58 protein-coding genes (2 of these 58 cut by a window edge) are annotated in these 55,156 nt (G+C 72.2%); 37 read left to right on the forward strand and 21 right to left on the reverse strand.

Annotated features, from left to right (window positions below):
* On the reverse strand, positions 1-389 hold the beginning of the coding sequence (locus tag N912_RS0130940) for a xanthine dehydrogenase family protein molybdopterin-binding subunit (RefSeq protein ID WP_028925441.1). It extends 1,984 nt beyond the left edge of the window; only the first 389 of its 2,373 coding nucleotides appear in the window; the start codon lies at positions 387-389; its stop codon lies beyond the left edge, outside the window.
* Between the two features lie 292 nt (positions 390-681).
* Between N912_RS0130940 and N912_RS0130945 the strand changes: the two genes are divergently transcribed.
* From N912_RS0130945 to N912_RS0130960, 4 genes are all read left to right on the forward strand, one after another.
* Positions 682-1,503 carry an ESX secretion-associated protein EspG gene (locus N912_RS0130945; protein WP_028925442.1) on the forward strand — a complete coding sequence of 274 codons (822 nt, stop codon included), beginning with the start codon at positions 682-684 and terminating at the stop codon, positions 1,501-1,503.
* A gap of 114 nt (positions 1,504-1,617) precedes the next feature.
* Complete coding sequence (locus N912_RS0130950) at positions 1,618-2,070, forward strand: MaoC family dehydratase (protein ID WP_028925443.1); 453 nt, start codon at positions 1,618-1,620, stop codon at positions 2,068-2,070.
* A gap of 15 nt (positions 2,071-2,085) precedes the next feature.
* Positions 2,086-3,300 (forward strand): acetyl-CoA C-acetyltransferase, encoded by a 1,215-nt coding sequence (locus tag N912_RS0130955; RefSeq protein WP_028925444.1) that lies wholly within the window; start codon positions 2,086-2,088, stop codon positions 3,298-3,300.
* Positions 3,301-3,446: 146 nt separating this feature from the next.
* Complete coding sequence (locus N912_RS0130960) at positions 3,447-3,692, forward strand: hypothetical protein (RefSeq protein WP_037067496.1); 246 nt, start codon at positions 3,447-3,449, stop codon at positions 3,690-3,692.
* Between the two features lie 125 nt (positions 3,693-3,817).
* Here N912_RS0130960 and N912_RS0130965 read toward each other — a convergent pair whose 3' ends face one another.
* Entirely contained in the window at positions 3,818-4,615 is a 798-nt protein-coding gene (locus tag N912_RS0130965; RefSeq protein ID WP_028925446.1) for an enoyl-CoA hydratase/isomerase family protein, read from the reverse strand.
* Positions 4,616-4,748: 133 nt separating this feature from the next.
* Here N912_RS0130965 and N912_RS0130970 point away from each other — a divergent pair, with 133 nt between their 5' ends.
* From N912_RS0130970 to N912_RS0130985, 4 genes are all read left to right on the forward strand, one after another.
* Positions 4,749-5,135 (forward strand): cupin domain-containing protein, encoded by a 387-nt coding sequence (locus tag N912_RS0130970; protein WP_169747989.1) that lies wholly within the window; start codon positions 4,749-4,751, stop codon positions 5,133-5,135.
* Between the two features lie 53 nt (positions 5,136-5,188).
* The gene (locus N912_RS0130975) at positions 5,189-5,569 is read left to right on the forward strand and encodes a VOC family protein (RefSeq protein ID WP_028925448.1); all 381 of its coding nucleotides are present in this window, start codon (positions 5,189-5,191) and stop codon (positions 5,567-5,569) included.
* Positions 5,570-5,615: 46 nt separating this feature from the next.
* Positions 5,616-6,470, forward strand: coding sequence for a crotonase/enoyl-CoA hydratase family protein (locus N912_RS0130980; RefSeq protein WP_037067674.1), 855 nt, complete (start codon positions 5,616-5,618; stop codon positions 6,468-6,470).
* Positions 6,471-6,575: 105 nt separating this feature from the next.
* Positions 6,576-7,952: an FAD-binding oxidoreductase gene (locus N912_RS0130985; RefSeq protein ID WP_051581103.1), complete on the forward strand. Its 1,377-nt coding sequence runs from the start codon at positions 6,576-6,578 to the stop codon at positions 7,950-7,952.
* Here N912_RS0130985 and N912_RS0130990 read toward each other — a convergent pair.
* Positions 7,949-9,148, reverse strand: a complete 1,200-nt coding sequence (locus tag N912_RS0130990; RefSeq protein ID WP_028925451.1) for a hypothetical protein — start codon at positions 9,146-9,148, stop codon at positions 7,949-7,951. The genes N912_RS0130985 and N912_RS0130990 overlap by 4 nt on opposite strands.
* A 416-nt stretch (positions 9,149-9,564) precedes the next feature.
* Between N912_RS0130990 and N912_RS63920 the strand changes: the two genes are divergently transcribed.
* Complete coding sequence (locus N912_RS63920) at positions 9,565-9,729, forward strand: hypothetical protein (RefSeq protein ID WP_156994163.1); 165 nt, start codon at positions 9,565-9,567, stop codon at positions 9,727-9,729.
* Here N912_RS63920 and N912_RS0131000 read toward each other — a convergent pair.
* Positions 9,701-10,849, reverse strand: a complete 1,149-nt coding sequence (locus tag N912_RS0131000; RefSeq protein ID WP_028925452.1) for an acyl-CoA dehydrogenase family protein — start codon at positions 10,847-10,849, stop codon at positions 9,701-9,703. The two genes, N912_RS63920 and N912_RS0131000, sit on opposite strands and share 29 nt — an antisense overlap.
* 136 nt (positions 10,850-10,985) lie before the next feature.
* Between N912_RS0131000 and N912_RS55790 the strand changes: the two genes are divergently transcribed.
* Both N912_RS55790 and N912_RS55795 read left to right on the forward strand, forming a co-directional pair.
* Complete coding sequence (locus N912_RS55790) at positions 10,986-11,501, forward strand: MarR family winged helix-turn-helix transcriptional regulator (protein WP_064745443.1); 516 nt, start codon at positions 10,986-10,988, stop codon at positions 11,499-11,501.
* Positions 11,498-13,486, forward strand: coding sequence for an MDR family MFS transporter (locus N912_RS55795; RefSeq protein ID WP_064745445.1), 1,989 nt, complete (start codon positions 11,498-11,500; stop codon positions 13,484-13,486). The genes N912_RS55790 and N912_RS55795 overlap by 4 nt, the downstream gene beginning before the upstream one ends.
* Before the next feature lie 45 nt (positions 13,487-13,531).
* Here the strand turns inward: N912_RS55795 and N912_RS0131015 are convergent, their stop codons facing one another.
* On the reverse strand, positions 13,532-14,023 hold the full coding sequence (locus N912_RS0131015) for an inorganic diphosphatase (protein WP_028925453.1): 492 nt from the start codon (positions 14,021-14,023) through the stop codon (positions 13,532-13,534).
* Between the two features lie 88 nt (positions 14,024-14,111).
* Here N912_RS0131015 and dacB point away from each other — a divergent pair, with 88 nt between their 5' ends.
* From dacB to hpt, 4 genes are all read left to right on the forward strand, one after another.
* Positions 14,112-15,557: a D-alanyl-D-alanine carboxypeptidase/D-alanyl-D-alanine endopeptidase gene (gene dacB, locus N912_RS0131020; protein ID WP_156994164.1), complete on the forward strand. Its 1,446-nt coding sequence runs from the start codon at positions 14,112-14,114 to the stop codon at positions 15,555-15,557.
* A gap of 200 nt (positions 15,558-15,757) precedes the next feature.
* Positions 15,758-16,834: a zinc-dependent metalloprotease gene (locus N912_RS0131025; protein WP_051581047.1), complete on the forward strand. Its 1,077-nt coding sequence runs from the start codon at positions 15,758-15,760 to the stop codon at positions 16,832-16,834.
* Positions 16,835-16,928: 94 nt separating this feature from the next.
* Positions 16,929-17,897 carry a tRNA lysidine(34) synthetase TilS gene (gene tilS, locus N912_RS0131030; RefSeq protein WP_028925456.1) on the forward strand — a complete coding sequence of 323 codons (969 nt, stop codon included), beginning with the start codon at positions 16,929-16,931 and terminating at the stop codon, positions 17,895-17,897.
* A gap of 39 nt (positions 17,898-17,936) precedes the next feature.
* Positions 17,937-18,500 carry a hypoxanthine phosphoribosyltransferase gene (gene hpt / locus N912_RS0131035; RefSeq protein WP_028925457.1) on the forward strand — a complete coding sequence of 188 codons (564 nt, stop codon included), beginning with the start codon at positions 17,937-17,939 and terminating at the stop codon, positions 18,498-18,500.
* Between the two features lie 6 nt (positions 18,501-18,506).
* Here hpt and N912_RS62520 read toward each other — a convergent pair whose 3' ends face one another.
* A complete protein-coding gene (locus tag N912_RS62520) occupies positions 18,507-19,511 on the reverse strand; it encodes a hypothetical protein (protein WP_064745446.1) in 1,005 nt (334 codons plus the stop codon).
* A 363-nt stretch (positions 19,512-19,874) separates the two neighbouring features.
* Here N912_RS62520 and ftsH point away from each other — a divergent pair, with 363 nt between their 5' ends.
* The 10 genes from ftsH to N912_RS62525 all read left to right on the forward strand — a co-directional run bounded on the left by ftsH (position 19,875) and on the right by N912_RS62525 (position 29,396).
* Positions 19,875-22,235, forward strand: coding sequence for an ATP-dependent zinc metalloprotease FtsH (ftsH, locus tag N912_RS55805; RefSeq protein WP_037067500.1), 2,361 nt, complete (start codon positions 19,875-19,877; stop codon positions 22,233-22,235).
* A 57-nt stretch (positions 22,236-22,292) separates the two neighbouring features.
* Positions 22,293-22,904 (forward strand): GTP cyclohydrolase I FolE, encoded by a 612-nt coding sequence (folE, locus tag N912_RS0131050; RefSeq protein WP_037067682.1) that lies wholly within the window; start codon positions 22,293-22,295, stop codon positions 22,902-22,904.
* Positions 22,901-23,782, forward strand: coding sequence for a dihydropteroate synthase (gene folP, locus N912_RS55810; RefSeq protein WP_037067501.1), 882 nt, complete (start codon positions 22,901-22,903; stop codon positions 23,780-23,782). Before folE ends, folP begins: the two co-directional genes overlap by 4 nt.
* On the forward strand, positions 23,779-24,150 hold the full coding sequence (gene folB, locus N912_RS0131060; protein ID WP_028925459.1) for a dihydroneopterin aldolase: 372 nt from the start codon (positions 23,779-23,781) through the stop codon (positions 24,148-24,150). Before folP ends, folB begins: the two co-directional genes overlap by 4 nt.
* Positions 24,147-24,656: a 2-amino-4-hydroxy-6-hydroxymethyldihydropteridine diphosphokinase gene (gene folK, locus N912_RS0131065; RefSeq protein WP_028925460.1), complete on the forward strand. Its 510-nt coding sequence runs from the start codon at positions 24,147-24,149 to the stop codon at positions 24,654-24,656. The genes folB and folK overlap by 4 nt, the downstream gene beginning before the upstream one ends.
* Positions 24,653-25,138 carry a DUF3180 domain-containing protein gene (locus N912_RS0131070; RefSeq protein ID WP_028925461.1) on the forward strand — a complete coding sequence of 162 codons (486 nt, stop codon included), beginning with the start codon at positions 24,653-24,655 and terminating at the stop codon, positions 25,136-25,138. The genes folK and N912_RS0131070 overlap by 4 nt, the downstream gene beginning before the upstream one ends.
* 109 nt (positions 25,139-25,247) lie before the next feature.
* On the forward strand, positions 25,248-26,540 hold the full coding sequence (locus tag N912_RS55815) for a PrsW family intramembrane metalloprotease (RefSeq protein WP_064745447.1): 1,293 nt from the start codon (positions 25,248-25,250) through the stop codon (positions 26,538-26,540).
* A gap of 117 nt (positions 26,541-26,657) precedes the next feature.
* Positions 26,658-27,593: a Rossmann-like and DUF2520 domain-containing protein gene (locus N912_RS0131080; RefSeq protein WP_051581048.1), complete on the forward strand. Its 936-nt coding sequence runs from the start codon at positions 26,658-26,660 to the stop codon at positions 27,591-27,593.
* The gene (gene panC, locus N912_RS0131085; protein WP_028925463.1) at positions 27,590-28,477 is read left to right on the forward strand and encodes a pantoate--beta-alanine ligase; all 888 of its coding nucleotides are present in this window, start codon (positions 27,590-27,592) and stop codon (positions 28,475-28,477) included. The genes N912_RS0131080 and panC overlap by 4 nt, the downstream gene beginning before the upstream one ends.
* Before the next feature lie 22 nt (positions 28,478-28,499).
* Entirely contained in the window at positions 28,500-29,396 is an 897-nt protein-coding gene (locus tag N912_RS62525) for a type III pantothenate kinase (RefSeq protein WP_028925464.1), read from the forward strand.
* Here N912_RS62525 and N912_RS0131095 read toward each other — a convergent pair.
* Positions 29,279-30,100 (reverse strand): class I SAM-dependent methyltransferase, encoded by an 822-nt coding sequence (locus N912_RS0131095; protein ID WP_051581049.1) that lies wholly within the window; start codon positions 30,098-30,100, stop codon positions 29,279-29,281. The two genes, N912_RS62525 and N912_RS0131095, sit on opposite strands and share 118 nt — an antisense overlap.
* A 106-nt stretch (positions 30,101-30,206) precedes the next feature.
* Here N912_RS0131095 and lysS point away from each other — a divergent pair, with 106 nt between their 5' ends.
* The 4 genes from lysS (at position 30,207) to N912_RS0131115 (ending at position 35,821) form a co-directional block, all read left to right on the forward strand.
* Entirely contained in the window at positions 30,207-31,661 is a 1,455-nt protein-coding gene (gene lysS, locus N912_RS0131100; protein WP_245645560.1) for a lysine--tRNA ligase, read from the forward strand.
* Between the two features lie 134 nt (positions 31,662-31,795).
* Positions 31,796-32,146, forward strand: coding sequence for a histone-like nucleoid-structuring protein Lsr2 (locus N912_RS0131105; protein ID WP_028925467.1), 351 nt, complete (start codon positions 31,796-31,798; stop codon positions 32,144-32,146).
* Positions 32,147-32,478: 332 nt separating this feature from the next.
* Positions 32,479-35,010: an ATP-dependent Clp protease ATP-binding subunit gene (locus N912_RS0131110; protein ID WP_028925468.1), complete on the forward strand. Its 2,532-nt coding sequence runs from the start codon at positions 32,479-32,481 to the stop codon at positions 35,008-35,010.
* A 271-nt stretch (positions 35,011-35,281) separates the two neighbouring features.
* Positions 35,282-35,821, forward strand: a complete 540-nt coding sequence (locus tag N912_RS0131115; protein WP_156994165.1) for a hypothetical protein — start codon at positions 35,282-35,284, stop codon at positions 35,819-35,821.
* Here the strand turns inward: N912_RS0131115 and N912_RS0131120 are convergent.
* A complete protein-coding gene (locus tag N912_RS0131120; protein ID WP_028925470.1) occupies positions 35,811-36,110 on the reverse strand; it encodes an antibiotic biosynthesis monooxygenase family protein in 300 nt (99 codons plus the stop codon). The genes N912_RS0131115 and N912_RS0131120 overlap by 11 nt on opposite strands.
* A gap of 46 nt (positions 36,111-36,156) precedes the next feature.
* Between N912_RS0131120 and N912_RS0131125 the strand changes: the two genes are divergently transcribed.
* Positions 36,157-36,984 carry an alpha/beta fold hydrolase gene (locus tag N912_RS0131125; RefSeq protein ID WP_051581051.1) on the forward strand — a complete coding sequence of 276 codons (828 nt, stop codon included), beginning with the start codon at positions 36,157-36,159 and terminating at the stop codon, positions 36,982-36,984.
* Here N912_RS0131125 and N912_RS0131130 read toward each other — a convergent pair.
* Both N912_RS0131130 and N912_RS0131135 read right to left on the reverse strand, forming a co-directional pair.
* Positions 36,968-37,471 carry a hypothetical protein gene (locus N912_RS0131130; RefSeq protein WP_028925472.1) on the reverse strand — a complete coding sequence of 168 codons (504 nt, stop codon included), beginning with the start codon at positions 37,469-37,471 and terminating at the stop codon, positions 36,968-36,970. The genes N912_RS0131125 and N912_RS0131130 overlap by 17 nt on opposite strands.
* A 54-nt stretch (positions 37,472-37,525) precedes the next feature.
* Positions 37,526-37,723: a DUF397 domain-containing protein gene (locus tag N912_RS0131135; protein WP_245645526.1), complete on the reverse strand. Its 198-nt coding sequence runs from the start codon at positions 37,721-37,723 to the stop codon at positions 37,526-37,528.
* 106 nt (positions 37,724-37,829) lie between these two features.
* Here N912_RS0131135 and N912_RS60855 point away from each other — a divergent pair, with 106 nt between their 5' ends.
* Positions 37,830-38,498 carry a hypothetical protein gene (locus N912_RS60855; protein ID WP_211261455.1) on the forward strand — a complete coding sequence of 223 codons (669 nt, stop codon included), beginning with the start codon at positions 37,830-37,832 and terminating at the stop codon, positions 38,496-38,498.
* Here N912_RS60855 and N912_RS0131145 read toward each other — a convergent pair.
* From N912_RS0131145 to N912_RS0131190, 10 genes are all read right to left on the reverse strand, one after another.
* Positions 38,495-39,061 (reverse strand): hypothetical protein, encoded by a 567-nt coding sequence (locus tag N912_RS0131145; RefSeq protein WP_028925474.1) that lies wholly within the window; start codon positions 39,059-39,061, stop codon positions 38,495-38,497. The two genes, N912_RS60855 and N912_RS0131145, sit on opposite strands and share 4 nt — an antisense overlap.
* A gap of 103 nt (positions 39,062-39,164) precedes the next feature.
* Positions 39,165-40,121, reverse strand: a complete 957-nt coding sequence (locus tag N912_RS0131150) for an ROK family glucokinase (RefSeq protein ID WP_028925475.1) — start codon at positions 40,119-40,121, stop codon at positions 39,165-39,167.
* A gap of 50 nt (positions 40,122-40,171) precedes the next feature.
* Complete coding sequence (locus N912_RS0131155) at positions 40,172-41,590, reverse strand: sugar porter family MFS transporter (protein WP_051581053.1); 1,419 nt, start codon at positions 41,588-41,590, stop codon at positions 40,172-40,174.
* A 127-nt stretch (positions 41,591-41,717) separates the two neighbouring features.
* On the reverse strand, positions 41,718-42,959 hold the full coding sequence (locus tag N912_RS0131160) for an ROK family transcriptional regulator (protein ID WP_028925477.1): 1,242 nt from the start codon (positions 42,957-42,959) through the stop codon (positions 41,718-41,720).
* A 74-nt stretch (positions 42,960-43,033) separates the two neighbouring features.
* A complete protein-coding gene (locus tag N912_RS55825; RefSeq protein WP_064745448.1) occupies positions 43,034-43,471 on the reverse strand; it encodes a DoxX family protein in 438 nt (145 codons plus the stop codon).
* Positions 43,472-43,661: 190 nt separating this feature from the next.
* Positions 43,662-44,879: a cytochrome P450 gene (locus tag N912_RS0131170; RefSeq protein WP_028925478.1), complete on the reverse strand. Its 1,218-nt coding sequence runs from the start codon at positions 44,877-44,879 to the stop codon at positions 43,662-43,664.
* 157 nt (positions 44,880-45,036) lie between these two features.
* Complete coding sequence (locus N912_RS0131175; RefSeq protein WP_028925479.1) at positions 45,037-46,263, reverse strand: cytochrome P450; 1,227 nt, start codon at positions 46,261-46,263, stop codon at positions 45,037-45,039.
* A gap of 228 nt (positions 46,264-46,491) precedes the next feature.
* Positions 46,492-47,841, reverse strand: a complete 1,350-nt coding sequence (locus tag N912_RS0131180) for a metal-dependent hydrolase family protein (RefSeq protein ID WP_028925480.1) — start codon at positions 47,839-47,841, stop codon at positions 46,492-46,494.
* Between the two features lie 30 nt (positions 47,842-47,871).
* Entirely contained in the window at positions 47,872-48,630 is a 759-nt protein-coding gene (locus tag N912_RS55830) for an alpha/beta fold hydrolase (RefSeq protein ID WP_211261459.1), read from the reverse strand.
* 2 nt (positions 48,631-48,632) lie between these two features.
* Complete coding sequence (locus N912_RS0131190; protein ID WP_028925481.1) at positions 48,633-49,523, reverse strand: fumarylacetoacetate hydrolase family protein; 891 nt, start codon at positions 49,521-49,523, stop codon at positions 48,633-48,635.
* A gap of 118 nt (positions 49,524-49,641) precedes the next feature.
* Between N912_RS0131190 and N912_RS0131195 the strand changes: the two genes are divergently transcribed.
* From N912_RS0131195 to N912_RS60860, 5 genes are all read left to right on the forward strand, one after another.
* Positions 49,642-50,307, forward strand: coding sequence for a FadR/GntR family transcriptional regulator (locus N912_RS0131195; RefSeq protein ID WP_084211367.1), 666 nt, complete (start codon positions 49,642-49,644; stop codon positions 50,305-50,307).
* Positions 50,308-50,386: 79 nt separating this feature from the next.
* On the forward strand, positions 50,387-51,427 hold the full coding sequence (locus N912_RS0131200; protein WP_028925483.1) for a MerR family transcriptional regulator: 1,041 nt from the start codon (positions 50,387-50,389) through the stop codon (positions 51,425-51,427).
* Between the two features lie 10 nt (positions 51,428-51,437).
* Positions 51,438-52,181, forward strand: a complete 744-nt coding sequence (locus N912_RS0131205) for an MgtC/SapB family protein (RefSeq protein ID WP_028925484.1) — start codon at positions 51,438-51,440, stop codon at positions 52,179-52,181.
* 213 nt (positions 52,182-52,394) lie between these two features.
* Positions 52,395-52,889: an FCD domain-containing protein gene (locus N912_RS55835; protein WP_051581057.1), complete on the forward strand. Its 495-nt coding sequence runs from the start codon at positions 52,395-52,397 to the stop codon at positions 52,887-52,889.
* Positions 52,890-53,042: 153 nt separating this feature from the next.
* Complete coding sequence (locus tag N912_RS60860) at positions 53,043-53,630, forward strand: FCD domain-containing protein (RefSeq protein WP_051581058.1); 588 nt, start codon at positions 53,043-53,045, stop codon at positions 53,628-53,630.
* Here the strand turns inward: N912_RS60860 and N912_RS0131220 are convergent.
* Positions 53,566-54,219 (reverse strand): TetR/AcrR family transcriptional regulator, encoded by a 654-nt coding sequence (locus tag N912_RS0131220; protein ID WP_028925485.1) that lies wholly within the window; start codon positions 54,217-54,219, stop codon positions 53,566-53,568. The genes N912_RS60860 and N912_RS0131220 overlap by 65 nt on opposite strands.
* 271 nt (positions 54,220-54,490) lie before the next feature.
* Between N912_RS0131220 and N912_RS65960 the strand changes: the two genes are divergently transcribed.
* Positions 54,491-55,156, forward strand: the 5' portion of a protein-coding gene (locus N912_RS65960) for a GAF and ANTAR domain-containing protein (RefSeq protein WP_028925486.1). Its footprint extends 159 nt past the window's final position; only the first 666 of its 825 coding nucleotides appear in the window; its start codon is at positions 54,491-54,493; the stop codon falls past the right edge of the window.

The following is a 55,156-nucleotide window of genomic DNA, read 5'->3' on the forward strand; positions in this document are numbered from 1 at the left end:
AGCGGGTCGTAGTCGACCTCGACCAGCTCCACCGCGTCGACGGCGGCCGTCTTGGACTCGGCGACCACCACCGCCACGATGTCGCCGACGAAACGGACCTTGCCGCGCGCCAGTGGCGGGCGGGCGCACGTCTCGTTGACGGGTATGAACGAGTGGTGGGCGGGGATGTTCAGGTCGTCGGCGGTGAATACGGCGACGACACCGGGCGCGGCGGCGGCCTCGGTGACGTCGACCCCGGAGATTGTGGCGTGCGGCAGGGGGGAGCGCACGAAGGCCAGGTGCAGCACGTCGGCACCCAGCTCGAGGTTGTCGACATAGGTGCCCTCGCCGCGCATCAGCTCGGGATCCTCGACGCGGCGGACCTCGGTACCCAACAAAGAACCAGCCATGAAGTCGAGCCTAATGCTGATCGGAAGATCCGGCTTGACGCTATCCACAGGTTGAGCGGATGCCGCCCCATTAGGCGCATTGCACCGGGCGAATGCCTGGTATAGCGCGTAAAATGCGCCGGTAGGCCGATCTTCTCGGTGTTATCCACATTCGCCCCGCCGGTCCCCCCGTTCCCGGCATTTCCCCGAACCAGCCTCTTCGATCACGGCCGGGCGCTACGGTGCTCGGCATGAACGCGGACGGCGCCGTCTCCACCCCCGTCCGCGGCGGGTCGGCCGAACGCGTCCACCGGTGAGCGCGCCGGCCGGCGCCATGGCCCGCCCGGTCCACCTTCCCGACGTGCGGCTCTCGACCGTCGAGTTCGATGCCTGCTGGGAGCTGCTCGGGCTCGGGAACACCCCGCTCACCCTCGACCTGCCCAGCCCGGGCCGGACCTGGCGGGAACGCCGCAAGGTCCTCTCCTCCGTGCTGGCTGCGCTGCGCGGGCGCGGCCTGGCCGACCGGTCCGCGCCCGGCAACATGGTGGCCGGCCCGCTGCGACTGCTCGCCCGCCCGGACTACCAGCTCGACCTGCGGCTGGACCGGCGCGGCGGGCAGGACTCGCGGGCCGGCGCCATGACGGCCATCGCCGCGGCCGCCGGCGGGTACGGCGTGCTGCTCGCCCAGCATCGTGACGAGATACGGCTGCGCCCGGTGCGGCCTGCGCAACTGGTTCCTTCGGTGGTCGGGCTGGCCGGGCCGATGACGGCCGCGGCCGGGCGCGTGGTGAACATGCCGGCCGAGGTGTTCGACGCGGCCAGGGAGGCCACCACTGACGGCAAGCTGTGGACCATGGCCGACCAGCTGGTAGCGCGCGGCATACCCCGGCTGGACGCGGCGGCCTGGGTACGGATGTGCACCGGGATCGTCTCCGTCGGCCGGCTCGGCTCCGCGTTCTGGACCGACGGGGTGCCCCGGTTCGGGCCGTGGGTGATCGGCTTCCACGGCACCGAGGCCGGCCATTTCCTGCAGCTTCGCCGGCCGGGACCGGGCGGCGAGACGGTCACGGTGTGCCCGCTGGACGCGCCGGGACTGGCCAGGTTGGCCGGTGAGCTGCTCGCCGAGGGGGCCTAGTTCGCCCGGCCTGTGGACAACCCCCGGCGCCGCCGGCCGAACCGTGGTTGGCTTGACGCCACGAGCCGCACGACCGTGCGGACGCCGAGCGAGCCGAGGGAGGGACATCAGCGGATGCGGGTCTTCAACGGGGTTGACGAGCTCAAGGCCGCCGTCGGCAGCCACGTGGGCACCAGCGACTGGGTGACGGTGGACCAGAAGCAGATCGACGGCTTCGCCGACGCCACCGGCGACCACCAGTGGATCCACGTCGACGCGGAGAAGGCCAAGGCAGGCCCGTTCGGCACCACCATCGCGCACGGCTTCCTCACCCTGTCCATGACACCGATCTTCGGTTCCCAGACCTACCGGGTGGAGAACGTCAAGATGGCGATCAACTACGGGCTGAACAAGGTGCGGTTCACCTCTCCGGTGCCCGTCGGGAGCCGGCTGCGCGGCAGCTACGAACTGCTCTCGGTGGACGACGTGCAGGGCGGCGTGCAGGTCGCGAACAAGGTCACCATCGAGATCGAGGGCTCGGACCGTCCGGCGTGCGTCGCCGAGACGCTGGTCCGGTACTACCTGTAAGGAGCGGGAACGAATATGCGGGATGCGGTGATCTGTGAGCCGTTGCGGACCCCTGTCGGTGGGTTCGGCGGCTCGCTGCGCGATGTGCCGGCGCACCAGCTGGCGGTGACGGTGGCGCGCGAGCTGCTGTCCCGCACCGGGCTGCCCGGCGACGCGGTGGACGACGTGATCATGGGCAACTGCTACCCGACCATGGACGCGCCGGCGTTCGGCCGGGTGGTGGCGCTGGACGCCGGGCTGCCGGTCACCGCCACCGGCCTGCAGCTGGATCGCCGCTGCGGCTCCGGGCTGCAGTCCGTGCTGGTCGCCGCCATGCAGGTGCAGACGGGCGCCGCCGACGTGGTGCTGGCCGGCGGGGCGGAGTCGATGTCCTCGGCGCCGTTCTACTCCAGCTCCATGCGCTGGGGCGTCAAGGGCGTTCCCAGCGTCGAGCTGCACGACGCGCTGGCCAGGGGCCGGGTCACGGCCGGTGGGGTGAACCACCCGGTGCCCGGCGGCATGCTGGAGACCGCCGAGAACCTGCGCCGGGAGTACAACATCCCCCGCGACGAGCAGGACGAGCTCGCGCTGCGCAGCCACCAGAAGGCGGCGGCCGCGGCGGCGGTCGGGGTGTTCGCCGAGGAGATCGTGCCGGTCACGGTGCGCGGGCGGCGCGGCGACACGGTCGTCGACTCCGACGAGCACATCCGCCCGGACGCGTCCCTGGAGTCGCTGGGGAAGCTGCGGGCGGTGCTCGGCCGCAACGACCCCGACGCCACCGTCACCGCCGGCAACGCCTCCGGGCAGAACGACGGCGCCGCCCTGTGCGTGGTCACCTCCCCGGACCGGGCCGCCGAGCTCGGGCTGCGGCCGCTGGCCCGGCTGGTGTCCTGGGCGGTGGCCGGGGTGCCGCCGGCCACCATGGGCATCGGGCCGGTCCCCGCCACCGAGCGCGCGCTGGCCCGCGCCGGGCTGAGCCTCGCCGACATGGACCTGATCGAGCTCAACGAGGCGTTCGCCGCCCAGGTCCTGGCCTGCACCAGGGAGTGGGGCCTCAAGCCGCTGCAGGACGACCGGTTCAACGTGCACGGCTCGGGGATCTCGCTGGGCCACCCGGTCGGCGCCACCGGCTGCCGCATCCTCACCACCCTGGTCCGCGAGCTGCACCGCCGTGAGGCACGCTACGGATTGGAGACCATGTGCATCGGCGGCGGACAGGGCCTGGCCGCCGTGTTCGAGCGGACGAGCTGAACCCCGGCTAAACATGCTTCCACAACCACTGCGGTGAACGGTCACCCAGGAGCGCCGAACGGTCGGGTGACCTGAAACACTCTACGGTCGCCTGACGTTAATCCCCATGTAAGTAGTCGGGGAGGGGGCGCAAGGTGAACCGAGGGATGACCGAACTACTCAATCGCCGGGAGCTGGCACTGCTGCACGCGGTGGCCGACCACCGCTGCGAGCTCGTGCGTGGACCGGAGCCAGTGATGTTCGTCGACGGCCGGCTGTTCTGCGACGCCGACGCCGGGCGGCGGCTGGTGTCGGCCGGGCTGGTGGCCCAGCCGGGCCTGGGCACCGGGCGCTGGCCCGCGCGCCTGACCGAAGCCGGCCAGGCCGAGCTCGCCCGCGCGGGCACCCGCTAGGAACGTTCCGCGAGTCGGGCGCGCGGGCACACCGAGTCGTGCGTCCGGGCACACGGCCGCGCACGACGGCGGCCCACCACGGCTGTCCACCACGGCGGCCCGCCACGGCATCGCGGCGGGGCGCGTCAGCCGGCGTCGAACCGGGGCGCGCGCTTCTCCCGGAGCGCTGCGACGCCCTCCTGGACGTCGGCCAGACCGAAGCCGTAGAACTCCATGGCCAGCGAGGCGTCGAACGTCGGCCCGGCCTGCCGGTACCAGTGGTTCAGCGCGTTCTTGGTCCAGCGGGTGGCGGTCACCGAGCCGGCGGCCAGCCGCTGGGCGACCTCCAGCGCGCGAGCGGTCAGCTCGTCGTCGTCCACGCACAGCGAGACCAGCCCGATCCGCTCGGCCTCCTCGCCGGTCAGTGCCTCGCAGGTGAGCAGGTAGTACTTGGCCTTGGCCATGCCGCACAGCAACGGCCAGCAGATCGCGGAGTGGTCGCCGGCCGCCACGCCAAGCCGGGTGTGCCCGTCGACGATCTTGGCGCGGCGGCCGGCTATGGACACGTCGGAGAGCAGCGCCACCGCCAGCCCGGCACCCACCGCGGGCCCGTTGATCGCCGACACGATCGGGGTGTCGCAGTTCACCAGGTTGTAGACCAGGTCCTTGGCCTCCTGGAACACCCGGGTACGCACCACCGGGTCGGCGGCCATCTCGGTCACCATGTCGAACGAACCGCCGGCCGAGAACGCCTTCCCCTCGCCGCGCACCAGCACCGCCCGCACGCTCCGGTCACGGTGGATCACCGGCCAGACGTCGGCCAGCTCGGCGTGCATCGCCTCGCTCACCGCGTTCAGGTTCGGGCCGTCCAGCACCAGCTCCAGCACCCCGTCGGCGGGCCGCGAGAACCGCAGGCTGGAGAACCCGGCATACCGGTCGGTCATGGTCAGTCCCTTCGCGCGAGCGGATGCCGGTGATCGGCCGGCCGCACCATCCTGGGCCCGCGCCCCCCATCGGGCCACCCCGGCTCCCAAAGTTCCAAGCCAACCGCCACCGACGGCCGCTGAAATGAACGGCATGGATCAGTTCGAGCTACCCCGTACGTACGTGCACCTGAACGCGGACGGCGCCACCGCGCTCCTCGACGGCCCCGAGCTGTGGCGTCGCCCGCCGGCCGAGCTGGACGCCATGCTGACCGGCTGGCTGGTCGCGAGCTTCCCGATCGAGCCGAGCGACGGACCGGGCCACCGCGAGATGCACCCGAACGGCGACGAGCTGCTGCACGTGACCGCCGGCGCGACCGACGTGCTCCTCTCCGACGACGCGGCAGGCGGCGAGCGCACCGTCACGCTGCACGCCGGCCAGACGTTCCGGGTCCCCAAGGGCACCTGGCACCGGCTGCGCGGCCGGGAAGCGGGCACCCTGGTCACCATCACCTACGGCCACGGCACCCAACAGGGTTAACCGGGCGGCAAAACGCTTGAGACGTGGCGGCCGTCACGGCGTAGCGTCGAGGCATGGCTGTCGAGCTGAACCACACGATCGTGGCCAGCCGGGACAAGGCGTCCTCCGCGACCTTCCTGGCCGACCTGCTGGGCCTGCCCGCACCGACCCGGTTCGGGCCGTTCGAGGTGGTGCAGGCGTCCAACGGGGTCAGCCTGGACTTCATGGACGCCGACGAGGTCCACCCGCAGCACTACGCGTTCCTGCTCACCGAGGCCGAGTTCGACGAGGTGTTCGGGCGGATCAAGGAGCGCAACCTGGACTACTGGGCCGATCCGATGCACCACCAGCCGAACGAGATCAACACCAGGGACGGCGGCCGGGGCGTCTACTTCGACAGCCCGGACGGCCACTACCTGGAGATCCTCACCCGCCCGTACGGCAGCGGCGGGTAGCTCGACGACCGAGCGGGACGCCCACACCGCAAGTACGGTGCCGGACGTGACCTACTCCACAGTCGAAACCGAGCGCGACGGCTCGATCCTGCTGGTCAGGCTCAACCGACCGGACCGGCTCAACGCCTACACCAACGTCATGCACGACGAGCTGATCGACGTCTACGACAAGGCGGACGCCGACGACGAGGTCCGCGCGATAGTGGTCACCGGCGCCGGGCGGGCCTTCTGCGCGGGCGCCGACCTGGGCCGGGGCGGCGCCACCTTCGCCCGCGAACACAAAGACGAGCCGCACCGCGACACCGGCGGCATGCTCAACCTGCGCACCTACCAGTGCACGAAGCCGCTGATCGCCGCGATCAACGGCCCGGCCGTGGGCGTCGGCGCCACCATGACCCTCCCGATGGACATCCGGCTGGCCGCCGACACCGCGAAGATCGGCTTCGTGTTCGCCCGCCGGGGCATCGTGGCCGACGGCTGCGCGAGTTGGTTCCTGCCCAGGGTGGTCGGCATCGCCAAGGCGCTGGAGTGGACGCTCACCGGCCGGGTGTTCGACGCCGCCGAGGCCCACGCCGCCGGCCTGGTGCGCAGCGTGCACCCGGCGGACGAACTGCTGCCCGCCGCCCTGGACCTGGCCAGGGAGATCGCGGAGAACACCTCGGCGGTGTCGGTCACGCTGAACCGCCAGCTGATGTGGCGGATGCTCGGCGCCGACCACCCGATGGCCGCGCACGAGGTGGAGTCGCGCACGCTGGAGCACGTCGGGCGCGGCCCGGACGCGCGCGAGGGCGTCGAGTCGTTCCTGGAGAAGCGCCCACCGCGCTACCCCGGCCGGGTGCCCAGCGACCTGCCGGACTTCTACCCCTGGTGGGACGAGCGCCCCTTCACCCCGCTGCCCTAGGCCCAAGACCGACGGACGCGCTATGCCGGGCACGCCACCGTGGCAGTGCGAACCGGCATGGTCGGATCGGGTTCGCGCGCGGGCGGCCGCCATACGCTGGCGGCCATGCGGATCGGCCCCCTGACGGATGCGCTGCGCCGGGAGTTTCGAGGGCGGCTGATCCTGCCCGGCTCGGCGGAGTTCGAGCAGGCCCGGCGGGTGGCGAACGGGCGCGTCGACAAGAGCCCGGCGGTCATCGCGCGCTGCGAAGGCACCGACGACGTGGTCGCCGCCGTGCGGTACGCGCGGGAGGCCGAGCTCCCGCTGGCCGTGCGCTCCGGCGGACACCACGTGGCCGGTTGGGGCACCATCGACGGCGGGCTGCTCATCGACCTGTCCGCGATGAAGCGCGCCCGGGTCGACCCGGCGGCGCGCACCGTGACCGCCGAGCCGGGCCTGACCACCGCCGAGTACGACCGGCGGACCCAGCGGTTCGGGCTGGCCAGCCCGTCGGCGCACCTCGGCGGGGTCGGCATCGCCGGCTTCACCCTCGGCGGCGGGATCGGCGAGCTGACCCGGCAGTACGGTCTGGCCTGCGACAACCTGGTCGCCGCCGAGGTGGTCACCGCCGAGGGCGAGGTGCTGACGGCCAGCCGGACCGAGCGCCCCGACCTGCTCTGGGGCCTGCGCGGCGCGGGGGCGAACTTCGGCGTGGTCACCGCGTTGACCAACCGGCTGCACCCGGTCGACCGGCTGGTGGGCGGCCCGCTGGTGCACGCCGCCGAGGCCGCGGCCGGCTTCCTCCGCGCGGTGGCCGACTGGCTGGCGCGGGCGCCCGACACGGCGGCGATGTCGGTGGTGCTGTGGACCACGCCGCCGCTGCCGTTCCTGCCCGAGGCGGTCCACGGCGTTCCTTCGGTGCTGGCCCTGCCGACCTGGTTCGGCGCACCGGCCGCGGCGGATGCGGCGCTGGCCGAGGTGCGTCGGTTCGGCGCGCCGCTGTCCGACCGGGTCGGCCCGATGAGCTACCTGGAGTACCAGGGCCTGATCACCGAGCCGCCGCACGTCAGGCAGCTGCACCAGTACACCCGGATCGAGCTGATGCCCGAGCTGGACCCCGGCGTGATCGACAAGCTCGTCGAGGAGTGGCTGTCCTCACCGGCCGGCGTGACGGTGGTGCTGAACGGCCTCGGCGGGGCGTTCGGCCGGGTGGACGGGTCGGACACCGCGTTCGGGCACCGCGCCGCCCGCTGGATGGTCGAGGTCGACGCCCGATGGCGCCCCGACGAGGATCCCGCCCGGTACCTGCACGCCGCATGGCGCCTGATCAGCCCGCTGTCGCCCACCTCGCTGGGCCCGTACGCGAACCAGCTGGTCGAGCGCGCGCCGGAGCTGGTGCGCGCCAGCTACGGCCACGCCAACCACGACCGGCTGGTGGCCCTGAAGACCCGCTACGACCCGGACAACGTGTTCCGGCACAACGTCAACATCCGGCCCTCCTAGGGCTGCGAGAGGACGCTCCTGACGAACTCCGCGCGCGCCCGCAGGGACTCCTCACCCATCAGCCGGAAGATCGACGTCCGCCGCTCCGGGGGCGTCGCGAGGGCGGTCTCCAGGTGCTCCAGCACGCCGGACGCGGCGTACTCCTGGGTCTGGAACGAGACGCTGGCGTTCTCGAACCGGGTGGGCCAGTCGAGGTCGAGCCGCAGCTTGACCTCGAGCACGGCGCCGAGCGGGTGGTTCTCGAACCGCTCCGGCCGCACCAGCAGCTCGCGCAAAGCGGCCGCCGTGCCCGGGCCGTGGATGCCGCCGCACACCACCGCCCGGTGCCGGCCGTCGACGCTCCACGGGTTGCGGGCCAGCGTGACCACGGCGAAGTCGTTGGAGCCGTAGGTGATCTGGGCGTGGTGCTCCTGGTCGGCCGGGTCGAGGATGCCCAGGCTGCGGAACTTGTTCATCATCGCCTTCGCGGTGGACCCGGCGAGCACCCGGTGCGCGAGGGCGGCGGCGGTGGGCACCAGCGGGCGCAGGTTCTCGTCCAGCCGCTCCAGCACGGCCAGCTCGTCGAGCCGGGTGACGCCCTCGACGCTGCCCGCCTCGCGGGCCAGGTCCCAGAAGATGGACGCGAACGTCTCGTCCTGCATCCGATCGTCGGCGCGGAACTCCTCGTCGCGGCGCGCCACGTCCTCGTCGATACGGAACGGGAAGACCGCGTCGCTCTCGTTCAGGATCCGGGCACCCCAGTTCACCGCCGGGCTGCCGATGACGAGCAGGTTCCGGTTGGCCACCTCCGGCATGGACTCCAGGTAGTCGGTCGGCATCCGCAGCAGCAGCTTGTCCGAGCGGATGACGGCGTTCTCCATGTGGCACCCCAGCGCGCTGAGGTACATGGCGTCGGTGGTCGAGCCCGAGTAGATCAGGCAGTCGGCGGCGCTCTTCGCGCGCAGCTCGCGGCGGTCGCCGAGGATGACCGTCAACGGGTCGTCGCCGGGGAAGTCCGCCAGCGAGCGCAGCGGACCCTTGGTGCCTCGGCTCGCCCTGGTCGTCGACCGCCCGAGGCGTTCGAGAGCGGCGTCCAGCAGCCGCGACTCCGCCGGCCCGTCGTGCTCCGCCCTGGCGATCATCCAGTCGGTCAGCCACTCCGCGAACTCGTCGGCGTCGGCCGGGTCGCGCAGGATCTCGAACAGTTCGACCAGCACCGTGAGCCCGGGTATTTCCCGTCCCTTTTCGAAGCTGCTGATCTGCTGCGGATGGCGGGCCGGCGAGAATTGGTGCGCCAACCATTTCTGCGTCGGCGGCCCGCCGTCCGAGGGACGAGCCCGCTCGCGCGCCTGCCTGAGCCGCGCAGCCAGGCGTTGACCAGCGACATCACGAGGTTGACGGCCGGTCGCCCGGATAACCATGGCACGCTCCCCGACGGACTCATGTGTGAGGAATGACCGTACCAAGAAGTAACGTTGTCCTGACGGGCGTTTCGTAATGCGTTGCGATGAGCGAATGCCCGTACTCAAGCCACCGCTTGGCGGGCGCCGGGAACGAACGCCAACCCCGTGATTGACCCGCCGGTCACTTGCGCAAAAGCCTGAGCGCCTCCGAACAGAGGGAGGAACGGCAGATGCTCGGTTACGTCATCGCCTCGGGTGTCCTCGTCATCGCGCTGCTCGTCGCGCTCGCCGTGATGGCCGACCGAGGCGCCCAGGCAGCGGCCTGGAAACGCATCGCCGAGGAGCGCCGGTGGAACCACGACCGGCTCAAGAGCGCAGGACGCCGCGCGCGATGATCAGCTGCTGGATCTGGCTGGTGCCCTCGTAGATGCGGAACAGCCGCGCGTCGCGGTAGAAGCGCTCCACCGGGACCCCGCGCATGTAGCCGGCGCCGCCGTGCACCTGCACCGCCCGGTCCGCCACCCGCCCGACCATCTCGCTGCAGAAGTACTTCGCCGTGGCCGGCCCGACGTTCGTGTCCGTACCCGCATCGAAGTCCGCCGCCACCGAACCGACCAGCGCGCGCCCGGCCCGGTAGTCCGTCACCAAGTCCGCGACCATGCCCTGGACCAACTGGTACGCACCGATCGCGCGCCCGCCCTGCTCGCGCGTGCGGGCGAACGCGACCGTCTCGTCCACCAGCCGCTCGGCCATCCCGACACACAGCGCCGCGATGTGCAGCCGCCCGTGCGCCAAACAACGCATCGCCGTCACAAACCCCGTGTCCACCCCGGCCTCGCCGCCGACCAGCGCGTCGCCGGGCACCCGCACGTCGTCCAGGTACACGTCCGCGGTCCAGGCGCCGAACTGGCCCATCTTCTGGTCCTTCGGCCCGACCGACAGCCCGGCCGCCGCGCGCGGCACCAGGAACGTGGAGATCCCCCGGTTCGCCGGAGCGTCCGGGTTGGTGCGGGCGAACACCATGAACACGTCCGCCAGCGGCGCGTTCGTGATGTACCGCTTCGCGCCGTTGAGCACCCAGGAGCCGTCCGGCTCGCGACGGGCGGTGGTCGCCAGTCCGGACGGGTCGGAGCCGGCGTCCGCCTCGGTCAGCGCGAACGAGGCGGTCACCTCGCCGCCGGCCAGCCTGGGCAGCCAGTCGGCGCGCTGCTCGTCGGTGCCGCCCTCGATCAGCACGTGCCCGGCGATGCCGTTGTTCGTACCGAACATCGAGCGCAGCGCCGGCGTGGTGTAGCCGAGCTCGAAGACCAGCCGCACCTCCTGGGCCAGCGGCAGCCCGAGCCCGCCGAACCGCTCCGGGATTGCGAACCCGTAGAGCCCCATCGACTTGCACGCGTCCCGCAGCGCCGCCGGGACCTCGTCCTTCTCGTCGATCTCCGCCTCGACCGGCACCACCCGCTCGCGCACGAACTCGCGCGTCGCCGCCAGCACGTCCCGGAAGTCGGACTCGTCCATGACGGTCAGCGTAGGCGGCACCCGGCCCATAAGTCGGTTGTCGGAATACCGACGGCCGATGCATGGTTGTAACGCACAACTACGTGTACTCGACAAATAGTTCGACGGAGAGTAATCGACGGACGGGGAGAGATCCGTGCGCAGCAGCGAGGTCACCACGCGCGAGCAGGAGCTCGACCGGATCGGCGGCGAGCTATATCGGTTGCTGCGGCAGATGGAGCGGGTGCAAGCTCGCCAGGCCGCGCGGCAGGGCGACGGCCTGGAGCGGGCCACGTACCTGCTGCTGGTTCACCTGGTCAAGGGCGGGCCTCGGCGGCTGGGGGCGCTGGCCGAGGCGGTGCACTCGGACGCGTCCACGGTGAGCCGGCAGGCCGCCACCCTGGTGAAGCTCGGCCTGGTCGAGCGGCGCGCCGACCAGAGCGACGGCCGGGCCAGCCTGCTGGCGGCGACCGAGGCCGGCGAGCGGGTCTTCCAGGACAAGCGGCGGCGGCGCAACGAGATGTTCGCCGAGATGCTCGCGGCCTGGCCGGACGAGGACCGGCGCCGGCTCGGCGAGCTGCTCGCCAGGTTCAACGAGGACTACGAACGGTACTTCCTGGGCCCTGAGGCGCCACAAGCGCCTGGTCACCAGCACGAGGGGGAATCACGATGACCACGACCGCGCCGACGATACCGGCGCAACAGCCGTTACTCACCCAACGGCAGATCCTGACGATCATCGGCGGGCTGATGGCCGGGATGTTCCTGGCCGCCCTGGACCAGACGATCGTGGCCACCGCGATCCGGACCATCGCCGACGACCTGAGCGGGCTGAGCCTGCAGGCCTGGGTGACCACCGCGTACCTGATCACCTCCACGCTCACCACCCCGCTGTACGGCAAGCTGTCCGACCTCTACGGGCGCAAGCCGCTGTTCCTGTTCGCCATCGCGGTGTTCGTGGTCGGCTCGGTGGCCTGTACGTTCTCCGGCTCGATGTACCAGCTCGCGGCGTTCCGGGCGCTGCAGGGGATCGGCGCGGGCGGGCTGTTCTCGCTGGCCCTGACGATCATCGGCGACATCGTCTCGCCCCGGGAGCGGGCGAAGTACCAGGGCTACTTCGTGGCGGTGTTCGCCACCGCGAGCGTGCTCGGGCCGCTGGCCGGGGGCCTGCTGGCCGGCCAGGCGTCGATCCTCGGCATCACCGGCTGGCGCTGGGTGTTCCTGGTCAACGTGCCGATCGGAATCGTCGCGCTGTTCGTCGTCACCAAGGTGCTGAACCTGCCGCACGCCAAGCGCCACCGCAGGGTGGACTGGCCGGGCGCGATCGCGCTGGCCATCGGGCTGGTGCCGCTGCTGCTGGTCGCCGAGCAGGGCCGGGCCTGGGGCTGGGGGTCGACCAGCTCGGTGGTGTGCTTCGCCATCGCGGCGATCGGGCTCGCGCTGTTCATCGCCAACGAGTGGCGCTACGGCGAGGACGCGCTGCTGCCGCTGCGGTTCTTCCGGAACCGGACGTTCGGGCTGGGCACGGCGGCCTGCCTGATCGTGGGCATGGGCATGTTCGGCGGCGTCTCCTCGCTGCCGCTCTACCTGCAGATCGTCAAGGGCGCCACCCCGACCGAGGCCGGCCTGCTCACGCTGCCGCTGATGCTCGGGATCATGTCCATGTCGACGTTCTCCGGCCAGGTCATCTCCCGCACCGGGACGCTGCGGCGCTGGCCGGTGCTCGGCGTGTCGCTGATGATCACCGGGCTGTTCCTGCTGTCGCGGGTGGGCGTGGACACCTCGTTCTGGTGGACCGGAACGTTCATGCTGATCTTCGGCTGGGGCCTGGGCTCGTGCATGCAGACGCTGACGCTGTCGGTGCAGAACGCGATGCCGGCCAAGGACATGGGCGTGGCCACCGCGTCGGCCACGTTCTTCCGGCAGATGGGCGGCACCATGGGCACGGCGGTGTTCCTGTCCATCCTGTTCAGCTCGCTGCCCGACAAGATCGGTTCGGCGTTCCGGGCGGTCGCGCCGACGCCGGCGTTCCAGGCCGCGCTGGTCGACCCGGCGGTGCGGGCGAACCCGGCCAACGAGCCGGTGCTCTCGGCGGTCTCGGGCGGCGGGCTCGGCGGGTTCTCGCTGGAGGACTCGTCGTTCCTCGGCCGGATCGATGGGCGGCTGGCGCTTCCGTTCCTGGAGGGCTTCTCGTCCTCGATGTCGCTGACGCTGCTGGTCGGCGCCGTGCTGCTGATCGCGGCGCTGGCGCTGGTGATCTTCCTGCCGGACGTGCCGCTGCGCCAGGAGTCCGGCATCGAGGCGCAGCGCTCGGCGGCCGCGGCGGCGACTGTCGCGGCGGCGAAGGCGGACGTCAAGGTGGACGGCAAGTCCGACGAGGCGCCGCTGCCGGCCGCGGCGGTCGCCATCAACGAGGTCGACGAGGGACTGCGGGACAAGCTGCTGGCCAACCTGGTCACCGACCTGGACGGCACGCTGGCCACCCTCAAGGTCGCCGAGCGGGCCAGGGACGACGCGCGCCGGGTGCGCCGTGAGCTCAACGAGCACACCAAGACGCTGTTCGACGCCCGCCGCGACCTGGCCCGCCAGGGCCTGACCACCGACCAGGTCAACGAGCTGCTCGACCTCTCGCCGGCCGAGTCCTCGCGAAAGGCCTGATCAGAACCCGTGAGTGGTTAGCGTGGCTATAGCAACGCTAACCACTCACGGGTTGAGCTGCTCCTTGGCGCGGGCCCAGGAGCGCTCTATCTCGTGCTCGGCCTCGGTGCGGCCGACCCACTTGGCGCCCTCGACGCTCTTGCCCGGCTCCAGGTCCTTGTAGACCTGGAAGAAGTGCTCGATCTCCAGCCGGTCGAACTCGGCCAGGTGGTGAATGTCACGCAGGTGTTCCAGGCGCGGGTCGGCGGTGGGTACGCACAGCACCTTGTCGTCGCCGCCCTTCTCGTCGCGCATCCGGAACATGCCGATGGCCCGGCAGCGGATCAGGCAGCCGGGGAACGTGGGTTCCTGGACGAGCACCAGCGCGTCCAGCGGGTCGCCGTCCTCGCCCAGGCTGTCGTCGATGAAGCCGTAGTCGGCGGGGTACTGGGTGGCGGTGAACAGCGTCCGGTCGAGCTTGATGCGACCGGTCTCGTGGTCCATCTCGTACTTGTTGCGGACGCCCTTGGGGATCTCGATCGTGACGTCGAACTCCACGTGACTCGCTGGTCCTTTCACCGGTGGTCGGGTCCGTTTGGGCCCGTCTAGTGTGGGGCACCGGATACCGGCCGGGGAGGGTGGGTGGGTGCGCGCACTGCTACGCCGTATCGCGGGCTGGCTGCGGTTGCCCTGGTCACGTCGGCGGACCGTGATCACCTCGTTGTCGCTGGTGTTGGTGGCCGCGCTCGGCGCCGGGTCCGCGCTGGCCGGGCCGGAGCTGCTGGAGCGGGTCGGGCTGCTGCACCGGGCGAAACCGGCGCCGCCGCCGCCGAGGCTCGCGATGGGGCCGCTGGCGGCCGACGCACCGGCCCCGACCAGCGGCGGGCTGGCCGCCGCGCTGGGCAAGCCGACCAGCGCCGCCGCGCTGGGGAGCCTCACCGGCGTGGTGCTCAACCCGGCCACCGGGCAGGCGCTGTGGTCGCGCAACCCGGACCGGGCGATGACGCCGGGCTCCACCGGCAAGCTGCTCACCGTCGCCGCCGTGCTGCTGACCATGTCCCCGACCGCGCGGCTGACCACCCGGGTGGTGGCCGGCGACAGCCCGGACTCGGTGGTGCTGGTCGGCGGCGGCGACCCCACGCTGTCCGTGCTCCCCTCGGCCACCCGAAACTCCGCGGGCACCACGCCGACCGAATCGGTGTACCCGGGCGCGGCCAAGCTGGACACCCTGGCCGCCGCGGTCCGTGACGCGCTCCCGGGGCCGGTCCGCTCGGTGGCCGTGGACACCAGCCTGTTCTCCGGCCCGGGGCTGGCGCCGGGCTGGGATCCCGCGGACATCGCCGGCGGCTACCTGACCCCGATCGAGCCGCTGATCATGGACGGCGGTCGCAGCAAGCCGGACGAGCTGGACCCGCCGCGCACCCCGACCCCGGCCGCCGACGCGGGCAAGGCGCTGGCCAAGCGGATCGGCGCGGACCCGGCGACGGTCACCGTCAAGACCGCGCGGCCGGGCGCGAAGGTGCTCGCCGAGGTCAGCTCGCCGACCATCGGCGACCTGGTCGAGAACGCCCTGCGGATCTCCGACAACGTGCTCGCCGAGGCGCTGGCCAGGCAGGTCGCCCTGGCCAGGGGCGCCGAGCCGTCGTTCGCCGGCGCCGCGCGGGCGGTGCGCGAGACGCTCACCGAGGCCGGCTTCGACGTCGGCGGCGCGCGGATCATCGACGGCAGCGGGCTGTCCACCGCCGACCAGGTGCCGGCCCGGCTGCTCGGCGAGATCATGACGGCGGCCAGCGGTCCGGCCTCGGACCCCCGGTCGGCCCGGCTGCGGCCGCTGCTGTCCGGGCTGCCGGTGGCCGGCGGTTCCGGGACGCTCAGCAGCCGGTTCGACGTCGGCGACTCGGCGCCCGGCAAGGGGTTCGTGCGGGCCAAGACCGGCACCCTGACCGGGGTGAGCTCGCTGGCCGGGGTGGTCACCGACACCGACGGCCGGCTGTTGACGTTCGCGCTGATGTCCAACGGCACCAACCCGGCGGAGTCCCGCCCGCGCCTGGACGCGATCGCCGCCGCCCTGCGCGCCTGCGGCTGCCGTTAGTGCCGCGACACGAAAGGTTCGGCACGTTTCTCGGCGGCCCAGACGCCGCCTGGCGGCGTTGTCGTCGCCCCAGATACAACCCCGGTATCTGGGGCTCCGAATCAGACGCAGCCTTGCCAGCCGACGCCTGGATCCACCGAATAAACGCACCAACCTTCCATGTCACGGCACTAGCCCAGCACTATGCGTACCGTGGTGGGGTGCCGCCAGAGCCTGCCACCACGTCCGACCCGCCCGACGAGTCGGCGGAGGAGGCGCCAAGGGGCCTGCCGGTGGACTGGGGGCTGGCCGCCCGCACCGCCACCCGCCTGATGCAGCCCGGCCCGACCGTGAGCCAGGCCGAGGCGCTGCGGATCGTGGAGCTGCTGCGGGCCGACGCGGTGACCGCGGAGGGGCACGTCCGGGAGGTCACCGGCCTGGGCGCCGGCCTGCCGCTGCTGCCAGCCGACGTGGTCGACCGCCCGAGCTGGGCATCGGCCGCCGTGGCCGGGATGGCCGCGCTGACCCGCGACGCCAAGCTGCCCGCCGTGCCCGCCACCGCCCGCAAGCTGACCTCCACCACCGCCGGGCTGCAGGCCGGCGCGGTGCTGTCCTACCTGGGCAGCAGGGTGCTCGGCCAGTACGACCCGTACGGCGGGGCGGACGGCGAGGGCCGGCTGCTGCTGGTCGCGCCGAACGTGGTGGCCGCCCAGCAGGCGCTGGACGTGCCGATGGACGACTTCGCGCTGTGGGTGTGCCTGCACGAGGCCACCCACCGGCTGCAGTTCACCGCCGTGCCCTGGCTGCGCGACTACTTCTCCGGCGAGGTGACCGGCTTCCTGTCCGCCGCCGAGACCACCGCCGCCGGGATACTGGAGCGGCTGCCCGGGGTGATCTCCTCCGCGCGCGAGGGCAAGGGCGGCATGGGCCTGATCGAGCTGCTGCAGGGCCCCGAGCAGCGCGCCATGCTGGACCGCCTGCTGGCGCTGACCACGCTGCTGGAGGGCCACGCCGACCACGTGATGGACGCCGTGGGCCCGGCCGTCGTCCCCTCGGTGGCCACCATCCGAGGCCGGTTCACCGCGCGCCGCCGAGGCGGCGGCCTGCTGGACCGCCTGCTCCGCGCCCTGCTCGGCGTGGAGGCGAAGGTCCGCCAGTACGCGGTCGGCTCTGCCTTCACCAAACACGTAGTCGACTCCGTAGGCATGACCGGCTTCAACAAGGTCTGGACCTCCCCCGCCACCCTCCCCACCCGCGCCGAACTCACGGACCCCGACGCCTGGCTCCGCCGCGTCTGATGTGCTCGCACAACCACTCCGTGCGCCGCACATGCACTGCAGCGGGTGTGTGGGGTACGAACCGGGTGTGCGGGCGATGACGGGGGCGCCGACGGTGAGCGGGCCGCCGGGCGAGGTGGCGGAGGTGCGGCGCGCGGTGCGGGGGGCGCTGGAGGCGGCGGGGTGCGTGGCGGGGACGCCGGTGCTGGTGGCGTGCTCCGGTGGGGCGGACTCGATGGCGCTCGCCGAGGCGGCCGCGCACCTGGGTCGCATCTGGCCGGCCAGGGCCGCCGTGGTGGACCACGGCCTGCAGGACGGCTCCGCCGAGCGCGCCGAGGCCACGGCCGCGCGCCTGGCCGGGATGGGCGTCGAGGCCGAGGTGCTGACCGTCGACGTGAGCGGACCCGGCGGGATGGAGGCGGCGGCCAGGCGCGCGAGGTATGCCGCGCTGCGGGCCGCCCGGCCGACCGAGGACAGCCCGGTGCTGCTCGGGCACACCCTGGACGACCAGGCGGAGACCGTGCTGCTCGGGCTCGGGCGGGGCTCCGGCGCGCGCTCGCTGGCCGGCATGAGCCCGTACCAACCACCGTGGCTGCGCCCGCTGCTGGCGATCAGGCGCCGGACCACCCGGGCGGCGTGCGCGGCGGCCGGCATCGAGGTGTGGGACGACCCGCACAACGTCGACCCACGGTTCACCCGGGTCCGGCTGCGCACCGAGGCGTTGCCGCTGCTGGAGGAGGTGCTGGCCGGCGGGGTGGCGGAGGCGCTGGCGCGCACGGCGGAGCAGCTGCGCGAGGACGGCACCGCGCTCGACGAATGGGCCGCGCAGGCCCGGGCCGAGTCGACGACGGACACAGGGCTCGACGCCAAGGCGCTGGCCGGTTGTCCGGCGGCGGTGCGGCGGCGGGTGCTGCGCGGCTGGTTGCTCGATGCCGGCGTGCCCGAGCTGACCGACCCGCAGCTGCGGCGCGCCGACGCGTTGCTCGACCGCTGGCGCGGACAAGGGGGGATCTCACTGCCCGGCGGCTTGGTGCTGCACCGCCGGCATGGGAGGCTCATGCTCGAAGACCGGCTGCGTGATTAGGTATACCGGCGGGCGTAAGGCATAAGGAGGCCCTGAGCCTTGTACGACGGCGACGTCGCTTCCGTTCTGGTCACCGAGGAGCAGATCAGGGACAAGGTCACCGAGCTGGCCAAGCAGCTGGCCCAGGACTACGTCGAGCGCTGCCCCGGCACCGGCCGAGCCACCGACCTGCTGCTGGTCGGCGTGCTCAAGGGCGCCGTGATGTTCATGACCGACCTGGCCAGGGCGCTGCCGCTGCCGGTGCAGCTGGAGTTCATGGCGGTCAGCTCGTACGGCTCGGCCACCTCCTCGTCCGGGGTGGTGCGCATCCTCAAGGACCTGGACCGCGACATCGCCGGCCGGCACGTGCTGATCGTCGAGGACATCATCGACTCCGGCCGCACGCTGTCCTGGCTGTTGAAGAACCTGGAGGCGCGCGGGCCGGCGTCGCTGGAGGTCTGCACGCTGCTGCGCAAGCCGGACGCGGTCAAGGTGGACGTGTCGGTGCGCTACGTGGGCTTCGACATCCCGAACGAGTTCGTCATCGGGTACGGGCTGGACTACGCCGAGCGCTACCGCGACCTGCCCTACATCGGCACCCTGGACCCGAGCGTGTACGCCTGAGTCGGGCTAGAACCCGCCGAGCAGGCCCTTCGGCTCCGGCTTGTCCGCGTTCGGCTCCGGGGCGTTGTTGCGCCGGGGCCGGACCGTGACGTCACCCGGCGCCGCCTCCTGGGCCTGCGCCGCGTTCGGGACCCCCTGCGCGCCGTCCACCACCGGCGCACCGGCCAGCGGCAGCTCCGGCAGCGGGCTGCCGTGGAACGGCCCGCCGTTGACCAGGCTGACCTTGGCGCCGTTCTTGTTCGCGTACGCCAGCACCTTGCCGAGGTCGGACACCCCGTTCGTACCCGGCGCCGGGGCCAGGTTCAGCGTGCTGAGCAGGCCGAACGCGCGCCCGTCGGAGTCCAGGAAGCCGCTGCCGGAGTCACCGGGCACGCCCGGGGTCAGGGTGGCCACCTCGTGCGTCCACCCGCCGCCGTTGTCGCCGAGGTTGATGCCCTGCTTCTCGGACAGCTGCCCCTGCCGCAGCCCGGACTGCTGGTAGCTGTACACCGTCGCCCCGGCCGGCAGGCCGCGCTCGCGCACCCCGGTCGGGCCGCCGAAGGTGGGCACCGCCGGGTTCACCTTCGACACGTCGTCCTCGTCGACCTGCACCAGCGCGAAGTCGTTGTACGAGCAGGTGTTCTTGTCCTTCTCGCCGTTCTTCTGCATGGTCAGCCAGGAGTTGTAGGCCAGCTTGCCGGGCTTGCTCGCGCCCTGGATCTTGATCTCGGTGCCCAGCGGCAGCGACTTCGACGTGCAGCCGTCCGTCTCGTTGGCGTTGCCCGTTCCGGTGCAGTGCGCGGCCTGGCCGATGTACACCTTGCCGTCGCCCTTGAACACGAAGTTCGCCGTGCACTGCCCCTCGGGGCTCTGCATCTTCACCCCGGGGTGGATGGTGCCGTCCCTGCCCGACGCGAGCTCGGCGGCCTGCGCGCTGCCGGGCATCGCGACGGCGGTGGCACCGATCACCAGTCCGGCGGCGGCGACGCAGCGCAGCAGGCGGCCTCGATTGATCAGGGAACGGACGGTCATCTGTACTCCTGCCGACAAGCGCATGGTTCACCCCGGGGTGGCTTACTGCGCTAACGAGGCGCACGTCACTCGGTACCGGCCACGATCCGGTGATCCTCCGGACCGGAAGGGGCATCTTCCGACCCGCCCGATTCCACCGTGCGCGAACGCCTGGAACTCGGTCGACGGCGATCACGTTAGGCCGGTGAGCAGACCGACACACGAGCTGGAGATTGGGCCGGTACGCTGGGTACTCTCGGGTGTTCGCCGCTCGGCGCGACGAGATGGTTTCGACACGTGGTTTAGCGCGGTTGGAAGGCATCGTGCCGGTGGGGTCCGCTCGACACGTTCAGGGAGGGTCGAGGCCCCGGAGGCCGCAGCTGCATGGACCGCAAGCGTCTGATCCGTAACCCGCTGACTTGGATCTTGGCGGCGTTGCTGCTCTATGTCGTGTTCAGCCAGTTCTTCGACGATTCTCGGGGCTATACGCAGGTCCCGACGTCGCAGGCGCTCACGCAGGTGACGAGCAACAACGTCGCCAACGCCACGATCGAGGACAAGGAGCAACGGCTCCGCCTCGACCTGAAGGCGCCGATCACGGCGGACAACGGCAACCGGGACCAGGTACAGACCACCAAGGTCATCACGCAGTACCCGATCGGTGGCAGCGAGCGGGTGTTCACCGCGCTGACCGATGCGAAGACGGCGTTCAACACCGAGGTCCGCCAGGAGTCCTTCCTCACCCAGCTGCTCATCTACCTGGTGCCGCTCGGCCTGGTGCTGTTGCTGCTGTTCTGGATGATGAACAGCGCCCAGGGCGGCGGGAACCGGGTGCTCTCGTTCGGCAAGTCCAAGGCCAAGCAGCTGTCCAAGGACATGCCCAAGACCACCTTCGCCGACGTGGCGGGCGCCGACGAGGCGGTCGAGGAGCTGCACGAGATCAAGGACTTCCTGCAGAACCCGGCGCGCTACCAGGCGCTGGGCGCGAAGATCCCGAAGGGCGTGCTGCTCTACGGCCCGCCCGGCACCGGTAAGACGCTGCTGGCCCGCGCGGTCGCCGGCGAGGCCGGGGTGCCGTTCTACTCCATCTCCGGTTCGGACTTCGTGGAGATGTTCGTCGGCGTCGGCGCCAGCCGGGTGCGTGACCTGTTCGAGCAGGCCAAGCCGAACGCCCCGTGCATCATCTTCGTGGACGAGATCGACGCGGTCGGCCGCCAGCGCGGCGCCGGCCTGGGCGGTGGCCACGACGAGCGCGAGCAGACGCTGAACCAGCTGCTGGTCGAGATGGACGGCTTCGACGCGCGCGGCGGGATCATCCTGATCGCGGCCACCAACCGGCCGGACATTCTCGATCCCGCGCTGCTGCGGCCGGGCCGGTTCGACAGGCAGATCCCGGTCGGCGCGCCCGACCTGGCCGGCCGGCGCGCCATCCTCAAGGTGCACGCCAAGGGCAAGCCGCTGGCCAAGGACGCCGACCTGGACTCGCTGGCCAAGCGCACCGTCGGCATGTCCGGCGCCGACCTGGCCAACGTGATCAACGAGGCCGCCCTGCTCACCGCCAGGGAGAACGGCCAGCTGATCAACGCCGCGTCCCTGGAGGAGGCGGTGGACCGGGTGATCGGCGGCCCGCGCCGCAAGAGCCGGATCATCTCCGAGGAGGAGCGCAAGCTCACCGCGTACCACGAGGGCGGGCACGCGCTGGCCGCCTGGGCCATGCCCGACCTGGAGCCGGTGTACAAGCTGACGATCCTGCCGCGCGGGCGCACCGGCGGGCACGCGCTGGTCGTCCCGGAGGACGACAAGAGCTTGATGACCCGCTCCGAGATGATCGCCCGGCTGGTGTTCGCGATGGGCGGGCGCAGCGCGGAGGAGCTGGTCTTCCACGAGCCGACCACCGGCGCGTCCAGCGACATCGACCAGGCCACGAAGATCGCCAAGGCGATGGTCACCGAGTACGGCATGAGCGCGCGGCTCGGCGCGGTCCGCTACGGCCAGGAGCACGGCGACCCGTTCCTGGGCCGCACCATGGGCACCCAGCCGGACTACTCGATCCAGGTCGCCACCGAGATCGACGAGGAGGTGCGCAAGCTCATCGAGGCGGCGCACACCGAGGCCTGGGAGATCCTGAACACCTACCGGGACGTGCTGGACAACCTGGTGTTCGAGCTGCTGGAGAAGGAGACGCTGGTCCGCAAGGACCTGGAGCGGATCTTCTCCACGGTGGAGAAGCGCCCGCGCATCACCGCGTTCAACGACTTCGGCGGGCGAACCCCGTCGGACAAGCCGCCGATCCTGACCCCCGCCGAGCGGGCCAAGGAGCGCGGCGAGCCGTGGCCGCCCCCGTCGCGGGAGCCGGCGCCCGAGCCGGAGCCGTCCAGGGAGCCCGCCCCGGTGGGCCCCAGCGGGTACACCGGCCAGCCCGCCCCGAACGGCGGCCAGCCCAGCCCGAACGGCGGGCAGCCGGGCCGGGCCGCCCCGCCCAACTACGGCCGCGCGCCCGAACCCGGCTACCAGTCCGGGCCCAGCTACCCGCCGGGCTCGTACCGGCCGCGCGACGAGCAGCGCGAGCACCCGGAGGGCGGCGCCGTGCCACCCAACTACGGCGCCCCGCCGAACTGGCGCCCGGCGACCATGCCGCGCGGCCAGGACTGGCCGCCGCCGAACCGGTGGACCGGCCGGGACGGCGAGCGGGACGGGTCTGGCGGTACCGAGGATGACCGCGGCGGGTCGGGCAACGCGCGCTGACGCCGGCGGCCGGAGAGATCGTTTGGTGAGCTTGTGGTGAGTAGTCAGACCCACGGCCTGAGGGCGGTGCCGCAGCGGGGGCCGGCCGTTCCCGTTGCGGGCACGTTCGACCGGGAACGGGCCGAGGCGGCGGTGCGCGAGCTGCTGTACGCGATCGGCGAGGACCCGGACCGGGAGGGCCTGCGGGAGACCCCGCGCCGGGTGGCCAGCGCGTACCAGGAGATGTTCGCCGGCCTGTACGAGGACCCGGACGAGCAGCTGGCCAAGACGTTCGCAGAGGACCACGACGAGCTGATCCTGGTCAGGGACATCCCGCTGTACAGCGTCTGCGAACACCACCTGGCCCCGTTCCACGGCATGGCGCACGTCGGCTACATCCCGAACACCGACGGCAGGGTCACCGGGCTGAGCAAGATCGCCCGCCTGGTCGACATGTACGCCAAGCGCCCGCAGGTCCAGGAACGGCTGACCGCGCAGGTCGCGGACGCGCTGGTGCGCAGGCTGTCGCCGCGCGGGGTGATCGTCGTGATCGAGGCCGAGCACCTGTGCATGGCCATGCGCGGCGTGCGCAAGCCCGGGTCGCGGACCTCCACCTCGGCGGTGCGCGGGTTGTTCAAGGGGAATGCCTCGTCGCGCGCGGAGGCGCTGGCCCTGATCCGAGGGCGATGAACACCCCGGCCGGCACCCTGCCCCGGCCGGGCCGGTGCGTGGTGGTGGGCGTGCTCAACGTGACCCCCGACTCGTTCTCCGACGGCGGCCGCTTCGTGGACTCCGACGACGCCGTCGCGCACGGCCTGCGGATGCGCGAGCAGGGCGCCGACCTGGTCGACGTGGGCGGCGAGTCCACCCGCCCCGGCGCGCACCGCACCCCGGCGCCCACCGAGGCCACCCGGGTGCTGCCGGTGATTTCCGCGCTGGCCGCCGCCGGCGTGCCGTGCAGCGTGGACACCACCAGGGCGCACATCGCGGCGGCCGCCCTGGCAGCCGGCGCCGTGGTGGTCAACGACGTGTCCGGCGGGCTGGCCGACCCGGCGATGGCGCAGGTCGTGGCCGACGCCCGCGTCCCGTGGATCCTGATGCACTGGCGCGGGCACAGCGACCGGATGGACGAGCTGGCCCGCTACACCGACGTGGTCGCCGAGGTCCGCGCCGAGCTGCGGGCCAGGGTGGACGCGGCGGTGGCCGCCGGGGTGGACCCGGCCCGGCTGGTGATCGACCCGGGCATCGGCTTCGCCAAGCGCGCCGAGCACAACTGGCTGCTGCTGCACCACCTGGACGCGCTGCTCGAGCTCGGCCTGCCGGTGCTGGTCGGGGTGTCCCGGAAGGGCTTCCTGGGCACCCTGCTGGCCGGCGAGGACGGCAAGCGCCGCCCGGCCGGCGGCCGCGAGGTGGCCACCGCGGCGATCTCCGCGCTGGCCGCGGCGGCCGGCGCCTGGGGGGTGCGGGTGCACGACGTGGCGGCCTCGGTGGACGCGGTGACGGTCGGCGCGGCGTGGCGCTACGGCTCCGTCGACGCACCCTGGCACCACGGGCCGGGGCCGTCGTGACGGACCGGATAGTGCTGACCGGCCTGCGGGCGCGCGGCCGGCACGGGGTGCACGCCCACGAGCGCCGCGACGGCCAGGAGTTCGTCGTCGACCTCACCGTCTGGCTGGACCTGGCCCCGGCCGGGCGCTCCGACGACCTGGCCGACACGCTGGACTACGGCAAGCTGGCCGCCACCGCCGCCGAGATCATCACCGGCCCGCCGTACGACCTGATCGAGGCGGTGGCCGCGCGCATCGCCGACGCCGTCCTCGCCGACCACCCCGTACAGGCCGTCGAGGTGACCGTCCACAAGCCCGACGCGCCGATCCCACTGACCTTCGCCGACGTCGCCGTGGTAGTGCGCCGGGACCGGGAGCCGGCGCCATGAGCCGGGCCGTGCTGTCGCTGGGCTCCAACCAGGGCGACCGGCTGGCCCACCTGCGCGGCGCCGTGGCCGGGTTCGCCGCCGAGCTGGTCGCCGCCTCCCCGGTGTACGAGACGGCGGCCTGGGGCGGCGTGCCGCAGGACGACTTCCTCAACGCGGTGCTGATCGTGGCGTCCGACGAGCTGGACGAATGGGGCTGGCTGCGCCGAGGCCAGGAGCTGGAGAACGCCGCCGGCCGGGTGCGGACCGTGCACTGGGGGCCCAGGACGCTGGACGTGGACGTGGTCACCGTCTCCAAGCCCGACGGGAGCCCGGTGCGCAGCGAGCACCCGGAGCTGCTGCTGCCGCACCCCGGCACCGCCGAGCGCAACACCGTGCTGCGCCCGTGGCTGGACATCGAGCCGGACGCGGTGCTGCCCGGGCACGGGCGGGTGGATGCGCTGCTGGCCGCGCTCGGCGAGGACGGGCTGCGCCGCCGCGACGACCTCGACCTGGTGCCGCGGCGATGAAGCCGACCAGGGTGCAGGAGCTGCTCGCCACCCTCGTGGTGGTGGCCGTGGTGGCCTACCTCGTGGTCAGGCTGGCCTACTCGACGCTGCCCGCGCTGCCCCCGCTGGCCGGGGTGACGCTGCTGGTGCTGGGTGCGATCGAGGTCGTGCTCGGCTTCGCGCTCAAGGCCCGCATCGAGCGGCGCCCGGGCACCAAGCCGGTGGAGCCGCTGGTGGCCGCGCGGGCGGTGGCGCTGGCCAAGGCGTCCGCGGTGGCCGGCGCGGTGATGGCCGGGGTGTGGCTGGGCCTGCTCGGCTACCTGCTGCCCCGCCGGGGCGAGCTGGCCGCCGCGGCCGGCGACACCCCGGGCGCGGCCATCGGCCTGGCCTGCGCGCTCGCCCTGGTGGCCGCCGCGCTGTGGCTGCAGCGCTGCTGCCGTGCCCCGACCGACCGAGACGACGACCGACCCCGCGACGACCCGGGCCGCGACCGGCACGCCTGAAGGTTCGCTGACCCCGCGGCCCGGACGGGTGAGAACGCGCGCGAACGAATCCGAACGGTCGATACGCTGCACGCGATGTTTCTCACCTCGGGAGCGTGAACAAGCCCTGATGTCGTTCAACCAGCCGCCGCTCGTGCCGGCCGGGCCGCTGGGCGGGCACCCGGCGTACCGGCACCGGATCCGCCGGGAGCGCCGTGGCGTGCTCGCCACCGTGCTCGCCCTGGTGTTCCTCGGCATCTGCGGGTTGCTGCTGCTGGGCATCCTGGTCTCCGAGGTCGGCTCGGCCGGCGTGATCGTGGGCACCCTGGGCGCCCTGCTGCCGGTCGGCCCGGTGGTCGCCGCGTTCCTGTGGCTGGACCGCTGGGAGCCCGAGCCGCCCCGGATGCTGCTGGTGGCGTTCCTCTGGGGCGCCTGCTTCGCGACGCTGGCCGCCTCGATCCTGAACACCAGCGCCGAGATGGCCAGCTCCATGGCGCTCGGCGACGCCAGCGAGACGTTCAGCGCGGTGTTCGTCGCGCCGTGGGTGGAGGAGTTCCTGAAGGGCGCGTTCGTGCTCGGGCTGCTGCTGTTCCGGCGCCGCGAGTTCGACGGGGTGCTCGACGGCGTGGTGTACGCCGGCGTGGTGGCGGCCGGGTTCGCGTTCGCCGAGAACATCCTCTACCTGGGCCGGGCCTTCGCGTCCGGCGCGGCCAGCGGGCAGAGCGGCGAGCTGCTGGCCGTGCTGATCATGCGCGGGGTGTTCTCCCCGTTCGCCCATCCGCTGTTCACGTCCATGATCGGCATCGGGCTGGGCGTGGCGGCGAACGCGCGCACGGTGCTGGTCCGACTGGCCGCCCCCATCGGCGGCTTCCTGGCCGCGGTGTTCCTGCACGCCTGCTGGAACGCGTCGGCGTCCTTCCTGGACGGCGCCGCGCTGGTCCCGGTGTACCTGATGATCATGCTGCCGATGTTCTTCTTCGTGATCTGCCTGATGCTCTACCAGCGCCGCCGCGAGCAGCGGGTGATCGCCGCCGAGCTGCCCGGCTTCGCCCAGGCCGGCTGGATCGCGCCCAGCGAGGTGCGGCTGCTGCAGAGCCTGGCCGGGCGCAGCGGCTGGCTGCGCGCGGTCAAACGGCGGTCCGGGCCGACGGTGGCCAAGGCGGTCGCGGAGTACCAGCGCGCCGTCACCGAACTGGCCATCCTGCGCCACCGCATGGCCAGGGGCTCGCTCGGCCCGGTCGCCATGCGCTGGCACGACGAGCTGCTCGCCGAGGTCCTGGCCAGCCGCGCCCGAGCGGTGGGAGCCCCCGACGCCCTGCACGCCGCCTGGGGCCGCCGCCCACCACCCGCCTGGAGCCCACCACCCCCAGGCTGGCGCCCGCACCACCCCCCGCCGTCACGGCCGCCGTATCCGCCGCGCTAGCGGCCGCGTGAACCCGGTCACCGGGGGTGGCGCACCGAGGGCGGTCGGATCTACGGTTCCGACGTCTGGTACCCGTGTACCGAGCGGGACTGGAACGAGCAGGGAGAACGCAGCGAGATGCACCCCCCAGCACCGGGCGCGGACGGCGCCGCAAGGCCCGCGCGGCTCGCGGTCGGGGTGGTCTCGGCGGGCCGGGTGGGCGTCGTGCTCGGCGCCGCGCTGGCCGCCGCCGGCCACCAGGTCATCGCCACCTCCGGGGTGTCCAGGGCGTCGGTGTCCAGGGCCGCCGCGCTGCTGCCCGACGTCCCCCTCGAACCGCCCGACCAGGTCGCCCAACGCGCCGACCTGGTGCTGCTTGCCGTCCCGGACGACATGCTGCCCGGCCTGGTCACCGGCCTGAGCAGGGCGGGCAGCTTCCGCGCGGGGCAGATCGTGGCGCACACGTCGGGCGCGCACGGCGTGGGCGTGCTGGCCCCGGCCGCCGAGCACGGCGTGCTGCCGCTGGCGCTGCACCCGGTGATGACCTTCACCGGCCGCCCCGAGGACGTCCAACGGCTGGCCGCGTGCTCGGTCGGGGTCACCGCCGGCGGCATCGACGGGACCGAAGGCGCCGACGAGGCCGCCTGGAGCGTCGGCGAGGCGCTGGTGGTGGAGATGGGCGCCGAGCCGGTGCGGGTGCCGGAGGCGGTCCGCCCGCTCTACCACGCCGCCCTTGCGCACGGCGCCAACCACCTGGCCACCCTGGTCCGCGACTGCGTCGACGTGCTGGAACGCGCCGGCGTGCGCCCGGCCGAACGGCTGGTGGCGCCGCTGCTGTCCGCCGCGCTGGACAACTCCCTGCGCCACGGCGACCGGGCGCTCACCGGCCCGGTGGCCAGGGGCGACGTCGGCACCCTGCGCAAGCACCTGCACGAGCTGGGCCGCGCCGCCCCCGAGGTCACCGCCAGCTACCGCGAGCTGGCCGAACGCACCGCCGAACGGGCCGTCGCCGCCGGTCTGCTGTCCGAGCAGGCCGGCGCCGAGGTACGCGCCGCGCTCAAGGACGCCCGGTGAGCGCGCCCGCCTACACCGCCGGCGAGCTGACGGTGCACGCCGAGCCGGGCCGGCTCACCCAGGTCAGCACGACGCTGCGGGCGGCCGGGCGCAGGGTCGCCCTGGTGCCCACCATGGGCGCGCTGCACGCCGGCCACATCGAGCTCATCCGCCACGCCCGCCGCGCGCCCGGCTCCACGGTCGTGGCCGTATCGATCTTCGTCAACCCGCTGCAGTTCGGCGTCGGCGAGGACCTGGACAGCTACCCCCGCACGCTGGCCACCGACCTGGAGACCTGCCGCGCCGAGGGCGTCGAGCTGGTGTTCACGCCCACCGCGGAGGCGATGTACGGCGAGTCCACCGGCATCGCGGTGCACCCCGGACCGCTCGGCAGCGAGCTGGAGGGCGCCAGCCGGCCGGGCCACTTCGCCGGGGTGCTCACCGTGGTGGCCAAGCTTTTCGGCATCGTCCGCCCCCAGCTGGCGTACTTCGGCGAGAAGGACTACCAGCAGCAGGTGCTGGTCCGGCGGATGGCCCGCGAGCTGGACCTGGGCGTCGACGTGGTCGCGGTGCCCACCGTCCGCGAGCCGGGCGGCCTGGCGATGTCCTCGCGCAACGCGTACCTGTCCCCGGAGGAACGCGAACGGGCGCTGGCACTGTCCGCCGCGCTGGCCGCCGGCCGGCACGCCGCGCCGCACGGGGCCGACGCCGTGCTCGCCGCCGCGTCCGCCACCCTGGCCGCCGCCTCCGGCGTCGACGTGGACTACCTCGCGCTGCGCGACCCCGAGCTGGGGCCGGCCCCCGAACGCGGCCCGGCCAGGCTGCTGGTGGCGGCCAGGGTCGGCTCCACCCGCCTGATCGACAACTGTCCGCTCACGCTCGGCGCCGAGAAACCCGGCCCCTGACCCAGACAAAGGGGGCACCGCCGTGCTGCTCTGCGTGGACGTCGGCAACACCCAGATCTCGCTCGGTCTCTACGCCAGCGGCACCCCGAGCGCCGACTCCGAGGACGTCATCCGCCCGCCGCTGGTGCACCAGTGGCGGATGCGCACCGACCCCCGGATGACCGCCGACGAGATGCAGATGGCCCTGGACGCCATGCTCGGGCGCCACGCCGACCAGGTGACCGGCGTGGCCGCGCTGTCCACCGTGCCGTCCATCCTGCGCGAGCTGCGCATCCTGGCCGACCGGCACAAGGGCCGCACGCCGATGGTGATCGTCGGGCCCAGGGTGCGCACCGGGGTGCCGATCCTGGTGGACAACCCCAAGGAGGTCGGCGCCGACCGGGTGGTGAACACCCTGGCCGCGCACCGGCTGTACGGCACCGCGTGCGTGGTGGTGGACTTCGGCACCTCGACCAACATCGACGTGGTGTCCGCGCGCGGGGAGTTCCTCGGCGGCGCGCTCGCGCCCGGCATCGAGATCTCGCTGGACGCACTGGTGTCCAGGGCCGCCCAGCTGACCACCGTGGAGCTGCTCCGCCCGCGCTCGGTGATCGGCAAGAACACCGTCGAATGCCTGCAGGCCGGCATCCTGTTCGGCTTCGCCGGCCAGGTCGACGGCCTGGTCCGCCGCATCCTGGCCGAGCTCGACCACCCGCCGGTCACCGTGATCGCCACCGGGGGCCTGGCGCCGCTGGTCATCGACGAGTCCGAGACCATCACCGAGCACGTGGAGGACCTCACCCTGCTCGGGCTGCGGCTGGTCTACCTGCGCTCGGCCCGCAGCACCGCGCGCAGCACGATGGTGCGCAGCGGCAGCTCGAACTCCCGGTCCTCGGCCCCGGCGCCGGACAGGCCCAGCTCCGGCACCCCCGCCAGGTAGACCCGGATCCGCCGGTACGCCGCCTCCCGCTCCTCCGGCGTGCTGACCAACGACCAGGAGTGCGTGCTCAACGTGCCGATCAGCCGGTTCACCGTGGTCCGCATGGAGTGGTCGAAGTCGGACCGCTCGACCGGCTCGAACGCCGGGTGCACCAGCGGCTCCGGGGCGTCGCCGCCGGTCTTCATGCCGGCCACCCGGCGCTCCCTGTTCTCCGCCTCGTGGTAGCCGGCCACCCAGCCGACCGTGTTGTCCTCGTGGTTCCACAGCGCGCCCACCACCCCGCCCGGCCGCAGCACCCTGGCGATCTCGGTGAGCGCCCGCTCGTGGTCGAACCAGTGGAACGCCTGGCCGACCAGCACCGCGTGCACCGAGTCGTCGGGCAGCGGGATCTGCTCGGCGGTGCCGGGCACGGCGGCCACCTCGGGCAGCTCGGCGCGGAGCACGGCGAGCATGTTCGGGTCCGGCTCCACCGCCGTGACGGTGGTGCCGGGGCGGCGGACCAGCGAGGCGGTCAGCTTGCCGGTCCCGGCCGCCAGGTCGAGCACGTGCATCGGCGCGGCCAGCGGGGCGAGCGCCCAGTCGATCGCGGTGTCCGGGTAGTTCGGGCGGTACTCGGAGTACGCCTGCGCGACGGTGCCGAAGCTGAGCGCCCGGTCGTTCTCGTTGACCACGGGCGCGGACGAGCTGTCCTGGTAGTTGGCCATGCGCCGACCGTACGCAACCCTCCTGGCGGTACCGTTACGTGGCGTGACCGACGAGAACGCCGAGCAGAACCGGCCGGCACCCAGCGAAGACGACCTCCCCGAGCAGATGCGGGTGCGCAGGGCCAAGCGGACGGCCATGCTCGACGCGGGCGTCGAGCCGTACCCGGTGGTGCTGCCGATCACCCACTCCCTCCGCGAGGTCCGCGACACCCACCAGGGCCTGCCGTCGGACACCGCGACCGGCGAACGGGTCGGCGTGGCCGGCCGGGTCGTCAACTTGCGCAATACCGGCAAGCTGTGCTTCGCCACATTGCGGTCCGGTGACGGCACGGAGCTGCAGGCAATGGTCAGCCTGGCCAGCGTCGGCGACGAGGAGTTGGCGCGCTGGAAGGCACAAGTCGACCTCGGCGATCACATTTTCGTGCGCGGCGAGGTCATCACCTCGCGCCGGGGGGAACTCTCGGTCCTGGCCGACGAATGGGTGATGGCCGCCAAGACACTGCGCCCGCTGCCGGTCGCGCACAAGGAGCTGTCCGAAGAGACCAGGGTCCGGCAGCGTTATGTCGATCTCATCATGCGGCCGCAAGCGCGCGACACGGTTCGTATGAGAGCGGACGTCATACGAACGATCCGACAGAGCTTGTACAATCAAGGATTCACCGAAGTCGAGACTCCGATGCTGCAGCTGATGCCCGGTGGCGGCACCGCGCGTCCTTTTGTCACCCACTCGAACGCGCTGGACACCGATCTGTACCTGCGGATCGCGCCCGAGCTGTACCTCAAACGGGCGGTCGTCGGGGGCATCGATCGTGTCTTCGAGATCAACCGGAACTTCCGCAACGAGGGCATTGACTCCACGCACTCCCCCGAGTTCGCGATGCTCGAGGCGTACCAGGCATACGGAAGCTACGACACCATGGCCGAACTGACCCAGGGTCTCGTCACTTCCTGTGCCCGTGCGGTGTTCGGTTCCACAGTCGTCCGGCACGTGGACGGTAGCGAACATGAACTTGGCGGGAAGTGGCGGGAGTTGGCGTTCTTCGACGCGGTGTCGGAGGCGGTCGGCACGGAGGTCACCGGGCAGACCCCGATCGCCGAACTGCGCCGGCTCGCGGCCGAGCACCAGGTGCCGATCAAGGACTCCGCCGGGGCCGGCGACATCGCGCTCGAGCTGTTCGAGAAGCTCGCCGAGCACACCCTGATCGAGCCCACATTCGTACGCGACTACCCGATCGACGTACGCCCTCTGACCAGGGAACACAGGGACAATCCGGCGCTGGCCGAGTCATGGGATCTCTATGTCTTCGGCGTCGAGCTGGCCACCGCGTATTCCGAGCTGGTCGATCCGGTGGTACAGCGCGAACGCCTCGAGGCACAGTCCCGGCTCGGTGCCGCCGGCGACGAGGAGGCCATGCGGCTGGACGAGGACTTCCTGCGCGCCCTGGAATATGGAATGCCACCGAGCGGCGGCATGGGAATGGGGATCGACCGACTGCTGATGACCCTGACCGGCCTCGGTATCCGGGAGACCATCCTTTTCCCTCTGGTTCGCCCAGAATGACCAACGCCTCAGCAAGTCGGCTCGACATAGCGATGTAATTGGGTCTAATCTTGCGACCGAGACCCGGCGGCTCCGTGCGGGGGAACCGGCCGAGGCATCTCCTATCGTTGGAAAGCATCTGGAGGGCTGCCAAAGTGGCACAGAAGGTCACGGTTTCGCTGATTGACGACCTGGACGGTGACAAGGCCGACGAGACAGTCGAGTTCGGCCTGGACGGCAAGAGCTACGAGATCGACCTGTCGAGCGGCAATGCCGGCAAGCTGCGCGACGCGCTGGCCGATTACGTGGCGGCGGCCCGGAAGCCCGGCGGCCGGCGGCGCTCCGGCGGCGCCACCGCGGCGGCCGCCGCCGCGACCCGGCGCCCCTCGGTCGACCGGGAACAGAACCAGGCGATCCGGGACTGGGCGCGCAAGCGCGGCATGAAGGTCTCCGACCGAGGCCGCATCCCGGCCGATGTGCTAGAGGCCTACCACCAGGAAAACTGACCGTCCCGGCGCCCAGTTGGCGCCTCGCGGCGTTGTCGGGGCGGGCCGATACAAACCCGGTATCGGCCCGCCCCTCCGCCTTGCGATGCATCCAACTGGATCGCCGGGCCGCCGGTGGAGGCGGCCGAACGGGTGTGTTCGCTGTGGGCGGACGCACCCGTTCGGTGTGTGGAATGCCCGGCCGTGACCGTCCGTTGCAACCGGCGAGGCCACTGGGAACGGTTGCCAGCCGTGCGTACGAAGCGACGAAGCCGGTTCGGCCGATACAGTGGACATACGGTGCCGGTACGCCCGGGAGCGGACCGGCACAGCTCAGCCGTCAGGGAGTGCGAATGTTCGAGAGGTTTACCGACCGCGCGAGGCGGGTGGTCGTCCTGGCCCAGGAGGAGGCCAGGATGCTCAACCACAACTACATCGGCACCGAGCACATCCTGCTGGGCCTGATCCACGAGGGAGAAGGCGTCGCCGCCAAGGCGCTGGAGTCGCTGGGGATCGCCCTCGAGGGGGTCCGGCAGCAGGTCGAGGAGATCATCGGCCAGGGTCAGCAGGCGCCGAGTGGCCACATCCCCTTCACGCCGAGGGCGAAGAAGGTGCTGGAGCTCTCCCTGCGGGAGGCGCTGCAGCTCGGGCACAACTACATCGGCACCGAGCACATCCTGCTCGGCCTCATCCGCGAGGGTGAGGGCGTCGCGGCCCAGGTGCTGGTCAAGCTGGGCGCCGACCTGAACCGGGTGCGCCAGCAGGTGCTGCAGCTGCTGTCCGGCTACCAGGGCAAGGAGCCGGCGGAGGCCAGCGGCGGTCGCGGTGAGGGCACCCCGTCCAGCTCGCTGGTGCTCGACCAGTTCGGCCGCAACCTCACCCAGTCCGCCCGCGAGGGCAAGCTCGACCCGGTGATCGGCCGCTCCAAGGAGATCGAGCGGGTCATGCAGGTGCTCTCCCGGCGCACCAAGAACAACCCGGTGCTGATCGGCGAGCCAGGCGTGGGCAAGACCGCCGTCGTCGAGGGCCTGGCCCAGATGGTGGTCAAGGGCGAGGTGCCCGAGACGCTCAAGGACAAGCAGCTCTACACGCTGGACCTCGGCTCGCTGGTGGCCGGCTCCCGCTACCGGGGTGACTTCGAGGAGCGCCTGAAGAAGGTGCTCAAGGAGATCCGCACCCGGGGCGACATCATCCTGTTCATCGACGAGATCCACACCCTGGTCGGCGCCGGCGCCGCCGAGGGCGCGATCGACGCGGCGAGCATCCTCAAGCCGATGCTGGCCCGAGGCGAGCTGCAGACCATCGGCGCCACCACGCTCGACGAGTACCGCAAGTACGTGGAGAAGGACCCGGCCCTGGAGCGCCGGTTCCAGCCCATCCAGGTGGGCGAGCCGTCGGTGAGCCACACCATCGAGATCCTCAAGGGCCTGCGCGACCGCTACGAGGCGCACCACCGGGTCACCATCACCGACCCGGCGCTGGTCGCGGCCGCCACCCTGGCGGACCGGTACATCAACGACCGCTACCTGCCGGACAAGGCGATCGACCTGATCGACGAGGCCGGCGCCCGGATGCGCATCCGCCGCATGACCGCACCGCCGGACCTGCGCGAGTTCGACGAGAAGATCGCGAACGTGCGCCGGGACAAGGAGTCGGCCATCGACGCGCAGGACTTCGAGCGGGCCGCGCACCTGCGCGACTCGGAGAAGCAGCTGCTCGCGCAGAAGTCCGAGCGGGAGAAGCAGTGGAAGTCCGGCGACCTGGACGTGGTCGCCGAGGTCGACGACGAGCAGATCGCCGAGGTGCTGGCGAACTGGACGGGCATCCCGGTGTTCAAGCTCACCGAGGAGGAGACCACCCGTCTGCTCCGCATGGAGGACGAGCTGCACAAGCGGATCATCGGCCAGGAGGACGCGGTCAAGGCCGTGTCCCAGGCGATCCGCCGCACCCGCGCCGGCCTGAAGGACCCCAAGCGCCCGTCCGGCTCGTTCATCTTCGCCGGCCCGTCCGGTGTGGGTAAGACCGAGCTGTCCAAGGCGCTGGCGAACTTCCTGTTCGGCGAGGACGACGCGCTCATCCAGATCGACATGGGCGAGTTCCACGACCGCTACACCGCCTCCCGGCTGTTCGGTGCCCCTCCGGGCTACGTCGGCTACGAGGAGGGCGGCCAGCTCACCGAGAAGGTGCGCCGCAAGCCGTTCTCCGTGGTGCTCTTCGACGAGATCGAGAAGGCGCACCAGGAGGTGTACAACACCCTGTTGCAGGTGCTGGAGGACGGCCGCCTGACCGACGGCCAGGGCCGCACGGTGGACTTCAAGAACACCGTGATCATCTTCACCTCGAACCTGGGCACGCAGGACATCTCCAAGGCGGTCGGCCTGGGCTTCTCGCAGGGCAACGACGCGGAGTCGAACTACGAGCGGATGAAGACCAAGGTCAACGACGAGCTGAAGAAGCACTTCCGCCCGGAGTTCCTCAACCGCATCGACGACATCATCGTGTTCCACCAGCTCACCGAGGCTCAGATCGTCGAGATGGTGGACCTGATGATCACCCGCGTGGAGTCGCAGCTGCGCAACAAGGACATGGCGATCGAGCTCACGCCGAACGCCCGCACCTTGCTCGCCCGCCGCGGCTTCGACCCGGTGCTGGGGGCGCGGCCGCTGCGCCGCACCATCCAGCGCGAGATCGAGGACCAGCTGTCGGAGAAGATCCTGTTCGGCGAGGTGGAGTCCGGCCAGATCGTGGTCATCGACGTCGAGGGCTTCGACCCCGAGGACACCAGCCGCACCGCACAGGACCAGGCCCGGTTCGTCTTCCGTGGCGAGCCGAAGCCCGCGGTCAACGTCCCCGACACCATCCCCGCCGGGGTGGGCGAGGAGTAAACCCGGCTCAGTACCGCGAACGGCCGGCGTCCGTACGGACGCCGGCCGTTCGCACGTCCGCGTGGTCTACGTCACATCTGCCGGGTGTGCCCATCGTGGCGGTGGCCGGGGTGGTCGAGGAGGGCGAACGGTTCCTCGACTCCGGCGAGCGGAGGCCACCATGAGCATCTCACCCGGTCCGTGGCACGCGGGAATCCCTGGCCGGCCGCCGGGGGCGTTCGATGGGCGGCCGGTGCGCCCGGTCGCGCCCGCCTGGGCTCATCGTCCGCCGGTGGCACGTCCGATGCCCACGGTGGTGTGGATCGGGTGCGGGCTGGTCGCGCTCGGCGTGCTGCTCGGGATGTTGTTCGTCGCGCTCGGGGTCGGTTCCATGCGGTCGACCCTGGACGGGTACCAGCGGTTGTCGCTGGTCTCCGGCGGCGGCGTGATCCGGGTCGAGCGGCCGGGTGTCTATCACGTGTTCCACGAGGCGCCCGGGGTGTACCGGGGGAGGTCCGCGCTGGCCGGCACCCGGGCGCTGCTGCTCGGACCGGGCGGGAGCAAGGTGGAGCTGCGGCCGGGCGGCGGCGGGGCCTACGCGCTGGGCGGCCGGGAGGGGCGGGAGGTGGCCACCTTCCAGGCGCCCACGACCGGCCTGTACCGGCTCGCCGTCGATACCTCCAGGCCGGTGCCCGGCGAGCTCGCGGTCACCGACGGCGGCCTCACCGGGCCGCTGATGCTGGTCATGACCGGCGTCTTCGGTGGCCTGCTCACGCTCGGCGCCGGAGTGGCCACCGTGATCGCCGGGATGCGCCGTCGACTCAGTCGTTGAGCTGGACGACCTCGAACTCGAGGAGGGTGGCGCCGGTGGCCACCGGTTTCGCCCGCTCGCCCGCGTGCGCCTCGACGGCCGGCCCGTTGCGCCAGGCCTGGAACGACTCGTCGTCCTCCCAGCGGGTGACCACGTAGTAGCGGTTCTCGCCGCCGACCGGGCGCAGCAGCTCGAACGAGATGAAGCCGGGCTGGTTGTCCACCGCGTGCTTGCGGTGGGCGAAGCGCTTCTCCAGCTCGGGGCCGGCGCCCTCGGGGACCTCGATTGCGTTGATCTTGACTACGGCCATGCGCCTAGGCTACGGCACGCCCCGGCGAGCGGCGTTTAATGTCACGATGCACGTTTCCGACGCCACCGGTCGCGGTGTGGTCACCGTGTCGGACGGGGCGCGCATCGCGGTGCGTGGGTACGGCGGTCAGGGGCCGACGATCCTGCTGCTGCACGGGCTGATGGGCCGGGCAAGCACCTGGTGGCGCACCGCGCGGTGGCTGGCCGACCACGGCCGGGTGATCGCGCCGGACGCGCGCGGGCACGGCGACTCGGTGGCGTCCGGTGGCTGGCGCACCGAGCGGTTCGTGGCCGACGTCGTCGAGCTGATCGAGGCGCTCGGACTCGCGCCGGCGGTGGTGATCGGGCACTCCATGGGCGGGCTGCACGGCTGGGAGCTGGCCGCCGCCCGGCCCGACCTGGTGCGCGCGCTGGTCGTGGAGGACATGGCGGCCGATCACCGGGGGCGCACCGCCGCGCCGTGGGTGTCCTGGTTCGAGGCGATGCCCGAGGTGTTCGAGTCGATCGCGGCCGTGCGCGACGCGTTCGGCTGGCCCCGCCCGAGCGTGGGCGACTACGTCGCGGAGTGCGTCCGGGAGGGGCCGGACGGGTACCGGCTGCTCACCGGGCACGCGCTGGCCGCCCGGATCGCCGGTGAGTGGGGCGAGCGGGACTTCTGGGACGGCGTGCGCGGGGTGCGGTGCCCGGCGCTGCTGTTGGAGGCCGAGGAATCGCCGATCGCGTCCGAGCAGATGGCCGCGATGGCGCGGGCGATGCCGCGGGCCCGTCACGTCCGGGTCCCCGGGACCGGGCACCTGCTGCACGACGACGCCCCGGGCCGCTACCGCGAGCTGGTCACCGGGTTCCTCGCCGAGGTGCTCACCGCAGCGGGGTGACCTCGCCGGTCCTGGTGTTGGTGATGCCGATCGCGGTGACCTTCGCCCGGATCGGCCGCACCGGGTGCATCGACCTGATCGCGTCCGGGATCGCGTCGGCGTCCAGCTCGCGGCTCAGCGCGCAGTGCGGCAGCCAGGACCCCGGCAGGTAGCGGCTGGACGGCTCGCGGACCCGGCCGGCCAGCGCGTCGTGCACGCTGCTGTGGGTGGCCAGCAGCTCGGTGTCGGTCACGGCGGTCAGCACCAGGCGCGGTTCAGCGACCAGGATGGTGCCCAGCACGGCCAGCCAGAGCTCGGGCAGCACCAGCAGGCGCAGGTCCTCGGCGAGCTTGTGGCGGATCTTGGCCGGGATGGCCGCGCCCCTGGCGAACCGCACGGATGGCGCCGAGGACGGCACCGGCACGCCGGCCAGCGCCAGCCGCGCGCGCAACTCCATGATGCTTGCCGCCGATGCGTCGTCCAGGAAGAAGTCAAGCGCCTCGGCCACGGTCGCGAGCCTACGGCGTACCCGGGTTGCCGGGCGCGCTCGTCCGCCGGCCGGCTACGGCTCGATCAGGTCGTCGAACTCGCCGGCCTTGCACCCCTTGAGCCAGGCGCGCCACTCGGCCTTGGTGAACAGCAGGACGATGTCGTCCCCGTCCCTACCCGCGCTGTGGCGTACCGCGATCCGGCCGTCCGGCAGGCCGGCGGTCTCGACGTAGCTGTCGTCGGCGGCCACCGTGCTCTTGCGCCATACCACGCCGGCTAGATCGATATCGTGAACTTCGTGCACAAGCGCCGAGGTTAGTGCTTTGTGATGCTTGAGGCGGAGTACGGTGATCCGCCTCGGCGATCGGAGGATGGCGATGGCGCGGGAGCACAACGGCTACGCGATCAACATGTTGGTCGAACGTGGCGATCCCGTGGAGCTGACCCGGCGAGCGGACAGCGGAGACCGCGACGCGGCGTGCGCGCTGTCCCAGCTGCTGGTCGACCGCGGCGAGATCGACCAGCTCAGGATGCGGGCCGCGAACGGTGATCACTACGCCAAGTTCGCGTGGCTGAGCTGGCTCGTCGAAGGCGGCAACACCGACGAGCTGGCGCGGCTGGCCGACAACGGCGACTATGCGGCCAAGGTCCAGCTGTGCAGCCTGCTGGTCGAGCGCGGCGACCTGGATGCGCTGGCCGCCCGCGCCGACGCCGGCGACAGCCTGGCCCACCGTCGGCTGCTGACCCACCTGGTCGAGCGCGGCGACACCGACACGCTGGCGGCGCGCGTGGAGGCCGGTGACGACAAGGCGGCGGACGCACTGAGCGCGTGCGAGTGCCTGCACAGCGGCGACACCGAGGGCCTGACCCGGCTGGCCGACGGCGGGGGCACCCAGGCGTTGATCGCGCTGGCTCAGCACCTGCTGGCCGAGGGCAACGTCGCCGAGCTGCGCGCCCGCACCGCGCGGGGAGACATGTTCGCGCGAGCCGCGCTCCCCCTCGCCACCGCACGGCTCAGGTTCGCGGAGGCCAGCCCTCGGGCCTAGCTGCCCGGACCGCCGGCGAGCGTGCGTACCAGCCCGAGCAGCTCGGCGAGCGTGGCATCGATCCGGTCGAACCGGGCATCATGCTCGGCCAGCTTCGCACTGTGCTCCGCCAGCTTCGCCCCGTGCTCAGCCAGCATTGCGCCGTGCTCGGCCAGCGTCGCGCCATGCTCAGCCAACGTCGCATCGATCCGATCGAACCGGGCATCGTGCTCGGCGAGGGAGACGCTCTGCTCGGCGAGGACGACACCGTGATGCCCGAGCCTGATGTCGAGGCGGTCGAACCGGGTGTCGTGCTCGGCCTGCTTGCCGGACACCTCAGAGTTGATCTCCATCTGGTCCTGCAGGGTCACGCCGATGAGCGCGCGCACGTCCTCCTGGACCAGGTTGAGCCGGGTGTCGAGGCGTGACATTCGTCGGGACTGTTCACGGCTGAGCGCAAGGAGTCGCGCGATGTCGTCGTGCTGTTCGGTGACGCGGCGTTCGAGGTCCTGGGAGGCCATGCAGATAACGCTATGCAGGGTGCGGTCATTCGTGCGGCCGGTTATCCACAGGCGGCGGTTCATGTGGATAACCCCGCCCGGCGTGCGCTCGTGGTCATTCGACAGCTCCTCACCGCGCTACCCTCGACCAGCGCGATGACGGTACCGCCCCCCGACGCGGCGAGCGTCAGAGGTGGCGGGGTTGGCGGGCCAGGTCGGCGGCGCCCACGATGCCGGCCTCGCCGCCGAGCTCGGCCAGCACGACCCGGGCGGCCGGGCGCTGCCCGCGCCCGGTGAGCCGCTCCCGGAACGCCTGCTCCGCCGGCCCGCGCAGCAGCTCGCCCGCATCGGCCACCCCACCGCCGATCACGAACACCGCCGGGTCCAGGATCGCGGCCAGGTCGGCCATGCCGAAGCCGATCGACCCGGCCACCACCCGGAAGATCTCCAGCGCGGCCGCGTCGCCCTCCTGGGCGGCCTGGGTGACCTCCGGGCCGGTGATCTTCTCCGGTTCGCCGCCGGCCAGCTCCAGCATCCGCGCGGCCAGCGCCGGGGAGATCTGGGCCAGCTCGCGCGCCTCGCGGACCAGCGCCCGGCCGCTGCCGTACATCTCCCAGCAGCCCCGGTTGCCGCAGCCGCAGCGCAGCCCGCCCTCGATCACCACGTTCATGTGCCCGACCTCGGCCGCGATGCCGTACTCGCCGCGCAGCAGCTGCCCGCCGAGCACCACCCCGCCGCCGAGCCCGGTGCCGATGGTGAGCACCACGACGTTGCGTTCCCCGCGCGCCGCGCCGTAGCGCACCTCCGCCCAGGCCGCGCAGTTCGCGTCGTTCTCCACCACCACCGGCAGGTTCAGCCGCTCGGTCATCTCGGTGCCCAGCGGCTCGGCACGCCACGGCAGGTTCGGGGTGAACCGCACCAGCGAGCGGTCCTCGGCGACGAACCCGGGCGCGCCCATGCCGACCGCGTCCACCTGGTGGCGCTCGCGCAGCTTCCAGACCAGCTCGGCGATGGCGTCGTTGACGGTCCCGGCGGTCTTGGCCGGCGTCTCCACCCGCATCTTCTCGATCATGGTGCCGTGGTCGTCCACGACCGCGGCCGCGACCTTCGAACCGCCGATGTCCACGCCGATGACCAGCCCCATGGCCCCTCCCCATCCCGCCCGCGCGCCCCAAGTATGGCCCGAACCTCAGGTCAGGCCATCTCCTCGAGCTCCATGCCCTTGGTCTCCCGCACGAACCGCACGACGAAGATCACCGCGAGCAGGGCGAACAGCGTATACACGCCGTAAGCGAGCCCGAGGCCGGCCTGGGCCAGCGGCGGGAACGTGGTGGAGATGACGAAGTTGGCGACCCACTGGGCGGCCGCCGCGACCGCGAGGGCCAGCGCGCGGATCTTGTTGTTGAACATCTCGCCGAGCATCACCCACACCACCGGCCCCCACGAGCAGCCGAAGAACACCACGTACAGGTTCGCCGCGACCAGCGCGACCGGCGCCGCCCCGCCCAGGTGCGGCACCCCGCCGACCACCGGGGCGGTGCCGAACACGATGGCCATGGTCAGCAGGCACACCGCCTGGCCGGCCGCGCCCACCAGCAGCAGCGGCTTGCGACCGACGCGGTCGACAAGCGCTATCGCGATCAGCGTGGTGAGGATGTTCGTCACCGAGGTGATCACGCTCGTGGTCAGCGCGTCGCGCTCGGTGAAGCCGACGGCCTGCCAGAGCACCGAGGAGTAGTAGAAGATCACGTTGATGCCGGTGAACTGCTGGAACACCGACAGCAGGATGCCGACCCAGACGATCGGCAGCAGCCCGCCGCCGGGCTTGCGCAGCACCGACATGCTCGGCCGCTCGGCCCGGCCGGCCAGGGTGTGGCCGATCTCGGCGATCTTGGCGTCCACGTCGCCGCCGACGAACCGGCGCAGCACGGCGGCCGCGCGGGCCAGCTCGTGGCGGGCTACCAGGAACCGGGGCGACTCCGGGATGGTCAGCGACAGCGTGCCGTAGGCCAGCGCCGGCACCGCCAGCGAGAGGAACATCCACCGCCAGGTCTCCAGCCCGAACCACAGCGGCGCGGTCGCCGAGCCGGACGCCGCGACCAGCGCCCAGTCCACCAGCAGCGAGACGAAGATGCCGACCACGATGGCCATCTGCTGCAGCGAACCGAGCCGCCCGCGCAGCGCGGCCGGGGAGATCTCGGCGATGTACGCCGGCGCGATCACCGACGCCGCGCCCACCCCGGCGCCGCCGACCAGCCGCCAGAACGCCAGGTCGTAGATGCTCACCGCGAACCCGGAGCCGAACGCGCTGACCAGGAACAATGCGGCGGCGATCAGCATCACCTGGATCCGGCCGAGCCGGTCGGCCAGCGCGCCGGCGTTCCAGGCCCCGAGGGCGGCGCCGATCAGCGCGATGGCCACCGCGAGGCCGAGCAGGAACGGGTTGGCGTGGAACTGCTCTCCGACGGCCTTGACCGCGCCGTTGATCACCGCCGTGTCGTAGCCGAACAGGAACCCGCCGAGCGCCGCCGTGGCCGCCACCAGGATGGTCCTCGCCACGTGCGGGCCCGGTTCCTCCAGTTGCCGGGGCGTGCCGTCCGAAGCCGTGGCCATGGTGATCCCCCTTGATCGAGGCCGGCCGGTTGTGTCGCCCAGTGTGTGCCCGTCGGTGTCTTGAAATCAAGAGTTGAACACTAAAGACGTATATGTGGCTTCTAGCATTCGACCGTTCGAGGTCGTGTTACGTCCCGAGCGGTGCCACCGCGGCGTCGGCGGGCTCAGCGGGCTCAGCGGTACGGGCCGCGGCCAGCAGCGCCGAGGACGCCCCGTCGGAGGCGATCACGAGGGCGCCCAACAGCTGTGACCGCGCCCCCAACTCGGCCGTCACCAGCTCGACGGCCTGCGCGGCGCTCGGGATGCCCTGGCGGTGCACGGCCCGCCGCACCGCGTCGGTGACCAGCTCCTCGGCCTGCGCCAGCTCGCCGCCGACGATGATCCGGTCCGGGTTGAACACGTTGCACAGGTTGGCCACGGCAACACCCACGTGGTGCCCCGCGTCTTCGAGCACCCGCCGGCACGCCACATCCCCGGATCGGGCCAGCCGCACCACGTCGGCGATGCTCAGCTCGTCGCCGTGGTGCGGCGCGAGCTGGGCCAACAGCGCGGAGGTGGCCACCATGGTCTCCAGGCAGCCCCGGTTGCCGCACCGGCACAGCGCGCCGAACTCGTTCATGGTGGCGTGCCCGATCTCGCCCGCGGTGCCCACCGAGCCCTGGTACAGCTCGCCCCTGATCACCAGCCCGGCGCCCACCCCGTCGGAGAGCTTGAGATACGCCAGGTTGCGCGCGCCCCGGCCGGCGCCCCAGCGGTCCTCGGCCAGCGCGCCCAGGTTGGCGTCGTTGTCCACCCGGACCGGAACGCCGAGCCGCTCGGCGGCCAGCGCGGCGGCGTCCACGCCCACCCACCCCGGCAGCTGGGACGGGGCCCCGACCTGGCCGGTGCGCACGTCGATCGGCGCCGGCAGCCCCATCCCGGCGCCGACCACCAGCTCGCGCCCGATGCCCAGCGACGCGAGCAGCGCGTCGACCATCCGGTCCACCTCGGCCAGGCCGTCGTGCACCCGGTGGTTCCAGTCCAGCTCGATCCGCTCCAGCCCGAGCACCTCGTAGGCCAGGTCGGCGATCGCCACCGTGAGGTGCCGATGCCCGAAGTCGGCGGCGACCAGCACGCCCGCGCCCCGGGACAGCCGCACCGCCTGCGCCGTCCGCCCGTGGCTGACCGTCGGCGATACCCGCAGCAGCCCGGACGCGGTGAGCTCGCGGACGATGTTGGACACCGTGGACGGCGCCAGGCCGGTGAACCGGGCCAGCTCGGCCTGGGTCATGGTGCCGGCGAACCGCAGCGCCTCCAGCAGCCGCTCCTGGTTCGCCTCCTTGAGCGAGGTGGGCGAGCCGGGGCTGGGCCGCCGCGAGTTGGGCTCCACGCCAAGGATCGTATCCATGAAACGCACACGGCCGGACCTCAAAGGCCCGGCCGTGTGCATCTCGTGACAACTAACTACCGCCGCGCATACCGCCGCACCAGGCCGACCAGCTCGACGGTCCGCCGCCGCCGCGCCCAGGCGATGACCGACACCACGACCAGCGTCCCGACCGGCAGCGCCAGCGCCGCCCCGCCGCCGACGAACACCAGCGACAGCACCACGGCGCCGACCATCAACGCCACCTGAGCCGCCGCCGCCAGCCCGCAAAGCACCGGAACCAACAACGCCACCGCACCCAGCAGCTCCAGCCCGCCGACGACATACATCCCGGCCGTCCCCAGCCCCATCACGTCGAACCCCGCGACCGCCATCGGGTCGGCCGTCAGCTTCGGCACCGACGCGAACACGAACAGCGCCGAGGTCAACACCTGCAACACCCACACCGCGCGGTTCGCCGCCCGCCCCCGCCGCCGCTGCCCCGTCGCCCTCGCGTTGATCGTCACCGTGGTCATGGTTCTCGTCCTCCCGTATCGACCGTCCGTTGCCAACGCGTCGAACGCCGACCCCGCACATCGACACGTCCGCGAAAAACCTCCGCGAGTCCCGCGTCACAGCACATTGAGTCCCGCGTTTCGGCACATCGGCAGCGTGCTGAAACGCGGGACTCGGTGTGCCGTCGGTAGGGACTCGCGGGCGGTTTGGTCAGGTGGTGACGGGCACGGACACCGGGCCTCGGACGTTGATCCGGCCGTTCCAGGTCACGGTGTCGGCCAGCGCGAGCTTCGGGAATCGGCGGACCAGGCGGCCGAGCGCGACCCGGCCCTCCAGTCTGGCCAGCGAGGCGCCGAGGCAATGGTGCGCGCCGCCGCTGCCGAAACACACGTGGGAGCGCGCGTTCGCCCGGTCCAGCCGCAGCGCGTCGGCGTCCGGTCCCCAGAACTCCGGGTCCCGGTTCGCCGAGGCCAGCGCGGCCAGCACGAACGAGCCGGCCGGGATCACCCGGCCACCGACCCGGTACTGCGACAGGGTGATCCGGCGGGACTGGTGCACCGGGCTCTCGTAGCGCAGCACCTCCTCGACGGTGTTGGCGTCCAGGTCGGGGCGGGCGGTCAGAAGCGCGAACTGGTCGGGGTTGCGCAACAGCGCGAGCGTCCCGTTCGCGATCAGATTCACGGTGGTCTCGTGTCCCGCGACGTAGAGGAGCACGACCTGGGCGACCAGCTCCTCGTCGGTGAGGACGTCGCCGTCGTCCTCGGCCTGGATCAGCGCGGTGAGCACGTCGTCACCGGGCGACCGGCGCTTCTCGGTGACCACCTCGTCGATCCGGGCGGACAGCTCGGCGCCGGCCGCCGCGATGGACTGGATCAGCTCGGGGTCGGTGACCTGGTCAAGGCGGCGCACCACCATGGACGCCAGCTCGCGCAGCCTGGTGTGGTCGGTGTCCGGCATGCCGAGCAGCTCGGAGATCACCGTCATCGGCAGCGGGTAGGCCAGCTCCTCGACCACGTCGGCCCGGCCGGTGTCCGCGATCCGGTGTTCCATCCGGTCCAGCGCGGTGTCCACCAGCTCGGTCACCCTGGGTTCCAGCGCGTCGATGGCCCGCTTGGTGAACGCCTTGGTCACCAGCTTGCGCAGCCGGGTGTGGTCGGGCGGGTCCCGGTCCAGCATGGTCGGGGCCACGGCGCGGTACTCGCCGCCGACGGCGTCCTCCCGCAGCCGCCGCAGCGGGGTCGCCCGGGCGTGGCGGTCCTCCACCGAGTGGCGGGAGCGCAGCAGCTCGAACACGTCCGCGTGGCGGGACAGGATCCAGTACCCCAGCGGGTGCTCGTGCACGGGGTCTTTCGCCCGCAGCTCGGCGTAGAACGGATACGGGTCCTCGGCGAACCCCGGCCTGGACGGATCGAACACGTACGCCGTCATCCGGCGCCCCCATGAACTGTGACGCAGCGCACATCACGTTCCTAGACCCGGCGGACATGTGGCGTCAAGGCGCGCGGCCGTCGCCCAAACCGCTCCACTCGCCCTGACAAATTCCCCGACTCACCCTGACAAAATCCCCGACTCGCGGGCGGTTGGGTCAGGCGGTGATGGGTACGGACTCCGGGCCGCGCAGGTTGAGGCGGCCGTTCCAGGTCACGGTGTCGGCGAAGGCGAGCTTGGGGAACCGGCGGACCAGGCGGCCGAGCGCGACCCGGCCCTCCAGCCTGGCCAGCGAGGCGCCGAGGCAGTGGTGCGGGCCGCCGCCGAAGGACAGGTGCGCGCGGGCGTTGGGGCGGTCCAGGTGCAGCTCGGCGGCGTCCGGACCCCAGAAGTCCTCGTCGCGGTTGGCCGAGGCCAGGCCGGCGAGCACGAACGAGCCGGTCGGAATCTCCCGGCCGCCCACAGGGTACGGCGAGAGCGTGATGCGGCGGGACTGCTGGACCGGGCTGTCGTAGCGCAGCAGCTCCTCGACGGCGTTGGCGTCCAGGTCGGGGCGGGCGGTCAGGAGCGCGAACTGGTCGGGGTTGCGCAGCAGCGCGATGGTGCCGTTGGCGATCAGGTTCACGGTGGTCTCGTGGCCGGCGACGTAGAGGAGCAGGACCTGGGCGACCAGCTCCTCGTCGGTGAGCATGTCGCCCTCGTCCTCGGCCTGGATCAGCGCGGTGAGCAGGTCGTCACCGGGGGCGCGGCGCTTGTCGGCGATCACGCCGGCGATCCGCTCGGCCAGCTCCCGGTCGGCCGCCATGATGGCCTGGATCAGCTCGGGGTCGGTCACCGGCTCCAGCGAGCGGACCACGGTGCCGGCCAGCTCGCGCAGCCGGGCATGGTCGGTGTCCGGCATGCCGAGCATCTCGCAGATCACCGTGAACGGCAGCGGGTAGGCCAGCTCCTCGACCACGTCGGCCCGGCCGGTGTCCGCGATCGCGCGCTCCATCCGGTCCAGCGCGGCGTCCACCAGCTCGACCACCAGCGGTTCCAGCGCGTCGATGGCCCGCTTGGTGAACGCCTTGGTCACCAGCTTGCGCAGCCGGGTGTGGTCGGGCGGGTCCCGGTCCAGCATGGACGAGGCCCTGGGGTCGTGATCGCGCGGGCCGGCCGCCTGGGCCTGCAGCTCGCTCAGCGGGCTGGGCGCGACGTTGCGCTCCTCCACCGAGTGCCTGGAGCGCAGCAGGTCGTTCACGTCGGCGTGGCGGGACAGGATCCAAAACCCCAGCGGGTGCTCGTGCACCGGGTCCTTGGCCCGCAGCTCGGCGTAGTGCGGGTACGGGTCGTCGGAGAACCCCGGCTGGAACGGGTTGAACACGTAGCCCTCGTCGACCTGCATCGCGGCTCCCCATCCCTCGACGTACCGTCAGTATGTTCGTAGACCTCCGGAATGTGTGGCGTCAAGGTTTATCGGCACGGCTGGGCGGCCGGCGTTCGCGGCACCAGCGGCCGGGGTCGTCCGCGCGGCCGAACGCGCACGCCCCCCGCCGCTCGCACCGCCTGTTGCACGGCCCGATCAGGTCCCGGCGCTCCGCGGCGAGCGCCTTGAACACGGCCGGGTCAAAGGTCATTCGGCGGCGGCCTCGAACCGGCGTTCCACCTCCGCCCGCAGCCCCGGCGTGGCGGACAGGTCGAATGCGGGGCCGGACGGCAGCGCGTTGTGGTAGATCTTGCCGCCCTTGATCACCGTGACGATCTTGTCCATGTCCTGCATGACGGTGACGTCGGACAGCGGGTCGCCGTCGACCACCACGATGTCGGCGAACTTGCCGGCCTCCAGGGTGCCCACCTTGCCGCCGAAGTCCACCAGCGCGCCGGCGTCGCGGGTCGCGGCGAGCAGCGTCTCGCGCGGGGTGTAGTCGAACAGCTCGACGAAGTTCTGCAGGTCCTTGGCGTAGGTGCCGTGCGGCGTCCAGGCCAGGCCGAAGTCGCCGCCGGGCAGCACCCGCACCCCGGCCGCCTTCATCCGGGCCACACTGTTGATCGTCTCGGCGATCTCCTCCTTGTAGCCCATGGAGTCGAGCACCGAATGCGAGAAGCCCCACTCCGCGCCGTTCGCGTACAGCCCGACCTGCCAGTGGATGGCCGGCGTGACGAAGATCCGGTGCCGCTGCTCGCGCAGCCGGGCCAGCGCCTCGTCGTTGAGGTAGTTGGCGTGCCCGATCACGTCGAAGCCGGCCTCCAGCGCCATGATCACTGCGTCCGCCGAGCGGGCGTGGCTGATCATCCGCAGGTTGCGGCGGTGGCCCTCGTCGGCGGCGGCGGACGCCTCCTCCTGGGTGTAGGACAGCTCGCCGGGCAGGTCGGACTCGATCATGCCCTCGCCGTCCAGGTAGACCTTGACGGTGTCCGCGCCGGACTTGCGGATGGACCGGATGGCCTTGCGCACCTGCCACGGGTCGTCGGCGAGCATGGCCAGCCCGTCCATGCCCAGCTGCAGGTGGTCGGGGTTCCAGTCGATCATGCCGGCGGTGCCGAGCACGTCACGCCCGCAGGCCACGTACCGGGGCCCGGGCACCATGCCGGAGTTGATCGCGTTGCGTACCGAGACGTCCACCGCGTGCAGGGAGCCGAAGCTGTGCGCCGAGGTGTATCCGCAGCGCAGCATGGTGCGCGCGTTGAGCACGGCGTAGATGGTGGTCGTCTCGGCGGTGCAGTTCATGTCCAGGTCCTGAAGGCTGGACGCGTTGAAGTAGGACAGGTGGCTGTGCGCCTCGGTCATGCCGGGCATCACGAACCGCCCGCCGAGGTCGATCCGGGGCACCGACGAGTCGACGTCGTCGAACTGGTCGGCCGAGCCGACGCGGCGGATCTCCTCGCCCTCGACCCAGATCGAGCCGTCCGGGATCTCGTCGTTGCCGGTCCCGTCGAAGATCCGGCCGTGTACCAGGAGCATCGACTCGGCGGTGAGTGACATGGTGGTGGGCTCCTCGCGTTCTGAACGGACTCAGGTGAAGAACTTCAGAAGATCGTCAGTGACCGGCCCGGCCGCCTCCAGCGCCGTCCAGTGCCCGCAGTCGGGATAGACCACGGTCCGCGCGTCGGCCAGCAACCCGGCCAGCTCCGCGCTCGTGGACGGGGTGCCGACGCCGTCGTCGGTGCCGGTGGCCAGCAGCACCGGCACCGAGATCGCGGCGGTGTCCGGCTCGGAAGCGCCGGCCAGCGCCTCGCAGCCGGCCGCGTAGCCCGCCGGGTCCTGGCGCATCAGCAGCTCGCGGATGAACGCGGCCGTCACCGGGTGGTCGCGGCGGGTGGCCGGCGAGGTCGCGTTGGCCACCACCGTGTCCGCCACCGCCGCCATCCCCTCCGCGCGGACCAGCGCGGCCCGGGAGCGCTGCGCGTCCTGGCCGGCGGCCCCAGGGGCGTGCACCGCACCCAGCAGCGCCAACGCAGCGACCCGGTCGGGATACGCCAGCGCGAAGTGCTGCGCGGTGAGCGTGCTCATGGAATGCCCGACCAGCCGGATCTCCTCCAGCCCGAGCGCGTCACACACCCCGGCCAGGTCATGCACGTATGCGTCGATGGAGACAGAGCCGGACAGCCTTGACCGCCCGTGCCCGCGCAGGTCCGGCCGGACCACCGTGAACCGCTCGGCCAGCGCCGGCACCTGCGGCTGGTAGAAGTTCCCGGTACCGCCCAGCCCGTGCACCAGCACCACAGCCGGCCCTTCCCCGGTTACGTCGACAGCCAACTCGGCGCCGTTCACGATCACAGAAGACCCTCCAGGAACTCGTTGCGCAGCGAGCCGATGCCGCTGACGGAGACCTCCACCACGTCCCCGTGCGCCAGGAACCGAGGTGGGTCGAAGCCGATGCCCACGCCGGCCGGCGTGCCGGTGGCGATCAGGTCGCCCGGCCGCAGGGTGATCCCGGCGGACAGGGTGGCGATCAGGTCCGGGATGTCGAAGATCAGGTCGCGCACGGACGCCTTCTGCCGGGGCTCGCCGTTCACCCGGGCGGCCACCTCCAGCGCGTCCAGCTCCACCTCGTCGGCGCTGACCGCGTACGGCCCCATCGGGCAGTGCGTGTCCAGCGACTTGCCGAGGAACCACTGCCGGTGGTCGCGCTGCAGGTCGCGGGCGGTGACGTCGTTGATGACCGTGTAGCCCCAGACGTGCCGCAACGCCTCGGCGCGCGGGATGCCCCGCCCGCCCCGGCCGATGATCGCCACCAGCTCGACCTCGTAGTCCACCTGCCCGGTGATCGACGGGTGCAGCTCGACCGGCGAGTACGGGCCGGTCACCGAGCTGGTCGCCTTGGTGAAGAACACCGGGCGGTCCGGGCGGGCCTCGCTGGCGCTGGCGTCGAAGCCGGAGTCGTTGAACTCCCTGGCGTGCTCGGCGTAGTTCTTGCCGACGCAGAAGATGTTGCGCCGTGGCTCCGGGATCGGCGCGCACAGCGTGACCTGGTCGCGGGCCAGCGCCGGGGAGTCGTCGAGCACGGCGGCCAGCGCCGGCGCGTAGGAGGCCCACGCCTCGATCAGCTCGGTCACCCCGGTGCCGGCGGGCAGCCGGTCGGTGACGTCCCGGATCGTCCCGTCGTCGGGGTGGACCACGCCGACCCTTCGCCGGGTGCCCATCTCGAACGTGGCCAGCCGCATCTGTGCACCAATCTTGACCAATGTGACCAAAGCGTGTGCACTGGACGCTACGCGCTACCAGGTGGTAGGTCACCGGGCGCGAGGCCATTGGTTCGGATTGGTTGTGACGAAAGTGACAATGAGAGTACCGGCCGAGCGGGCGCTGCGTCGCCTGGTGGCCGACGGCGTCACCCACGGCATGCTCGGCCCCGGCGCCCGGCTGCCCACCGAGCGCGAGCTGGTCGAGCAGCTCGGCGCGCCGCGCAGCGCCGTGCGCAGGGCGCTGGACGCGCTGGAGCAGGACGGCCTGGTGGTCAGGCACGTGGGCCGGGGCACCTTCCTGGCCGACCAGCTGCACCCCGCCGAGGTGGCCGCCCCCGCCGACACCAGCCCGGCCGAGATCATGGTCACCCGCCAGGTGCTCGAACCGCAGCTGGCACGGCTGGCCGCCCGCTCGGCCACCCAGGGCGACCTGGAGCGGATCGAGGCCTGCCTGCAGCGCGGTGCCGCCTCGGCGGACGCAGCGGGGTTCGAGGCCTGGGACTCCGTGCTGCACCGGGCGATCGCGCTGGCCACCCACAACGGCCTGCTGGTCACGCTGTTCGACACCATGAACGCGGCGCGCACGCTGCCGGTGTGGGGCAGCCTCAAGCGGCGCTCGTCCACCCCGGAACGCCGCCGCTGCTACCACGCCGACCACACCGCGATCGTGTCCGCGCTGCGCGAGCGGGATGGCGAAGCCGCCGCCGACCGGATGCGCGAGCACCTGGCTCGGGTCTCCGACCACCTGATCGGCCGGCACTGAGCTTGACCTTCCCCATCAGGGAAGCCACAGGGTGGCCCTCGCCGGGCACCGTGTCCGGTGACGAGGAGGATCGGCCGCTATGGGGCTCCTGACGATCGGGGCGTTCGCACGGGCGTCGCGCCTGTCGCCCAAGGCCCTGCGCCGCTACGACGAGCTCGGACTGCTGCGTCCGGCGCACGTCGACCCGCACAACGGGTACCGGCGGTACGCGCCCGAGCAGGTGGAGCACGCCCGGCTGGTGGCCTGGCTGCGCCGGCTGGGCATGCCGCTGGCCCGGATCAAGGTGGTCTGCGCGCTGCCGCCGGCACGGGCCGCCGACGAGGTCGCGGCGTACTGGCGCGAGGTCGAGGCGGACACCGAAGCACGCCGCGAGCTGGCCGAGTTCCTCGTCCACCACCTGTCAGGGAAGGACGAGCCGATGGCCCCCACCCAGCTGACCCTGCGCTACGCCGCAACCACCGACCGAGGCCTGGTCCGCGACCAGAACCAGGACGCCGCCTGGGCCGACCACGGCCTGCTCGCGGTCGCGGACGGCTTCGGCGCGGCCGCGGACACCGCCGACACCGCGATCCGCGCGCTGGCCACCCGCACCTCGGGCTCACCCGGCGCACTGCTGGACGCCCTGCGCGCCGCCGCCCAGGACGCCGCCGACGCGGTCCGCCAGGCCGTGAACGAAGACGAGGCCGGCACCACGCTGACCGCGCTGGCCTGGTCGGACTCCGAGCTGGCCCTGGTCCACGTGGGTGACTCACGGGCCTACCTGCTGCGCGACGGCGAGCTGCTCCAGTTGACCCACGACGACACCCTCGTCCAGCACCTCATCGACGAGGGCAAGCTGACGGCCGAGGAGGCCGAGTCGCACCCGCAGCGCGCGATCCTGGTGCGCGCCCTGCACGGCGCCGCGACCGAACCGCCGGACGTGCGCACCCACCAGGCCCGCCCGGGCGACCGCTACCTGCTCTGCTCGGACGGCCTGCACGGCGTGCTCTCGCCCACGGCCATCCGGGACGCGCTGACCACGCACCGGGAGCCGGACACGGCGGTGCGCGGGCTGGTCGAGCTGGTGCACAGCGCCGGCGCCCCGGACAACGTCGCGTGCGTGGTCGCCGACGTGCTCTAACGTCGGGGGCATGGGGCTCGAGCCGTTCTACTCCACCAACGCGCAGTGGGCGCTGCTGCTGCCGCTGCTGCTCGCGCTGGTGCTGTCCGCGGCGGTCGGGCTGGAGCGCGAGATCGGCGCGAAGAGCGCGGGGCTGCGCACCCACACCCTGGTCGGGGTCGGCGCGGCGGTGTTCATGGAGGTGTCCAAGTACGGCTTCACCGACCTGCTGAGCACCGACCACGTGGCGCTGGACCCGTCCAGGGTGGCCGCGCAGATCGTGTCCGGCATCGGCTTCATCGGCGGCGGGCTGATCTTCGTGCGCAAGGACGCGGTGCGCGGGCTGACCACGGCGGCCACCGTGTGGCTGGTCGCCGGGATCGGGATGGCCTGCGGTGGCGGGCTGCCGGTGCTCGCCGTGGCCGCCACCGTCGGGCACTTCCTGATCACCCGGGGGTTCCCGCCGCTGTCCAGGGCGGTCGGCCGGCTCCGCCGCACCCCGCCCACGCTGCGGCTGACCTACCAGGACGGGCACGGCGTGCTGCGCGCCGTGCTCACCGCGTGCACCGAGCGCGGCTGGGCGGTGCACCGGGTGCTGGTGAACCGGGAGGCCACCGGGGACGCCGGCGAGCGGCTGGCCACGGTGACCCTGCGGCTGGCCGGCAAGGGGTACCTGCACGAGCTGGCCGGCGACCTGGCCGAGCTGCCCGGGGTCCGCTCCGCCGAGGCCGGCGAGTCCGACGACCCGGACGAGACCGACGGACCGGCCGCCTGAACAGACAGACCCCTCCGGGCTACGTCACCGTACGTCGGATGGGCCACAGGGTGGCCGAGTAGTTGACATTCCTGATCGTCGGCGTGAACGATTTCCGACAATAGTGACGGAAATATATGCCAGATTGGCGACGGAGGGAGTATGTATCTGTGGAATGTCGCCGCCGCTAGCCCACACGCCCGTCCAGGGCGGTCGCCCGAACAGGAGACGGCCATGCCCTGGCCCAGCCTGCGGCTCGTCGACGACAACCCGCGGCGGGACTCTCCGCGTCCCGCCGCGCCCGACGACGTCCGCGGCTGGTACCGGTTGCGCCGGCTCATCGAACCGGAGCTGGCCGCCGAGTCGTGCCTGCTGCTCCAGCCCACCCACCTCGACGAGCTGCGCCGGCGCATCCCGGAGTTCGCCGACGACTCCGACAACCTCTACGCCGCGCACCGGGGCTTCCAGATCGAGCTGCTGCGCCCGGCCGCCTCGCGCTGGGACCTGAACGTCCTGCGCCCGCTGTGGGAGAACACCGACAGCCTCGCCCAGGCCGGGTTCGGCCGGCACGGCCGTTCGCCCGACGACGTCACGGCCTGCGTCGCGGGGTGCCACGACCTGCTCGACGCGTACTCGACGCGCAACCCCGCCCTGGCGCGCGCGGCCTGCGTCCGCTACCTGAACCGCGCCGAACGCATCGTCGAGCGGCTGGTCTTACCCACGAACTAGGCCCACGCCCGGGGGTGGTGTTGGCACCCCGGTGCCCGCGTCCCGTATTTTCGACGAGAGTGACGAAAATCGTTGCGTCAAGTTGGGCGGCCGGACGCACGGCTGTAATACGTGCTCACGGCCGCGTGGCCCGGATGGAGTTGGGGGAGCGCCATGCCGAAGCCGGACCTGGTGCTCGTCGCGGGTGGCGCCCGGCGGGTGAGCCCTCGGCACCGCTCGGCCGACGACGTGCTCGGGCTCTACCGGTTACGCCGGATGATCGAGCCGGCGCTGGCCGCCGAGTCCTGCCTGCGCATCCCGTCGCGCGAGCTGGACCGGCTGGAGGCGCACATCCCGTTCTTCGCCTCCGACTCCGAGCAGGTCTACGCCGCGCACCGGGCGTTCCACCTGGAGCTGCTGCGCCCGGCCGCGTCCCGCTGGGACCTGCGGGTGCTGCGCCCGCTCTGGGCCGAGGCCGACGGCCTGGTCCGGGCCGTCTTCGGGCCGGAGGGCCGCACCAGCTGCGACGTCATCCTCACCGCCTGCTCCTGCCGCGCGCTGCTCGCCGGCTACCGCTCCCGCGACCCGAAGACCGCGTACGCGGCCAGCCAGCGCTACCTCGAACACGCCGAGAGCTTCGTGCGGCACATCCTCGCCGGCCGTGACGTCCCGCCGCCGGTGTGCCGGGCCCCGGAGTTCAGCCCAGTCGATCGAGCACGTCCGGCCGTTGCGTCAACAGCCGTTCAAGTCCTCCGATGGTGAACTCGCTGAGCAGGTCGAGCAGCGTGTCGCTGTCCGGCGGCCGGTCCTCCCAGGGCATCATCAGCAGCGTGCTGCTCATGGCCAGGAACAGGGCCACCAGCACGTCGGGGAGCCGGCCCTCCGGCCCGCGCCCGAGCCGGGCCAGCCGGGCGCGCACCGCCTCGGTGTAGGCCTCGGTCAACCGGGCGCGGTACGCGACGAACGCCGGGTTGCGCACCCGTTCGGCCTCCCGGAACAGCGCCACCGCCTCCGGGTGCTGGGCGAAGTAGGTGTGCACCGGCACGTTGCACCTGCGTAACCAGGTCACGTCGTCGATCTCCTGGTCCACCGCGTCCGGGGTGCCGAAGGCCGCCAGCATCTGCGAGCCCATCTCCGCGACCACCGCGTCGAACAGCGCGTTCTTGTCCCCGAACAGCTCGTAGACCGCCTGCCGGGTGACGCCGCCCTCCTGCGCGATCTGCTCGATGGTGGCCGCCAGCAACCCCACCCGCGCGAACACCCGGGCCGCCGCGGCCAGCACGGCGGCGCGCTGCTCGGCCACCGGCATCTTGCGCGGGCGACCCGGCCTGCGCCGGGGTGAAGTCGGCATTCTGCGCCCCTGTCACATGTTCGACGACGACGGCGGAAACGTGTGGTGCCCGGTGATCCAACACCTAATAGATCATTGCCGCAGCCCCGGGCGCGGGTTGTTCCGAAATGCCCCGGGCAGCACCCTGCCAAACCATCAAGTAACTCGACCGGATGGTCTACAGGCGTGTCGCGCGATGCGCTACGGTACGAAGCGGTCACAGTCCGTCATGCTCTCCGCTCGGCCGACTCTTGCAACGCGCCGACCCGCGTCACCGGAAAGGACCGTCGGCATGTCCGCCCGTCAGACATCCGCGTCACCCGAGCCCGCGTGGCACACCGGGCTGGAGCAGGACCGCCCCGGGCTCGCCGAACTCGCACTCGACATCGCCCGCACCTCGGTCGCCGAGCTGGACGCCGAGGAGCTGCTGCGCCGGACCTGCATCGACCTGACCGAGCTGGGCGGCCTTGCCGGCTGCGCCGGCGTGCTGTTCGCCTCCTCGACCGGCTCGGTCCGCGCCCTGGTCGCCTCCCACCCCGCCGCCGGCCAGCTGACCCGCCTGTTGCAGCAGCTCGGCGAGGGCATCGGCTCCGCCGCCATCTGGTCAGGGCGGGACACCGCGATCGAGGACCTGACGACGTCCGCCAGGGTCGACCTCGCCGAGGCCGCCGGCCGGGTCGGGCTGCCGGTGACCGCCGCGGTGGCGCTGCGCGGCAGCGGCGGGCTGATCGGCTGCCTGCAGCTGTTCGGCTCCGGCCCGCACGCGCTGACCGAGCGCCTGCTCGCCGACCTGGCCCCGTTCGCCGAGGTGCTCGGCACCGCGCTGGACAACGCCGAGGCCTACCAGCACTCCGCCGGCCTCGTCGCCCACCTGACCGCCGCCCTGGACGACCAGCGCCCGATCGAGCAGGCCAAGGGCATGCTCACCGAGCGCCACCAGATCGACCTGGACGCCGCC

Origin of the sequence: Actinospineispora acaciae DSM 45401, from assembly GCF_000620785.1 — a bacterium.
Taxonomy (GTDB): domain Bacteria; phylum Actinomycetota; class Actinomycetes; order Mycobacteriales; family Pseudonocardiaceae; genus Pseudonocardia; species Pseudonocardia acaciae.

What these genes read in the sequence shown, in the direction of transcription:
- N912_RS0130950 (WP_028925443.1), top strand. Translation starts at nt 1,618, where the DNA reads ATGCGGGTCTTCAACGGGGTTGACGAGCTCAAGGCCGCCGTCGGCAGC.
- N912_RS0130955 (WP_028925444.1), top strand. Translation starts at nt 2,086, where the DNA reads ATGCGGGATGCGGTGATCTGTGAGCCGTTGCGGACCCCTGTCGGTGGG.
- N912_RS0130960 (WP_037067496.1), top strand. Translation starts at nt 3,447, where the DNA reads ATGACCGAACTACTCAATCGCCGGGAGCTGGCACTGCTGCACGCGGTG.
- N912_RS0130965 (WP_028925446.1), bottom strand. Translation starts at nt 4,615, where the DNA reads ATGACCGACCGGTATGCCGGGTTCTCCAGCCTGCGGTTCTCGCGGCCC.
- N912_RS0130970 (WP_169747989.1), top strand. Translation starts at nt 4,749, where the DNA reads ATGGATCAGTTCGAGCTACCCCGTACGTACGTGCACCTGAACGCGGAC.
- N912_RS0130975 (WP_028925448.1), top strand. Translation starts at nt 5,189, where the DNA reads ATGGCTGTCGAGCTGAACCACACGATCGTGGCCAGCCGGGACAAGGCG.
- N912_RS0130985 (WP_051581103.1), top strand. Translation starts at nt 6,576, where the DNA reads ATGCGGATCGGCCCCCTGACGGATGCGCTGCGCCGGGAGTTTCGAGGG.
- N912_RS63920 (WP_156994163.1), top strand. Translation starts at nt 9,565, where the DNA reads ATGCTCGGTTACGTCATCGCCTCGGGTGTCCTCGTCATCGCGCTGCTC.
- N912_RS0131000 (WP_028925452.1), bottom strand. Translation starts at nt 10,849, where the DNA reads ATGGACGAGTCCGACTTCCGGGACGTGCTGGCGGCGACGCGCGAGTTC.
- N912_RS55795 (WP_064745445.1), top strand. Translation starts at nt 11,498, where the DNA reads ATGACCACGACCGCGCCGACGATACCGGCGCAACAGCCGTTACTCACC.
- N912_RS62520 (WP_064745446.1), bottom strand. Translation starts at nt 19,511, where the DNA reads ATGACCGTCCGTTCCCTGATCAATCGAGGCCGCCTGCTGCGCTGCGTC.
- ftsH (WP_037067500.1), top strand. Translation starts at nt 19,875, where the DNA reads ATGGACCGCAAGCGTCTGATCCGTAACCCGCTGACTTGGATCTTGGCG.
- folP (WP_037067501.1), top strand. Translation starts at nt 22,901, where the DNA reads ATGAACACCCCGGCCGGCACCCTGCCCCGGCCGGGCCGGTGCGTGGTG.
- folK (WP_028925460.1), top strand. Translation starts at nt 24,147, where the DNA reads ATGAGCCGGGCCGTGCTGTCGCTGGGCTCCAACCAGGGCGACCGGCTG.
- N912_RS0131070 (WP_028925461.1), top strand. Translation starts at nt 24,653, where the DNA reads ATGAAGCCGACCAGGGTGCAGGAGCTGCTCGCCACCCTCGTGGTGGTG.
- N912_RS55815 (WP_064745447.1), top strand. Translation starts at nt 25,248, where the DNA reads ATGTCGTTCAACCAGCCGCCGCTCGTGCCGGCCGGGCCGCTGGGCGGG.
- N912_RS0131080 (WP_051581048.1), top strand. Translation starts at nt 26,658, where the DNA reads ATGCACCCCCCAGCACCGGGCGCGGACGGCGCCGCAAGGCCCGCGCGG.
- N912_RS0131095 (WP_051581049.1), bottom strand. Translation starts at nt 30,100, where the DNA reads ATGGCCAACTACCAGGACAGCTCGTCCGCGCCCGTGGTCAACGAGAAC.
- lysS (WP_245645560.1), top strand. Translation starts at nt 30,207, where the DNA reads ATGCGGGTGCGCAGGGCCAAGCGGACGGCCATGCTCGACGCGGGCGTC.
- N912_RS0131110 (WP_028925468.1), top strand. Translation starts at nt 32,479, where the DNA reads ATGTTCGAGAGGTTTACCGACCGCGCGAGGCGGGTGGTCGTCCTGGCC.
- N912_RS0131120 (WP_028925470.1), bottom strand. Translation starts at nt 36,110, where the DNA reads ATGGCCGTAGTCAAGATCAACGCAATCGAGGTCCCCGAGGGCGCCGGC.
- N912_RS0131125 (WP_051581051.1), top strand. Translation starts at nt 36,157, where the DNA reads ATGCACGTTTCCGACGCCACCGGTCGCGGTGTGGTCACCGTGTCGGAC.
- N912_RS60855 (WP_211261455.1), top strand. Translation starts at nt 37,830, where the DNA reads ATGGCGCGGGAGCACAACGGCTACGCGATCAACATGTTGGTCGAACGT.
- N912_RS0131145 (WP_028925474.1), bottom strand. Translation starts at nt 39,061, where the DNA reads ATGAACCGCCGCCTGTGGATAACCGGCCGCACGAATGACCGCACCCTG.
- N912_RS0131150 (WP_028925475.1), bottom strand. Translation starts at nt 40,121, where the DNA reads ATGGGGCTGGTCATCGGCGTGGACATCGGCGGTTCGAAGGTCGCGGCC.
- N912_RS0131155 (WP_051581053.1), bottom strand. Translation starts at nt 41,590, where the DNA reads ATGGCCACGGCTTCGGACGGCACGCCCCGGCAACTGGAGGAACCGGGC.
- N912_RS55825 (WP_064745448.1), bottom strand. Translation starts at nt 43,471, where the DNA reads ATGACCACGGTGACGATCAACGCGAGGGCGACGGGGCAGCGGCGGCGG.
- N912_RS0131170 (WP_028925478.1), bottom strand. Translation starts at nt 44,879, where the DNA reads ATGACGGCGTACGTGTTCGATCCGTCCAGGCCGGGGTTCGCCGAGGAC.
- N912_RS0131175 (WP_028925479.1), bottom strand. Translation starts at nt 46,263, where the DNA reads ATGCAGGTCGACGAGGGCTACGTGTTCAACCCGTTCCAGCCGGGGTTC.
- N912_RS0131180 (WP_028925480.1), bottom strand. Translation starts at nt 47,841, where the DNA reads ATGTCACTCACCGCCGAGTCGATGCTCCTGGTACACGGCCGGATCTTC.
- N912_RS0131190 (WP_028925481.1), bottom strand. Translation starts at nt 49,523, where the DNA reads ATGCGGCTGGCCACGTTCGAGATGGGCACCCGGCGAAGGGTCGGCGTG.
- N912_RS0131195 (WP_084211367.1), top strand. Translation starts at nt 49,642, where the DNA reads ATGAGAGTACCGGCCGAGCGGGCGCTGCGTCGCCTGGTGGCCGACGGC.
- N912_RS0131200 (WP_028925483.1), top strand. Translation starts at nt 50,387, where the DNA reads ATGGGGCTCCTGACGATCGGGGCGTTCGCACGGGCGTCGCGCCTGTCG.
- N912_RS0131205 (WP_028925484.1), top strand. Translation starts at nt 51,438, where the DNA reads ATGGGGCTCGAGCCGTTCTACTCCACCAACGCGCAGTGGGCGCTGCTG.
- N912_RS55835 (WP_051581057.1), top strand. Translation starts at nt 52,395, where the DNA reads ATGCCCTGGCCCAGCCTGCGGCTCGTCGACGACAACCCGCGGCGGGAC.
- N912_RS60860 (WP_051581058.1), top strand. Translation starts at nt 53,043, where the DNA reads ATGCCGAAGCCGGACCTGGTGCTCGTCGCGGGTGGCGCCCGGCGGGTG.
- N912_RS0131220 (WP_028925485.1), bottom strand. Translation starts at nt 54,219, where the DNA reads ATGCCGACTTCACCCCGGCGCAGGCCGGGTCGCCCGCGCAAGATGCCG.